This is a genomic window from Myxococcus sp. AB036A (assembly GCF_006547355.1).
Lineage (GTDB): Bacteria > Myxococcota > Myxococcia > Myxococcales > Myxococcaceae > Myxococcus > Myxococcus virescens.
Window position 1 is genome coordinate 1 of the sequence record NZ_VHLC01000080.1, and the last position, 42,323, is coordinate 42,323.

Annotated in this window: 27 protein-coding genes and 3 pseudogenes; 4 read left to right on the forward strand and 26 right to left on the reverse strand. The window is 67.0% G+C overall.

Annotated features, from left to right (window positions below):
- From FL344_RS27300 to FL344_RS27375, 17 genes are all read right to left on the reverse strand, one after another.
- The coding region (locus FL344_RS27300) for a hypothetical protein (protein WP_141620595.1) at positions 1-3,714 on the reverse strand (3,714 nt) is incomplete at its 3' end.
- Between the two features lie 3 nt (positions 3,715-3,717).
- Entirely contained in the window at positions 3,718-5,493 is a 1,776-nt protein-coding gene (locus FL344_RS27305) for a hypothetical protein (RefSeq protein WP_228565415.1), read from the reverse strand.
- Positions 5,494-5,598: 105 nt separating this feature from the next.
- A complete protein-coding gene (locus FL344_RS27310) occupies positions 5,599-6,519 on the reverse strand; it encodes a hypothetical protein (RefSeq protein WP_228565416.1) in 921 nt (306 codons plus the stop codon).
- Positions 6,520-6,524: 5 nt separating this feature from the next.
- Positions 6,525-8,945, reverse strand: a complete 2,421-nt coding sequence (locus FL344_RS27315; RefSeq protein ID WP_141620598.1) for a phage tail protein — start codon at positions 8,943-8,945, stop codon at positions 6,525-6,527.
- On the reverse strand, positions 8,945-11,287 hold the full coding sequence (locus tag FL344_RS27320) for a putative baseplate assembly protein (RefSeq protein ID WP_141620599.1): 2,343 nt from the start codon (positions 11,285-11,287) through the stop codon (positions 8,945-8,947). The genes FL344_RS27315 and FL344_RS27320 overlap by 1 nt, the downstream gene beginning before the upstream one ends.
- Positions 11,288-11,689, reverse strand: coding sequence for a GPW/gp25 family protein (locus FL344_RS27325; protein WP_141620600.1), 402 nt, complete (start codon positions 11,687-11,689; stop codon positions 11,288-11,290).
- A gap of 7 nt (positions 11,690-11,696) precedes the next feature.
- Positions 11,697-13,241 carry a hypothetical protein gene (locus FL344_RS27330; protein WP_228565417.1) on the reverse strand — a complete coding sequence of 515 codons (1,545 nt, stop codon included), beginning with the start codon at positions 13,239-13,241 and terminating at the stop codon, positions 11,697-11,699.
- Positions 13,235-13,933, reverse strand: a complete 699-nt coding sequence (locus tag FL344_RS27335; protein WP_141620602.1) for a phage baseplate assembly protein V — start codon at positions 13,931-13,933, stop codon at positions 13,235-13,237. The genes FL344_RS27330 and FL344_RS27335 overlap by 7 nt, the downstream gene beginning before the upstream one ends.
- Complete coding sequence (locus FL344_RS27340; protein ID WP_141620603.1) at positions 13,930-15,006, reverse strand: phage late control D family protein; 1,077 nt, start codon at positions 15,004-15,006, stop codon at positions 13,930-13,932. Before FL344_RS27340 ends, FL344_RS27335 begins: the two co-directional genes overlap by 4 nt.
- 18 nt (positions 15,007-15,024) lie before the next feature.
- Positions 15,025-15,198, reverse strand: a complete 174-nt coding sequence (locus FL344_RS38670) for a hypothetical protein (protein WP_194863277.1) — start codon at positions 15,196-15,198, stop codon at positions 15,025-15,027.
- 3 nt (positions 15,199-15,201) lie between these two features.
- Positions 15,202-16,536 (reverse strand): hypothetical protein, encoded by a 1,335-nt coding sequence (locus tag FL344_RS27345; protein ID WP_141620604.1) that lies wholly within the window; start codon positions 16,534-16,536, stop codon positions 15,202-15,204.
- 4 nt (positions 16,537-16,540) lie between these two features.
- The gene (locus FL344_RS27350) at positions 16,541-17,023 is read right to left on the reverse strand and encodes a phage tail protein (protein ID WP_141620605.1); all 483 of its coding nucleotides are present in this window, start codon (positions 17,021-17,023) and stop codon (positions 16,541-16,543) included.
- Positions 17,020-18,591 (reverse strand): phage tail sheath protein, encoded by a 1,572-nt coding sequence (locus FL344_RS27355; protein WP_141620606.1) that lies wholly within the window; start codon positions 18,589-18,591, stop codon positions 17,020-17,022. The genes FL344_RS27350 and FL344_RS27355 overlap by 4 nt, the downstream gene beginning before the upstream one ends.
- A gap of 27 nt (positions 18,592-18,618) precedes the next feature.
- Positions 18,619-19,074, reverse strand: coding sequence for a phage tail protein (locus FL344_RS27360; RefSeq protein ID WP_141257890.1), 456 nt, complete (start codon positions 19,072-19,074; stop codon positions 18,619-18,621).
- A gap of 18 nt (positions 19,075-19,092) precedes the next feature.
- Positions 19,093-21,399 carry a phage tail sheath subtilisin-like domain-containing protein gene (locus FL344_RS27365; RefSeq protein WP_228565418.1) on the reverse strand — a complete coding sequence of 769 codons (2,307 nt, stop codon included), beginning with the start codon at positions 21,397-21,399 and terminating at the stop codon, positions 19,093-19,095.
- A gap of 126 nt (positions 21,400-21,525) precedes the next feature.
- Positions 21,526-22,251 carry a hypothetical protein gene (locus tag FL344_RS27370; protein ID WP_228565419.1) on the reverse strand — a complete coding sequence of 242 codons (726 nt, stop codon included), beginning with the start codon at positions 22,249-22,251 and terminating at the stop codon, positions 21,526-21,528.
- Between the two features lie 2 nt (positions 22,252-22,253).
- Positions 22,254-22,847: a DUF4255 domain-containing protein gene (locus FL344_RS27375; RefSeq protein WP_140864011.1), complete on the reverse strand. Its 594-nt coding sequence runs from the start codon at positions 22,845-22,847 to the stop codon at positions 22,254-22,256.
- A gap of 224 nt (positions 22,848-23,071) precedes the next feature.
- Here FL344_RS27375 and FL344_RS27380 point away from each other — a divergent pair, with 224 nt between their 5' ends.
- The 3 genes from FL344_RS27380 (at position 23,072) to FL344_RS39960 (ending at position 34,303) form a co-directional block, all read left to right on the forward strand.
- Complete coding sequence (locus FL344_RS27380; protein WP_141620609.1) at positions 23,072-31,177, forward strand: hypothetical protein; 8,106 nt, start codon at positions 23,072-23,074, stop codon at positions 31,175-31,177.
- A 32-nt stretch (positions 31,178-31,209) separates the two neighbouring features.
- Positions 31,210-32,190 carry a hypothetical protein gene (locus FL344_RS27385; RefSeq protein ID WP_141620610.1) on the forward strand — a complete coding sequence of 327 codons (981 nt, stop codon included), beginning with the start codon at positions 31,210-31,212 and terminating at the stop codon, positions 32,188-32,190.
- Positions 32,191-32,365: 175 nt separating this feature from the next.
- Positions 32,366-34,303, forward strand: coding sequence for a M57 family metalloprotease (locus FL344_RS39960; protein ID WP_194863278.1), 1,938 nt, complete (start codon positions 32,366-32,368; stop codon positions 34,301-34,303).
- Positions 34,304-34,507: 204 nt separating this feature from the next.
- Here the strand turns inward: FL344_RS39960 and FL344_RS27395 are convergent, their stop codons facing one another.
- From FL344_RS27395 to FL344_RS27425, 8 genes and pseudogenes are all read right to left on the reverse strand, one after another.
- On the reverse strand, positions 34,508-34,858 hold the full coding sequence (locus FL344_RS27395; protein ID WP_141620616.1) for a DUF2019 domain-containing protein: 351 nt from the start codon (positions 34,856-34,858) through the stop codon (positions 34,508-34,510).
- Positions 34,858-35,733 carry a hypothetical protein gene (locus FL344_RS27400; RefSeq protein ID WP_228565420.1) on the reverse strand — a complete coding sequence of 292 codons (876 nt, stop codon included), beginning with the start codon at positions 35,731-35,733 and terminating at the stop codon, positions 34,858-34,860. The genes FL344_RS27395 and FL344_RS27400 overlap by 1 nt, the downstream gene beginning before the upstream one ends.
- Before the next feature lie 6 nt (positions 35,734-35,739).
- Positions 35,740-35,982, reverse strand: coding sequence for a hypothetical protein (locus FL344_RS39400; protein ID WP_228565421.1), 243 nt, complete (start codon positions 35,980-35,982; stop codon positions 35,740-35,742).
- A 510-nt stretch (positions 35,983-36,492) separates the two neighbouring features.
- Positions 36,493-37,149, reverse strand: coding sequence for a VapE domain-containing protein (locus FL344_RS27405; RefSeq protein WP_194863279.1), 657 nt, complete (start codon positions 37,147-37,149; stop codon positions 36,493-36,495).
- 705 nt (positions 37,150-37,854) lie between these two features.
- A pseudogene (locus FL344_RS27410) lies at positions 37,855-38,364 on the reverse strand (IS5 family transposase); the annotation flags it as partial.
- Positions 38,365-38,529: 165 nt separating this feature from the next.
- A complete protein-coding gene (locus tag FL344_RS27415; protein WP_141620613.1) occupies positions 38,530-39,468 on the reverse strand; it encodes a DUF4435 domain-containing protein in 939 nt (312 codons plus the stop codon).
- Entirely contained in the window at positions 39,465-40,826 is a 1,362-nt protein-coding gene (locus FL344_RS27420) for an AAA family ATPase (RefSeq protein ID WP_194863280.1), read from the reverse strand. Before FL344_RS27420 ends, FL344_RS27415 begins: the two co-directional genes overlap by 4 nt.
- 201 nt (positions 40,827-41,027) lie before the next feature.
- Positions 41,028-41,234: pseudogene (locus FL344_RS27425) on the reverse strand (transposase domain-containing protein); the annotation flags it as partial.
- 31 nt (positions 41,235-41,265) lie between these two features.
- Here FL344_RS27425 and FL344_RS27430 point away from each other — a divergent pair.
- Positions 41,266-41,433, forward strand: a pseudogene (locus FL344_RS27430) (transposase domain-containing protein); the annotation flags it as partial.
- A 175-nt stretch (positions 41,434-41,608) separates the two neighbouring features.
- Here the strand turns inward: FL344_RS27430 and FL344_RS27435 are convergent.
- Positions 41,609-41,998, reverse strand: a complete 390-nt coding sequence (locus FL344_RS27435) for a hypothetical protein (protein WP_194863281.1) — start codon at positions 41,996-41,998, stop codon at positions 41,609-41,611.
- Positions 41,999-42,323: the final 325 nt, after the last annotated feature.

The window sequence follows — 42,323 nt, forward strand, 5'->3', positions numbered from 1 at the left end:
GGTGATCTGGGGGAGGGCGGGAGGAACGCGCACGGTGGCGCGCTGCCGAGCGCCTTCCAGGGTCCGGTGGACGAGGTCCAGCCGGTCCAGGCGCTGGAACAGCGATGGCCCCTGCGCGAACCAGTCCAGCGGGGCGTCTCGCAGGAGCTGGATGAGGGCCCAGAGTTCTGGAGGCGCGGCGCGTGTCTCCGCGAGCGCCGCGGGCAGCTCCGACTCGTAGATGCCGGTGTCCAACGCGCGGACGGGCGTGGCGCGGTCCAGGACCTGTTCTCTCGGCCGGTGGTAGACGAGGAAGCGAACATGCTCGCGCAGCACCTGGGTGCGTCGTTCGTTGATGCGTTGCAGCCGGGTCTGCTCCTCGGCCAGGAGCGCGCGAGCCACCATGACGTCCTGGCGGGACTCGGAGACTTCCGTGCCAATCACTGTCAGGCGCTCGCCTCCCCGTACCTCATGGGCCCGGAGCACGCTCACCAGGCGCCCGCCTTCCTCCAGGGCCTCCCGGTATTGCATGACGCGGTCCTCGAGGTTCCGCAGCACGGCCAGCACGTCTTCGAGCTGGGCCACGGACATGGAGAAGTAGGTGGCCTCTTCCGCCCGCGTGGGTACCTTGGGCGCCACGTATCCGGTGAACACCTGGTTCCAATCCTCCGCGGTCAGGGCACGCAGCTCGCTCAACGGAATGTCGATGCGCGGCTCCGGAGTGGGGATGGGCGGTGGCTGTCCGTCCACCGGCGGCACACGTGACCGTCGCCACGGGGGGACCTTCACGTTGGGGACCTGCACGGCCTCGAGGTTGAACTCCATGCCGGAGAGCAGCGTGAACAGCTTCCCGAGCACCTCCCGCTTGATGGCCATCGCCGAGTGAAGCGTGCCGATGACGGGAGACACCTTGAGGAGCCGGTCCCGGAGGTTGGTTTGATCCAGGTAGCGGACCGTGGACCAGCTCACCTTGCGCTTCGCGTTCAGGACCCCGATGAACTTCTCCACATCCGTCAATGTGGCGACGCGCGTCTCGGCCTGCGCGACGTCCGTCAGTACGGGAGATGCCGTCATCACGGCGGAGGTGGTGCTACCCAGCATGAGTTGGCGGACGCGATGGATTTCCGACTGGACCTGAAGGAAGGCCGCGTCCACGGCCTCATCGACTCGTTGGATCCGGTTGGACAGGTCGCGCATCAGCCCACGCAGGCCCAGGGTTCGCTGGGTGGTGTGAAGGGGCGAGCGCACCGGCCGATGCCACAGGAGGTTCTCACGCGCCCTGACAATCACATCCAGTTGGTCGCCGCGGCGGATGGCCGCGGGCGCGGAGCGCGCCACCTCGGTGCCGAGCGTCTTCCAGGGCGTCCAGCTGGTGCCATCGAATCGGGCGTATCGAATGCGTCCGTTGACCGCTCGGGACAGGACATCCAGCACGCCCTTGCCTGGCGCGGACAGCGCGGCGGTGAGCGAATGGCCGCCGCCCAGGTCCTTCCACTCGCTCCACACCAAACCGTTGAAGCGCCGGTGCAGCAGGGAGCTGCCCGTGAGCGCGACCAGATCCACGGTGCCGTCATCCGGTGATGCGCAGGCCTTGAGCCAGCGGACCTCCCGTCCCAGCGAGTGGTTCGTCCAGACCACCGCGGTCTGCGTGGGGTCCGGGGAGACGGTGACCTGCTGGATGTTGCGCTGGGCGTCCAGGAGGAAGGCCATGAGCTGGCCCCGTGACACCACCGCCGAGATGGGCTCGCCCTTGAATGCGAGCGGCGTCTCAAAGGGCTTCGGCCGGATGACGCGTGAGGCGGTGACGGTTATCCACCAGAGTGAGAGGACCTGCCCTCGGAGGGCCTGGTAGAAGACGTCCGTGCGCCCCTCGGAGGGAGACACCGCGGCGGCGTCTCCCATGACGTCGCTCGCCAGCATGCGAGGGCTGCTCCAGGGCTGATTGCTGACCCGGGTGTCCAGGTAGGTGTTGTGCAGGTTGCCCTGGTCGTCCCGGAAGTAGACGTCCAGCCGCCCGCGCGGCCACATCGCCGCGACGGGCACGGAGCGTGACCTGACCCTGCCCTGGAGCACGGGCGTCACCTTGCTCCACGCCCGGCCATCGAAGGTCCGGTAGCCCAGCGTCCAGAACGGTCCCCGGAACAACACATGCGCCCGGTCCTCGGTGGAGATGACCACGGGCGCGGAGGTGAGCTGTCCTGCGAACTCCAGCCGGGGCGTCGGGTCTCCCTGGGGCCGAGGCAGCAAATCGGAGCGCGCATCGACGGCCAACCCCCAGGACGGCTCGAAGTGGTTCTGGAGGTAGGCCTCGGCCGAGGGCACCGTCTCACCCGACGTTCCGTAGTCCTCTTCGGTGGGATTCGTCGGGTCGGCGGCGGGGATGTAGCGCGCCTCGTCCGGGTCGGCTTCCGGGTCCACCAGGGGGTAGTGCTTGCCGGTGGCGCCATACAGGTTGTCCTTGAGGGTGCTCATCCGCGCGCGCACGACGATGCGCCGCTTCAGCCATCCGCCCAGGCGCTGAAGTCCTTCTTCGATGGCGGCGAGGAAGGCGGGGTCCAGCGGTGCGTCATGCAGCAGCCCCGGCTCATAGACGGCGCCAGGCACGGGGACGAGGATGCGAACGCGCTCCTCTCGGGTGATGTCCAGCGGCTCCAGGGCCGCGCTGGCCATCGCCACCGTGTCGAGCTGCTCCAGTGGAATGGGGACCGCCTCCAGCTCGAACCGGTCAGGGAAGAAGCGCCGCGTCCAGGCGCGGTAGTCCACGGCGTCGGGAGGCAGCACGCCCACCGGCGGCAGGCGGCGGAAGTAGAGGATGGCCTTGTCCTGGGCGAGCCGCTCCGGGGGAAGCTCCGCCAGGTGGTCGTTGAATTGGAGGATGCGCGCCTGCCAGAGCACGGGCGAGCCGCGGGACTTCAGCAACGGCGTGCGCGCGCGTGGCAGTCCACCCGCCCGCGCCACCGCATGCCGGTCGACGAACAACGCCTCCGGACCGTCCGGACCCTGCTCGAAGCCCAACAGTCCAATCGGAACGCCCGCGTGCTCCCAGGGGGCGAGCAGTCCACCCCGGCGACGGCGTTCCCGCTCGAAGAGGCTGTACACCAGTCGGCTGCGCCAGCGCAGGGAGTAGTCCTGCGGCATGTCCCAGCCCTCGGGCCAGCCCCAGAGCACCAGCGCCGCGCCCTCCGTGCGCACCGCGTCCTCGAATGCATGGGACTCCGGTTCCACCTCGCAGGCGTCCGTCTGCGAAGCCGGTGGCGTCAGCACGGACGTGGTGGGGACCAGCACCAGCACCGCGGCTTTGGGAAATGCCAGCGGGTCCACGGGGGGCTCCTCGTTGGCGAGTACCTCCAGGGAGAACGTGGAAGGGTCCCGGTCGCCAGGGAAGAGGGGAATCTTTCCCAGCGGGGCGCGGAGCTGTCGGCGGACGATGACGTCCTCGCCTGTCACGGCGATTCCGCTGCCGGGCCGGACATGGATGAAGGTCTGCGTGGCCACCCGCTCCAGATGAACCTCCAGCCCGGCGATGATGCCCGGCGTGAGGTGCTGGCCAAGGAGCGCGAGCCTCCCCGCGCGATGTTCCTGTTCCAGCGCGAGCGCGTCCGCCGACACGGCGCGTCCCGTGAAGAAGTGGGCCCTCCTCCGCCACTCGGCGTCCACGCCGAAGGGCGCCATGCGTGGCTCCACGCGGAGCACATGCTCGTTGGCCAGCGGATCCGCAATCGGCTTGGTAATCATCTCTCAGCTCCGCAGCGCCAGGAACGCTTCGTCGAGCGACACACCTTCATCGAGCAGCTTCTTCAGCTCCGTCACGAACGTGGCGTAGGCCGCGGCGGTGAGCGTCATCACGTAGGCCCCGATGTCGGGCATCCGGTAGGACGCGGCCAGGGTGGCCAGCGGCACGTTCAGGAGGCTGGGTTCCGCCTCGAGCCTCGCCAGGCCCTGTTTGACGGTGGCAGGGAAGCGGTTGAGCGCGGCCATGTACTCCTTGTGTTGGAGGCGCTCCAACCGCAGCGTGGCGGAGGCCATGCCCGCGAACTGCCACCGCGTGGTTCCGTGAGCGAGCGTGTTGAGCAGGGGAACGAGCTGGCCAATGGCCATGGCGGTGCCGCGCTGGGGCAGGGCGGAGAACTCGTCATAGAGCTCCGCCTGCCGGAGCTTCTTCACCAGCTCCTCGAAGTGCTGCTCGCCGTCGTGGTCCTCCGGCTCGGGCAGCGGCTGGCCCGCCGCGGAGTGGTGGTGCGGCAGGCTGCGCCGGCAGGCATACCAGAGGGTCCGCGAGCCGGAGAGCAGCTCGCTCCACGCCGCGTCCACCAGGTCTGTCACGGGCGCTTCTGGCACTGGCTGGACCTGCCAGCGGCGCGTGAGGTCCAGCAGGGCATGCGCGGGCAGTCGCCGCGCCACCTGTCCCACCGCCGCGGCCCGCAGCTTGAGCGGTGCGGCGCGCAGCACCTCGCGGAGGCCCTCCAGCCGCTGCGCCATGCCATGACGCGCCACGGGCACCATCACCAGGACGGACACCGACTCCAGGGCCTCGCCCGTCTGCGTGAGGTCGATGGGGGGCAGTTGCATGGACTCGTCGAGGATGGCGCCGAGCTCGTCCTCGGCCACCACCGTCAGCTCGACGTCCACTTCGGGCGGGAAGTAGAACTCCGTGAGGCTGCCCGCCTCGATGGCCGCCGCGGGCAGGGTCCCCGCGGCGGGCAGCGTGAAGAAGTGCTCGCTCGCGAGGAACCGTTCGCTCTGCCCCGCCGCGCGGCGCGCCTGGAGCACCTCCTTCAGGTGCTGCTGATATTGAAGCGCGTGGGCTTCACGCAGCTCCCGGGATGCCACGCCGAAGCCCACCACGCTGCGCTGTTCGGCGCCCACCTCCCGTCGCACCAGGAAGGTGTCCAGCCAGCGGAGGGTGCCTCGGTCCAGTGCCAGCATCGCCAGCGGCAGCGCGTCCACGGGGAGGTTCCGCATCCCCGCACCGGCGAAGACTTCATGGGCCGCGCGGCTGCGGCGCGTCTCGAAGGTGCCGCCGCCCACCGGGTCTGGGTAGGGGATGAGCGTCAGCGCCACCGCCTCGATGATGTCGCCGTCTTGCGTGGTCCGCGCGGCGCCCATCGACGTGGGGTACGACGCCACCGGGTTCGCCGTGTACTCCACGGGGCGCAGCACCAGCACGTACAACCCAGAGCGGCTCCGCGCCAGCTCGCGTGGCACGGGGGCGAGTCCGAAGGCCGCGTCCAGCCGTTGAATCTCCGGGATGTCGTCAAGGCGGATGCCCGTCAAGTCTCGAGGCACGACCACCAATTCGCCGCCGGGTGTCAGCCCATGGCCCAGGCGGACGGTGAGCGTCGTGCGGTCCTGGCTGGGCGTGACGGTCAGCCCGTGCATCACCCCGGTGCCATTGGCGCGTGAGAGGTCGGCCTGCCGCGTGAGGAAGTAGTTCTGCTCCCGCGTGAGGTCCTTCGCGGTGAGGAAGCGCCCGTCGAAGAAGAAGGAGCGCACGCGCCGGTCGTCGTGCAACATTGCCCGGGCGGTCTCCAGCGCTTGTGCCGTTTCCCAGGTGAGCTTCTCCCGGGCGGGTCCACTGGTTGGGTTGAACACGGTTATCCCCCTTCGAGAGAGTCGGGCCTAGAAGACGCCCATCCACCGGGCGAGCGCGGCGGTCGAGAGGCTGAAGGGCCTCAGGTCATTGTCGACGTAGACAGTCCCCTGCCGCGTGGGCCGCACCTCCGTGCCGCGCACGTCCTCCACGTCTGTTGCTCCGATGACGACGCGGGCGAGGAAGACCCACGCGGGATCCCGCATCTTCAGGTCGGGCTGGGTCGGGTCCGTCAGCAGCGAGGCCGGGATGAAGGTGTCGCTCCACAGCTTCGCCAGCTCCTGTTCGCGGCTGCCTCGCCAGGCGTTGAAGATGGCCTGCCGCAGCTTGATGCGCCGCTGCACCGGGTCTGGTTCGTCCACGGGGTCCGGGAAGGGGCTCTTGGGGACCTCCGGAGGGGGATACGCCGTGGAGCGCGGCACCAGTCGCAGCTCATAGCCGTCGCGAATGCGCGAGGCGACCACGGCGTCCATCGCGTCGAAGGGCCCCGCCGCGAAGGCAGGCGTCTTGCCTCGCTCGCACTGGAGGAAGCGCAGGAAGAGGTCCGCCACCACTCCCGTGGGCGGAAATCCCGCGGCATCGGGGCTCAGCCGGTACTCAGCGGGCGTGAAGACGCCGAAGTCGGCCATCTCCAGTGGCTCCTGCCAGTACCAGCGGTCCAGCTTGAGACACGCGTCCGTGGGCACTTCCACCAACCGGCCGAAGGGGTCCAACGCGAGCCCAGCGGACACCCGGAGCTCCTCATGCTCCGGCTCGGTGCCCTCGTGGTGACTCACCTCGAGCCCGGCCACCGTCCCGACACCGTGGAGGTACGCCAGGGCCCGGGTGAGCCGGCCTCGGTGATAGGTCTGCTCGGCGGTGAAGTCTCCCGCGTCCAGGAGCACGCCGGTGTCGTAGTGGAGCCGGTCTCGCGTCTCCGCGTCGAGCAAGGCGTCATTCGGGGGCGACATGGTCATCAACCTCCTTCCAATCTGGGGTCCAGGCTCGACGGGCGTTCAATGACGTCCGCGAGCCCCAGCACGCTGTGGCCCACTCGCACCGAGGTGGGGGCGGGGGCGGGTCCGACGTAGGTGTCCACGCCCACCAGCGACGCGACTCCGACGAGCAGCGGACGGCTCGCGGTGATGACGGAGACCTGCACGTGCGCGGGGGCCTCCTGCTCCGCCACCTTCCGGATGAGGCCCAGGGTCCGCGTGTCCGTGCCCTGGTGCACCAGCACCGTGAGCCGGTGTGCCAGCCGCTCCAGGAACTGCTCCACCGCCTCCGCCTCCGCGCGGCTCTGCAGCGTTTCGTCCCCGAAGACGGCCAGGAACTCCTTGCGCGTCTCATCCCCGAGGAAGAGCGTGTCGCCCACGTAGGAGTTCCCGCTCCGGGCCAGGCCCGGCAGCAACGGGTCCTCCGTGTCCGCGAGGTCCGCGCCGAGGATGGTCGCCAGCGTGCGCCGAAGCCGGAAGTCCTCCACCACCACCACGGCGCCTCGGTTCACCGCGCCGTCGGTGACGAGGTCCAGCGCCAGGCGCAGGCCCTCGACGCAGCCGCGCCGCCGGGCGAGCGCGGGCGCGGACCGGAGCATCGCGCGCCGCTGGCTCTCGCCCACCACGGGGTCGAAGGAGAGGCCTACCCAGCTCGCGAGCCACTCCAGCGAATCACCAGGCACGTGCCCCGGGTCGGTGAGCACGTGCGCATGGGCGATGCGGTCCTCGATGGGCGTCAGCACACCCTCGACGATGCCGAGGAAACGCTCCAGGAAGTCCGCGGGAGTCGCCCGGCCGGCAGCGTCCGCGTCCTCGCCGAAGAGCTCCTCGCGATAGAGGGACGGCAGGTAGTTGTCCACGTAGGAGAAGCGCGATGCATACGCGCGCAGCGCTCCCACCTCGGGCGTCCGGCGGCCGTCACCGAACAGCTCCACCCGCACCCACAGGTACCGTCCGGAGAGCGCACGCACCTTCGCGTGGGCGCGCTGGATGAGGACGGTGAACAGGCCACTCTCGCCCGGGGCCGGCGGCGCGGGCAGCATCCCCGGTTGGAACGGCACCTCCGACGGCAGCGGTACCCAGCTCCCGTGCGGGACGTCTGGATGAACAGGGGCTTCCGGGATGAGGCCCAGGCGATGCTCGTGCCAGTGCGGCGAGGCGCTCGGCGGAGCCAGTGGCTCATCGGTGGCGGCAAGCCAGACGCGCACCCCGGTGCGTGGGGGCAGCAGCGCCTCCACGTACAGGCGGTGCCACACCGTGCGCCCGTCGCCCGAGTCGAAGGGCCGGTTCGGCGGGTTGGCGGCGCGGCCTCGCTCGGCGCACCGGGGCAGCGACAGGGCTTGAAGCGGCACTGGCGCCATGTCGGCCAGCCCTGGGGTGACGGCGTGGTGCGGAGGCTGCGCTCCCTGGAGAAAGGGACCTCCGTCATGGCCGGGCAGGGGAAAGTAGTCTCCCTGGGGAATCGCCTCTGACGCACCGGCCGGGAGCGCGTAGGCCACCGCCTCCACCTTGCCATCGTCGAGCAGTGACAGCACCGCGGCGCGGCCGTCCGGAAGGATGGCGAGACTGAAGGGCCGCAGCACGCCCGGGAGCGCGACGGGCGTGGAGAAGCGGCCCGTGTAGAAGCGCAGTCGCGCGTGCGCCGCGTCTGGGGGCACACCCGCGAGCGCCGGGTCCATGACCCAGCTCAGCACCGCCAGCCGTCCCTCGGTGTCACAGGCAAGCGCCACCGGCACTTCGCCAGGCCACGCGAGCGTCTCCAGCACGCGGGTCCGAGGCGGGTCCGGGTTCTCTTCCATCGGGCGGAACAAGCCAGCGCCGGAGGGAATGGACAGGACGTCCGGAAGCGGCTGCCCGTCCACCCGGCCGAGCACGGCGGGAGGTGCGTTGGGCGCGAAGGAAGGCGGACCGCTCAGGACATAGGCGCCACCCCGCGGGTCCGCGGCGATGCGGTGCGCGGCGATGCCTTCGGCCGGGAACACCACGGCGGACCACACCTTGCGCAGGTGGAGCGCCACCACGCGCTGGGCCACCGCGAGGTAGAGGATGCCGCCAGCTCCAGGCGACAGGTCCGTCACCGCGCCGGACAACCCCACCTGCGCGGGCTCGAACCGCAGGGTGGTGCCAGCGCCTCCGCCCGCCGCGCGCACCTGCCCGGCCACTTCGTCCCACCAGGCCCACGTGCCGAATGCGTCCACCGCGCCCGGTACGCGAGCGAGCCTGGGCTCCAGCACCGCGAGGTCGAGTGCCTCATCGAAGGTGCGGCTCTCGCCCAGGCTTCCCAGCCGGAGCGTCCTGCGCTTCGCGTCGTAGAGACACACCTCGCCCGCGGAGACCGAGCTCTCCGTGACCCAGTCCGGTGCGTCCGCCAGCATGTAGAACCGGAGGCGGTTGGCGTCCATCAGCAGACCTCGGGGACCATGGGCACCGCCACGCCCGCCTGCGAGGAGTCCATGCCGCCGCTTCCCTCATCGCCGATGCCGTGGAGCATCGTCGGCACCTCTCCGTCGGCATTCACCGCCACCTTGAGCAGCTCCGGGAGCTGCCAGTCCGCGATGGACAGCTCCACCGGTGTCGTCGCGGTGCTGCCCTTGAGCTGGAGCCAGCTCGGGTAGACCGGGCCCTCGGCCTGCCGGACGGACGGAGCAGGGGGCTCCACCGTGAAGCGCGCCACGTCGGCCGAGGCTCCGGCGCGGCGAGGGTCTCTCAGCACGCGCGTCACCGTTCCCCAGGCGAAGAGGCTCACCCCTGCGATGCTGGCCACTCCGGGGACCTGCGCCACCGCGACATAGAGCTCCCGGTCCTGGACGTCCCGGCCCAGCGGCCAGCCCTCTCCGGTGGGGCCTCCCGCCGGCAGCGGGAAGATGAAGCGGCGCACGGCCTGCCGCACCGCCTGCACCACCGTCTCCCTGCCAAAGCCCTCGCGCACGGTGATGCCCACGCCGAGCCCCAGTGGGACGTACTCGCAGCCAATCACGTAGAGCTCGGTGGTGAGCGGCCGGCGCGCATCCAGGTAGGCATGGACGGCTTCCAGCAGCGGCCGGTCCGCCCGCGGGTAGGGCGGCTCCAGCCGCGTGGCCGTGGGCAACACCATGACGGAGACGACACCGGGGACACCGTCTCGCCGTCGCCTTGGCTCGAAGCGGGGCAGCACCTCCACGCGCCCCAGTTGCACACCGGGGGTGCTCGCCGCGAGCCGCCGGTAGTCCTCCTCCGTCACGGCCCGGTCCACGTGGCGCAGCAGCGCGGGGATGCGGCGCTCGGCCTCCGCCAGCGTCTCCGCGTCCCGGCCACCCAGCGTGGGCTCCGGTTGTTGTACCCGCAGCCCCGGCGCGGGGCTTCCATCGACCCGGAAGGCGCTGATGTCCTTCAAGCTGCCAGGCGGGAGGTTCCCCGCGGCGCCGCCGCCGCTGCGCATCCGGGCCACCAGCACCTGGGCACCCGCGGGAGGCACGCGTCCGCGCACGCCGTCTCCACAGCGGGCGGCGCCCGCCTCGGAGTCCAGGGCGTAGACGGGCTCGTCGCGGCGGGCCAGCGCGAGGTCTTCGATGAGCCGCCACTCGCGGTAGCCCGCCCCTGGCTCTTCGATGAAGAGCTGGAACGTTGCACGCTCCACGGAGCCGGAGGGCAGGCGAAACTCCTGCTCCGCGTTGCCGTCGCTCTGTCCAATCAGGCGTCCGCCGGTCGTCTCGCGCTGGTCCACTTCGACCGCGTTGATGTCCACCCAGCCCAGCGCGAAGCGCTCCGGCTTTCCGCTGGGACGCAGGCGCAGCCAGGTCACCAATCGCGCCGCTACCCTCGGGTCATCCAGGCGGGGCGGCCGGTCGCCCAGGCCGGCGCGCGCGTCCGCCCTCACGTCATTGACCGGCGCGCCCAGGTCGGATGGCAACAGCAGCCGCACGACGCCCCGGCGGGACAGCTCCTGCGTCGAGTCCGCCACGACGGTGAGCCGGTGGTACACCGGCAACCCGTCCGCGGCGGGCGTGCCCGTCACCTCCCAGACGTGTGGCAGCCGGCCGCGCGCCCCGAGCAGCTCGGACAGGGCGGGGACCTCCATGACGGGGGAGACGCCCACGCTTAGGACGCGAGGCCCTTGTCCGTTCCCCTTCGTCAGGTCCTCACGGAGGGCCACCACGTGTTCCGCCTTGGGGGCGAGCAGCGCGAGCCACAGGCTTCCGTCCACCGTCTCCGTCACCAGGTCCAGCCCGCGCGGGTCAGCGGCGCCGAGGGGGAACACGGGCGTCGTCGCGTAGAAGCCGTGCTGGGCCTTGGGGTCCAGGCCGTAGACCTGCGCGAGCCGGGGCAGCATCGACGCGTGCTGCTGACGCTCCGTCTCCGTGAGCGGGCGCTTGCGGTACGCCTCGGCGGTGAGGTGCACCACGGTCAGTTCATCCAGCGTTTCGAAGGGCACGGGCTTGGGCAGCGAGGCGAAGGCCCGCAGCGACACGGAAGGCTGGAGCTCCTCGGTGTCGAAGTGCACGCTCACCATGCCGGTGGCGGCCTCGGCGGGGCGCAGGCTCGCGCCCAGCAGCCGAAGGAAGGCCAGTCGCTGGCGCTCGGGGATGAGGTTGGCGCGGTAGAGGATGGAGTCCGCCAGCCAGGCGAAGAGCTCCAGCAGGGTGCGCCCCGGGTCGCCCACGCGGGCATGGGTCCACTCCGGGGTATGGCCCGGGATGCGGGAGAGCAGCTCCTCGACGAGGTCCGGGAAGCTCCTGTCGTCGAGTCGGGGAGGAATGATGGGCATCTAGCCTCCGAGGTCCATGGCGAGCCCGAGCTGCTGCACGTCACCCGTGCGGCGCAGGCGGTAGACGATTTCCACGCGGACCTGGGCGGGCAGGTCCGCCAGCTCCAGCACGTCCACGCGGATGAGTTCCAGGCGCGGCTCCCACTCGGTGAGCGCGCGCTGCACCAGCTCCTGGATGCGCCGGCGGGTGGACACGGTGTTGGGCTGCCCCATCATCCGTTCCAGCCCGGCGCCGAAGCCCTGTCGCATGAGCTGCTCGCCGGGGCGCGTGCGGAGGATGACCTCGATGGACTGACGCACGCTGGCTTCTAGCGAAGGAAACGTCAGCTCGCCGCGTTCGTCCGGCACGAGCCGCAGCGGAAAGCCCACGGGAGGGCGCCTGTCGGGAGGCTTCGGGCTCATGGCGCGGTCAGTCCTCGAACCGCTCGCGCAGCGAGGCGGGAATGGGGATGCAGATCTTGATGAGGGCAATCCAGAAGAAGACGATGTTCAGCAGCGACAGGAAGAGGTTGAGGACGATGAAGGCGCAGAGGGTGATGATGGGAATGTTGAACCCACAGAGCCACCCGATGCCCTGACCCGCGGGGGTACTGGCTGAGCCTTCGAGGAAGTCCTTCGGCGAGTTCTTGTTCAGCAGCTCGTTCATCCCCGGCGGCACCTGGAAGGTGACGTTGGGCTTGAAGGCGCTCAGGTCCTTGAGCGAGGGAAGGGGGATGAGGACGGGCGGCCGTTTCCCGCGCTCGTGCCAGGCGGCGATGGTGAAGGGCGCGCTCTCCTCGCTCCAGACGATGGCGGGTGGGCAGCCATCCTCGCGGTGGACCCGGACGAAGGCCCTGGCCACGTAGCGCGAGCCACGCCGCTCGAAGCGCCGCTCGGGAGGAATGAGGTCCCGCATCCGTGGCGCGGTGGCGGCCTTCGCCGCCTGGAGGACCTGGGCCGCCTCCGAGGCATTGGGATGTGTCCACGAACGAGGCAACACCACCGTGCCCGTCTTCCCCTGGACGAGGACGTCCGCCAGCCCGGAGAGCGCCGTGCCCGCAGGCCGCTTCTGGCCATTGCCATAGTCGAGCTGCACGCGGTTCATCGCCGTCATGAGCGCGGGCACTTGGAAGGCGTCGAACACCGCGACCAGTCCCCGCAGGAAGTCGATGAACAGGGCGAGCTTGTCGTGCTTCGCCTGCGACAATCTGCGCTGGGCGACGTCCTGGTAGGTGACCGACAGGCCTTCGAGCCCTGTCCAGTCCACCGTCTTTCCCGCGGCGAAGTAAGGGGACAGCAGGCTCCGCACCTGCGCGTCATCGAACGCGGGCGCTGTGCTGGATGCGCCCTCCGGTGCTTCACCGCTCGCCACCTGGAGGAGCCCGTACAGCACGGTGCGCTTCGCCGCGGCGCACGCGTCGGGCGGCGCGATGAAGAGCGATGTCACGGTCTCTTGGTCCCGGCTGGTAGCACGCATGAGGCGCAGCAGCTCGCGCCGCACGTCCGCGGGACCGGGGCCCGCGGGCCCTTCGCGCCGCCCAGGGTCGGGGTCGCGCTCCTGTTCCTCACCGTCGAGCGTGACCCAGCCGGCGACCTTGCCGTCCCGCCGCACCCAGGCCTCGCGCGTGTTGCCCGCGCCCACGCGCCGGATGACGAGCCCCGCGCTGTCGATGCGGGTCGCCTCGACCCGAGGCTCACCGAACACGTCGCAGCAGGCCTCCAGCAAGGCCACGTTGAACACCCCGTGAACGGGCTGGAGCAGCTTGAGCCCCTGGGGGTTGAGCGTCCCATCGGAGATGAGGGTGCCCGCCAGCGCCTTGCGGCCTTCCTCGGACCTGAGCTCTCCGAAGATGGCTTGAACGAACTCCTGGTCCTGCCGCTCGATGAACGCGGGGGCGCCGCGCTGGGCCGCCAGCGGGGCTCCGGTGGCTCCGTCGAAAACGAGCCCGCGCAGCTTGACGGGGTGGCTCACCATACGTTGCCCGCCCCTGGCGTGTACGTCACGCCCATCACCGAGTTGGTTTGCAGCGTGTCGCACTTCACGACGCCCGAGAAGGACGACATCGCCGCGTTGACCGTGACCTGACCGGCGCTCACCTCCACCTGACTGGCGGTGACGGACACCGTGGTCGCGGCCCGGACGGTGACGCCCTGCTGGGCGAGCGTGACGGTGTTGCCCGCTGCCTCCAGCGTGAGCTCGCCTCGGTTGGCCTGCTTCAGCGTGGCGCTCACGCCACCGGGGACTTCCAGGGTGATTTGCGCGGTGCCCTCGCTCGCTTCGACGATGGCGATGCGGCTGCCATTCCGGGCCTTGATGACGTAGCGGTCCACGCGATTTCCACCGGGCGTCTCCGGCGGACGGGCGCGCCCGTTCCACAGGCCCCCCACGACCAGCGGCTGGCGCGGGTCTCCTCCGGCGAAGACCACGGCCACCTCGTCATCCTTGTCCGGGAGGAAGAGCGCGCCCCAGCCACTGCCGGAGAACGGCACGGCGACCCGCGCCCACAAGGCCACGTCCGCATCGGCCAGGCCCTCGGGCGCGGTGAGCAGGCGGACCTTGACGCGCGCCAGGTGTTCGGGGTCCTCCACGGACACGACCTTCGCCAGATAGGTGCCGAGCATGGCGCCCAGCAGGCGGTGCTCCTGAGCGTGTGCGGTGTCGGTCATGGCTCTCCCAGGAAGGCGCACTCGGCCTCGAAGTCCGTCTCGTAGCCGTGGAGGGTGTCGTAGCGGTGGCTGGCACGGACCACGTAGTAGGTGTTGTCGAAGCGAGCGCTCATGCCGCGGAGCCTCACGTGGGTCCCCACGCGGAGCGCGGGGGTGCCCTCCGCGGTGGCGTCGATGCGGACGAAGCGCCGGGCGCGCGCATCGAAGGCGGCCCTGGCGATGGCGGTGGCCTCGTCGCTGGTGGACACGGGCAGCGAGCCGAGGTGCTCTGTCCGAGGGCCCAGCGTCTGCTGGAGCAGCTCCGCGCCGGTACGCCCCGCGCCCGGGCCGGGTCGCGAGCCGGAGCTCTGGCCGGAGACCCTGGCGCCCTGGATGGCGTTCCACCCGGTGCAAGTGACCTGGGTGGCCTGATGCGCCAGGTCCGCCGTGACGCGCACCCGGCGAAGCTCCGAGTAGAGGGTCAGCTCCAGGGTGCCCCGGCGCACCGCGCTCCGTGCGGAGACGTGGAGCTCGTCACCCGTCACCTGCAGATCCGCATCCCGTGTGGCCAGCAATCGCCGCACGAAGGCCAGGTCGCTTTCGTTCCACTGGACCTGGAGGCCCAGGGACTCGCGAAGGCCAGTGATGATGGGCGTCAGGCCCAGGTCCCGAGCGAGCTTCTCCGCCAGCTCGGCCAGCTTGAGGTCGCTGTGGACGTGCGTGCGCCGCGTGAGCCTGGCTTTCTGCAGTGCGTCCTCGGCGAGCACGACGAACTCCGGAGCGGAGTTGTGCGAGAACACGGCTTCGATTCCGGTGATGACGCCGCGAAAAATCTCCTGCGGGGCGCTCTCGGGACCGGTGTAGATGCCGATGGGTGCCCCGAGCCTGAGCAGTTGCTCGTCCTCGAAGACCTGATCGGCCACGGTGTCGGCGTAGCGGGCGACTGCCTCGAAGCGCAGCTCGAGCGAGCACAGGCCGCCTTCGGCTTCCTCTAGTCGCATGCTGCTGACCAGACCAGTGACGCGTGCGTCGGCCTTGCCGAAGATGCGCACCGTGGGGCGGTGATGTTCTGGCTGTGACGTGGCGTCAGTCATGGAGAACGGGGAGCGGACTCAGTCGGCGATGAGCCGGGCCTTGCGTTGGGTGATGAGCCGGATGGCGCGGGCAATCGATGTCGGATCCACGGGAGGCGGCGTGAGCGCTGGCTCCGCGGCCGGGCGTTGGCTCGCGTCTGGCGTGGAACCCGAGACGACGGACCCCTGGATCTCGTCGAAGACGATGGACATGGCTCAATCTCCCTCGAAGCGGAGGCGGCCCCGGGGAGGCAGGGTCGCGCCGAAGCGGGGCCTGGTGACCCGGGCGCGTCCTCCGAGCTCGAAGAGGCCGTCTCCGGTGGTTTCGTAGGTGTAGGTGTCCACGTGCCCGGTGGAGCGCACGGTCTCCAGTCGGACGGAGGTGCGTGGAGGGCTGGCACGCAGTCCCGCGAATGCGCCTGCTGTGGCCGAGAGGCCCGCGGAGGCCTGCGCGCCAGACCAGGCATTCGCGCTCCAGCCCGAGCCGGATGCCCCCGTGGTCGCGGGGAAGTTGGCTCCCGCGGAGAAGGACGCCCCCGCGGAGAAGATGGGGCTCGATGCGGACGCACTTACGCCGAATGAGGCTGAGCCTCCCGCGACTGCCCCCGCGGTGAAGGTGGCGCTGCCTCCGAACGAGGCGCCGGCTGAAGCACCAGCCCCCGCTGCGAAGGCGCCGCCGGCCGAGAAGCCACCGCCAGCGGAGAAGCCACCGCCAGCGGAGAAGCCACCGCCAGCGGAGAAGCCACCACCAGCGGAGAAGCCACCACCAGCGGAGAAGCCACCGCCAGCCGAGAAGCCACCACCGGCAGCAAATATGCCGCTCGCGCCAATTCCACCGCCGAGGCCCAGCCCCACGCCCGCGCTGAATCCACCGCCAACGCCGAAGCCGGCCCCCGCGCCGATTCCACCCCCCATGCCAAACCCAGCCCCGGCGCCGGCGCCGGCCCCCAAGGCTCCTCCAGGTGCGCCCGTGGCGAACGCGGCGGGCGAGGCCAGCGGGACGGAAGGGTCGACGGTCATCACGTCCTGACTGGGGAAGCGCGGATTGTCCTCGCCATTCTGCTCAGCGACGGCGCGCGGGATGGGCTGGTTGGGAGCCGCAGCCACTTGCCGCGAACGCTCTCCCTCGGCGCCTCGTGAGAAGATCTGCTGCTGCCGCGTCATTCCCAGCGCCACCGTTGAGCGCAGCGGGATGCCATCAGCCGAAAAGAAGTCGATGGTCTCCTGATAGGTCTCCACCAGTCCGGTGAACTCGAACGCGCCCCAACGGAACGTGACGTCCGGAGGAATCTGGGTCTTGGTCCCCATCATCCGTGCGATCCGGAGGGTCTGGTCGCAGACGTTGGCTCCCGTGTCCGTGGTGTCGAAGACCAGCTCCATCGAGAGCTTCGCGTTGCTCTCCGCGACGAACTGCTGGTGCTCCTGGCCCCGGACGTTCTGCAGCTTGTTGTTGACGGTGTACTGGAGCGAGCCCGGATTGAAGTGCACCGGGAGTTCCTGACCGTTGCTCTCGTTGATGAAGCTCGCGCTCTCGGGAGTCCTGTCTCGCATGGGCTCATTCCTCCTCGAGGGTCAGCCCCTCGTGGACGAGGTGCAGTTCTTCGATACCGACCTCGCTCGCCCGAGCGTTGAAGTCGGCCGCCTTGAACTTCACGGGCAGGGCCCGGTCGAGCTTGTAGGTGAGCACCGTCCGCAGTTCGCCGTTCTCCGACGGCGCCTTGAGCCGGATGCGCACCGTGCAGCGGTAGCCGTAGTCTCCCGACGTGACTCGCGCGAACCAGCGCAGCAGCCGTTCGCCTTCCGAAATGCCCCGCTTGAGCACCACCGTGCCAAAGGTCACGGGACCTGCGCGCTGAACGGCGCCCACGTTGTGCCCACCGACCTGAATCACGCGCGGCTCCATCGTGGCCTCCAGCCCGGAGCACTCGGAGAAGGCGCCATCCACCGGAGCGTCGCCCCCACCGCTTCCGGACAGCGGCTCCGGCTGGAACGCGAGCTCGAAACGGAAGGTGTGCAGGACAAAGGTCGCATCGCTCATGCGGCGTCCTCCTGCCGTAGCGTGACGCCGCCCTCCAGCGATGAAAGCCTCACCTGCAAGCGTTCGAGTGAGGCCGCGGGATCCAGCTCGACCGTGACGACGAGGCGGCCTGCATCCAGGTCGTCCTGTGTCATGGTGGTTCGGTCGCACCGCACGGAGAACGCCTCGCCGCGGCTCGCTCCGCGCAGCGCACCCGCTTCGTAGTAGCGGCCCAGCATGGCCTCGAACTGGTAGCGGAGCTCCCGCCAGGTGGTCTCGTTGGAGGCCGAGAACGTCAGGTCCACGCCCATCTGCCGCGCGGCCTTGAGGACCGACGATAGCAACCGGCTCACCGGCGCCTGCCGGTGGCTCGCCATGTTGCTGGAGGTCACATCCGAGAGCACCTGCAGCCCGAGCGGCGTCGGGCCCAACAAGGACACGCGCTCGAGCAGTCCCCTTGGGCCTGCTTCCGGGGGCCGGGGCGTCAGGTCCCGTGTCGAGGGAATCGGGAAGACACGCCGCACATCCGGCAGAGGCAGCCCCAAGGCATTCCGAAATGTCCCTCTCAGCAGCGCATTGCGCGCCAGGACGCCCGTCAGGACGCCCTCCGGTGCCTCGAGGTTCTCCGGCAGGCCCACGGAGCCAGAAGTCTGGAGCCAGGGATAGGCGAGCTGGATGAATGCGCTCTGGAACGGGAGGAGGAGGCCGTGCTCGTGCAGGAACCGCCCCATGTCCTGCATCGCGGTGCGCTTCCCGGCCGCTGTATCGAAGACGAGGCTGGCGGAGGGGAGCGGCAGCGATGCGACCAGATGTGTCTCTCGCAGACGCCGGTCACGCAGCAGCTCCGCGAGGATGGCGAGGAAGCCGGCCCAGTCCTGGTAGCCGGTCAGGTCACAACGCGGCGCCTCGCGCTCCGGCGTGTGCCACTGGGGTCCGGCTTCTCCCAGGGGAATCACACACGGGCCAAAGCCCGGAGCACCGAGGGGCAGAAGGCGAGGAAGGGGCAGGGGCTCGGGCACTTCCGCGACCAGCTCTGGCAGGTCCGGAAGGCACAGGAAGGAGACGTCGGGCAGGCCAAACAGGTGCGCCACGCCGTGCCACGTCGTCCGGTCGATGGCGGACGCGGCATGCTCCATTCCAGGAGGCGCGGGCAGCCGACTGCCCGGAAGCAGCAGATTGAGGCGCTGAAGCCGTGTCGGGCGGTCCTGCTCCGGAGGGAGCGGGTCCGCCATCCGTATGACGTAGCACTTGCGTCCCCCCTGCGCGAAGAAGGAGCGGACCGCGGCCCCAAGGGCGGTGGGCTCATCGGGCGTGAGGCCGGTGCGCGCTCGCCAGTCGAAGTGCCGCTCGAAGGCGCCAAAGCTCTCGAAGGGCAGGGGGACGTCGGTGAGGGGATGCTGCGGATCGCTGGGGTCCACGCGGAGCGTGGGGGCGGTCATCCACCCTTGCTCGAACAAGTAGCGCGACAGGGCCGCCGCCACGGGCGACTCCGGACGACGGCGGACGAAGCCGACGAAGCAGGCCACGTCCATCCGCTCGGGCGCGCTGGGCGCCACGCGCTCTGTCGCTTCGAAAGTCAGGCGCCGCATGGACCTGGGTCCCCCATTGCGCTCCGCTCAGTCCACGTCCGGGAAGCCCATCCGCACCGTTTCAGCGGAGAGGACGAGCTCTTCCATGGCCACGTCTCCGCCACCCTTGGCGGCCAGCGTGGGGCCGGAGAACTTCATCGGGGTGACGTTCACCAGCTTCCAGGACTGCACGGGGTTGCGTGCCTCGTCGAGCAGCCGGATGGTGACGGCCGCCTTGCGCCCGAGTGGACCGTTGCGGCGCACGTCCTCCACCCAGCTCCAGATGGCCCGGGAGTCGACGATGCCGCGCTTGAGCGTCACGTCCCCGGTCTTGAAGGGACCGGGGACCTTGCGCACATGGTTCTCCGGGTCGTTGCCGTCGCGGTACTCGGAGATGGTGATTTCGGTGTTCAGCCCGGACACGTCGGAGAATCCACCGAAGGACGTTCCATCGAAGCTGACTTCGAAGTTGAAGGCGCCGTAGGGCGTGGGACGGGTGGTCATGGCGACTGGTCCTTTGCGTTAGGTCCGGGCATCCGCCGTCTTCTGGCCGACGCGGAAGATGACGAACTCGGCGGGCTTCACCACCGCGACGCCGATGAGACAGACCAGCCGCCCGTTATCGAGGTCGTTCTGGTCCATGGTGGTCCGGTCGCACCGGACGAAGAACGCCTGCCTGGGTTCGGTGCCGAGGAACGCGCCGGTGCGCCACTGGTTCTCCAGGAAGCTGCCGATCGTCTCCCGGATGTTGGCCCACAGCCGCTCGCCATTCGGCTCGAACACCGCCCACTGTGTCCCCTCGTCGATGGAGCGCTCGAGGAAGTTGAAGTAGCGCCGGACGCTGACGTACTTCCATTCCGGGTCGGAGCTGATGGTGCGGGCGCCCCACACGCGGTAGCCGCGCCCTGGGAAGAAGCGCAGGCAGTTGATGCCCTGCGGGTTCAGGGTCTCCTGCTGTGCGAAGTTGATGTCCTGCTCGAAGCGCAGCGCGCCACGGACCACCTCGTTCGCGGGGGCCTTGAACACGCCACGCTCGATGTCGCTTCGCGCGTAGATGCCGCACACGAACGCGGAAGGCGGCAGCGCAATTTCACGGGGGACGTCCGCGGCGTCGGGACGGGCCAGCGGGTTGGCGACGACGACCCATGGGTAGTAGAGCGCTGCCTTGGTGGAGTCGAGCTGCGCACGCACGTCCATCGCGTCCTGGGGGCCCAGTCCGCGCGGCGTGTCGAGCACGGCCACGCGATAGGCACGCCGTTTCTCCGCCGCGCTGATGAGGCTCAGCCGTACCGCTTGCGCCGACGCATAGGCGGACGAGCCTGGCGCGGCGATGATGGAGATGTCCTCCACACCGCCCAGGCGTTCCAGGGCGTCGTCATACTGTGCGGCACCGGGCGCGGAACCGTCCGTGCCTCCCGTGAGCGTGAACGGTCCCGAGGCCAGGGCCGTGCGGAGCGCGAACACCGACACGCCCGTGCCTGCCTCGAACGCGTACAGCCGTTCCATCTGCTCGGAGAGCGTCGTTGGCGTGGGCGTGAGCACATTGCCGAGGTAGCGCGGGTGGGCACGGTCGAGGCCCAGCCCTTCGTAGGTCCGTTCCTGCCCATCCGCGTCCTGGGTGATGACGGTCAGCGTGACGAAGCTGCTCCCTCCCGGGAGCTGCTGGAACTGGGAGGCCGCATCCGCCGGCAGGGGGAGCGTGTCACTTCCGTTGGACCAGGTACTGTCCGCCTGCTTCACCCACCACGTTTCGCCGGGCGTGCCGTCCGCGCCGGGTTCGACCGTGGGCGCGTCGAGACCGAGCGCGCTGGAGCTGACCGCCGTCACCTCCAGCGTGTGGCCGGCACCAGGAACCGGGTGGGAGATGACGAGCTTGCTGTCCTCAACCGAGGCATTCGCGTTGGCGCCCAGCAAGGCCTGGAGGTCACCCAGCGTCACCTCGCCCAGGTCGCCCACGTTGTTGTTCGCCGGGTCCGCCGCGTTGTCCACCGTCTGGGCGTCCAGCTTGAGCTGGGGATTCGCGGAGACTTCGATGAGCGCCTGGGTGCCCCGGGCGTCCGTGCCCAGGATGAGCCGCCCAGCGGGTGCCGCGTCATCAGCGCCGCTCAGCCGGGCGTAGCCGCCGCGGACTTGGCGGTTGAGGAGGTCCACGACCTCCAAGGGCGTCAGCGGGCCGTCGGTGGGCAGGGTGAGCGTTTGCACCTGTCCGCCCAGGGTGACGGTGAGCGTGCTGTTGGCTTCAAGGAACGTGGTGGTGGGGTCGAGCTCCGCGGTCGCACCCGCCTCGGCGTTCCGGCCCAGGAAGGTGAGGGTGACGTCTGGGCCTCCATCGATTTGGAGCGTCAGCGTGGTGCCGTCAGGGAGGTTGAACGGCGGCGGGAGGGTGCCCACCACGCGAGCGGCGGAGGCCGCGGTCTGATTCAGCCGCACCATGCTGCCAGCGGGCGCGCGCCGCATGGCACCGACCGTGGCAGCCGTCAGCACCTCCTGCGCCGTGATGGTTCCATTGCCGCCGCTGCCCGGAAACCGTGCGGTGAAGCGCGCACGCAGGTTCGCGTTGGCGTTGGGGATGACCTCCGCCTGGGCGGTGGCGCTGGCGGGCGCGCCCGAGAAGACCCGCGCCACGTAGAGGCGCCCGCCGCCTTCGTTGAAGTACGCACGCACCGAGTGCGCCAGGTAGTTCGTCGTTTCGTCCGTACCGGTCAGGTCCAGATCGCCAAGGCCCCCAAACAGCCGGATGAACTCGGCGAAGCTCGTGACGAGCGCCGGCGTGCCATTCGTGGGACCCTTGCGAGCAGGACCCGCGAAGCCACTGGTGCTGGTACTCACTCCCTCAATGGACCTGGCTCGGAAACTCGTCTCTTCGACGTAGACACCAGGTGCGAGATATTCAGGCACGCGAGCCCCCTCTCTTCGTGGTTACGTGGCGCGCAGCCGCGCCGTCAGGGTCAACAGTCATGGATTGGCCCAGGTGAGCTGGATGGTGGCGGTCACCTCTTCGCCAGCGGCTATCTCCAGGGTGCTGCTCAATGGCTGGAACGCGGCGGCGAGCGAATCAGGGTCGGGGGGCAACGACGAAGGCGCCCAGGCGGCCCGGATGCTGAAGGTGAAGTGGGGCGGGGCTTCGGGGTTGCTCCAGTTCGCGACGGGGATGCCAGCAATGGGGATGAGCGCATCTCCGTTGTGGTTCGACAGGCCCCATCGTTCGATGTTCGGTGCGGCCAGGGCCAGGGACACGAGCGCATCGGACAGCGGCCTGCCGTGCGCATCCTCCACCCGGAGCCGCACCACGGCGCTGCGGACGGAGGGGCGCATCAACGGGGAGGGATAGAGCGTGACGTCCACGGGCCGGAAGACCGAGTCCGCGGGGAGCGGCTGTCCTGGGGGCGGTGGGGTCGTGCTTCGCGGCAGCACCAGGGTGAAGCTCCGGTCCAGGTAGCGACGGGAGGCGTCGCTCGCCACCAGCGTGAAGGGGGTGGGGGGCGGTGGTATTTCGGGCGGCTCGAAATGCTCCGTGTAGTCGGCGAAGCCTGGCGCCGCCGCGACCACGAGCAGCCCGCTCGTGTTTCGCAGGATGCGAAGGCCTTCTCCGGAAAGGGTGATGGGATCCGCGACTGGGCGCAGCGTCTCCGCGTCGAGGAGGCGGATGGCGGCGAGGGCCCTGCTCTCGATGCGCTCCATCCTCATCGCCTGGGAACCTCGTTCGTGAAGTCGAAGCGACGCGCCACCACGGGTCTTCCAGGCGGCTTGCCCTGCACGTCGATGCACACCACGCGCGCCACGTACGTCAGGCTGGGCCGGTAGGGGCGGCGCAAGGCATCCCAGAGCCGGGCGAGGTCTTCATGACTGATTTCCGCGGGGATGATCTGCACGAGGTCATCGGGTCCCCAGGCTCCCGCAGGGGTGAGGTCCGAGGCGCTCAGCGCCTTGTGCATGTGCAATCGCAACATGACCCAGGCCATGAGGCGGTGCTCGACGTCGACGGAGTCTGCCCAGACCGTGAGCAGGTAATGCAGGTCCAGGGCGAGAGGCGGGGGGCCATCCGGCCTGGATTCGTTGCGCAGGTGCTCGTTGACGGAGACGCGGTAGAGGAAAAGCGTGACGCCGGGCGTGTCTATCGGTGGCGCGTTGGTCTCACTTCCAGCCATGGTCGCGCTGGGCACCAGACTGAAGCTGCAGGCCGGGAGCCCATCGTCTTCCCGAGACAACTCATAGGCGTGCCGCAGGTACGAGACCAGCGAGTCACCTACCGAGTAGACGGCGGAAAAACTGGCCACTGCGGAGCCCCCATGTCCGTCAGATGAGTTCGCCTTCCGTGAAGACTGCTCGCACTTTATGTGTCTGGATGGTGTCGGATTTCATACGGGCGTGAGAAGGCCTTGGTGCGGTGGGTGGAATGCGTAGAACCTGTCAGGCCGTCCGCCTCGTCTGGGAGTCTGGCTATTCTGTATCGATGATTCAGGGGGCATCTGGCCTGGCTTGAGCTGACAAGGAGGCACGGGTGAAAGCGCAGGCGGTTTCCCGTCCAGACGTCCGGGCACGCGCGTCCGAGCCAACCGCCCGACGCGATGAACAGTCGCGACAGCGAGCGGAATCCCCGCGCCTGCCGCGCTATTTGATGTTTCGCCTGAGCGCGCAGGCGATATTCCCTTTATCGCAGGGGAACGAATCACCTCTGTTACAGGCGCCGCGCTCGGAGCCGCTCGACCTGGCGCAAATGAATGGCGAGGCGCCGGGCACCGCCTTCGTGGAGTCAGGTGCCCCCGAATTCCTCTCTGAGACGGGGTTGGATGAACCCGTGATGGAGGACGCCTCGGCGGGGGCGCACAGCGAAGCCTTGGAGGCGCCGCCGGAGGAATCGCCTGTTCCCGATGAAGTGCAGCCAACGGCTGAATCGACGCGTGAGGAGGATGGCGCGGCAGTCGAACCTTCGCCGCATCAAGAGACAGGCAGCGAGGTGTTGCCTGACGATGCGCGAGACGAGGGCCCCTCGGCTGCCACGGCCAGGGCTTCACAGGAGCGTGAGCCATCCGCGCCGGAGGAGGCACAAGGCGCGCCCGAGCAGGAGCCACCGGCGGTGGAGGTGGCGCGAGTCGAAGAGGGCCCGGAGGGCGTGGACGCTGGCGGAGGCATGGCGACGGCTGACGCGGCGCCAGAGGTGCCCGAGCTCACGCCTGCGTTGTCCGATTCTCCGCTGGACGTCGTCGCGGATGCCGGCACGGGGAGCGCGCCCACCATGGCCACGGTGCGGGCCCAGATTCAGCGCCGGACGGCGGCCATTCAGGTTGCTCCGGTGACGGCGGGCACGGGCGGCGCCCGAGAGGTGCGGTCCGTGACGGAGTCTCGCGCGGAGCTGTTGCGCCTCCGCGCCTCGGACGTCCCACGCAGTGCCGAGACCGCGATGCCGCCGGTGCCTGAAGGGCTTCCGGAGACACTGCCGACTCCCGAAGACCCGGTTCCCGAGGCCCGAAGGGGCGTTGAGGTGAAGTCGGGGCTGCCACTTCCCACGCAGACGCCTCCTGCGTTCACCGTGAGCCCCTTTGGAAACAACCCGAGGTCGGGCGAACGGCCGGTGTCGACGGACCTCATCCGCCAGCTCCACCGGGTGCTCGATGAGGGGCCTCCCGTCTCGGACCCCAATGACGAGGCACGATTCCGGCTGCTCATGATGCGCGAGCGCCTCATGGAGCGCTCGGCCCCCGAGCCCGGTCATGGCACGCCCGTCGCGCTTCAGGAGCCCAGGCCCCCTGAAGTTCCTCCGCTCACTCCGGCGCGGCGTACCCAGACGGCGCAGGTCATCGCGCGGCTGCTCGCCCGGAAAGGGGAGGAAGCGCGGGAGTGGGTCTCCTCGGCCCGGAGGAGTGCTTACCCCAACGGCGCGCTCGAGCGCGTCACGGCGACGGCCCACCTGGGCGAGGACACCTTCGCTCCGGAGTTCGAGCGCACGTTGGAGCAACAGCTCAACGCCATCGCGGCCGAGGCGGGAATCGCGGAGGAGGACCTCCAGACGGCTGTCGACGAGCGGCGGCGCGTGCTCGACGAGCGGACCCGCTTGGAAGAGGAAAGCCTCCAGATGTCGCTTCCGGAGGCCACGGCTGAACTCGGAGGCGCGAGTCAGGCGGTCAGTGACGGGGTGGCGGGCGGCCGTATCTGGATGGAGGCGCGCGCGCGTGCAGCGGAGGGAGGGGCCTCTTCACCGACCGCCTCCGTCACCGCGCAGCGAGACGCGCTCCTGGAGGACATCAACCGGCGCGTGGCGCGAGCGGACGCGCTGTATCGCCGGTCGGCGACGGTCCGCGAGCAGGAACTCGTCCAGGCTGAGCAGGACCAGCGGGCGGCCTATGCGGCCGCGGCTCAGCGAGACGAGTTCCAGCTCGACGAGGACCGGGGCGAGCGCAGTCAGGTGGAGGTCCAGGCGGATGTGGCCCTCAGCACGGCCTGGCTCAACGAGCAACATGCCTTCCTACGCCGCGAGTTCGAGCGGCTGAAGGGCGAGGCACGCGACGCGAGTCGAAGCTACCGAGTGGAGCTGGCCAGCGCGGGCAACGATGGGCGCGAATCGATTCGCGAATGGGCCGCGACGCAACTGGGCGAGGAGCGGGACTTCTGGGAGTCGTTCCTGGAGATGCTGGAGGACTGGGCGAACCAGACTCGAGCCAACGCCGAGGCCTGGGAGGCGTTGCAAAACCAGGAGACGGCCCAGGCTGTCGCGGGCGACCTGGCGATGCTGGACCGGGTTCAGCGTGCGGCCTCCGCGGGGATTTCTGAACAGGCGCTGCTTGCCGCCAACGCGTTGTCCGCGGAGGAGCAGGCTCTCGTCCACGCCTACTTCAATCCGGACCCGGCGGAGGGGGCGAGTGATCCGATTGGCGCTGTGGCCGCGGGCATGCGGGCGCGCATCTTCAACCAGCGCAAGGATTCACTGGAGAGTGGCATCCGGGACCTGTTCACGGATTCCGACCTGGAATGGCCGGTGTTCGCCGACGTGGCCCGCGCCGCGGGGAACACGCAATTCAATGCCTCGCATCTGGCGAGCGAAATCTATCACGCCTACCACGGGGGGATTACGGGCATCGGGACGGACGAGGCCCGCGCCTTCCGAGCCATGAGGGGGCTGGGGCCTCTCGAGGCCCTGGCGCTGCGTAAGTGCTACCAGCAGACCTACGGACTGGATCTCGAAAAAGACAGCAAGAGCGAGTTGTCCGGGGCCGAATACCAGCGCGCACGCGCGTTGCTGGCGGGAGACCGGAACAGAGCGGACGCCGCCGCGCTCTACACGGCGATGGAGGAGGCCGGTTTGGGGACCGGCGCGGGGACGGACGAAGCGACCATCATGCAGATCCTCCGGAACAAGACTCCGGAGGAGGTCGAGCAAATCTCGCGGTTGTACCGGGAGATGTATCACCAGGATCTCCACGCCGCGCTGCGGGAGGAACTGGACGACTGGGCCACGTTCACCACGCACGATGCCGATCGCGCCGACGCCCTGCTTCGCAGCGACACCGCAACGGCAGACGCCATCGCCATCAATCAGCAGGTGCACGGCTTCTCGTGGGCCAACGCGTTCAACCTCACCTATGGCACCTCGTTCGAGGCGGGGGCTCGTGACGAGGTTGCGGCCATCTACGAGCAGGTCCGCAGGGACGTCACGGAGGTGCCCGGCAGCGCGGACTGGTCCAATGACAAGTTCGAGGCGGAGGTCACCCGTCGCGTCCAGGCCATCAGCAATGCCTACGGAGGGTTGTCGTCGTACGGCCACATCGGGGGCTCGCTGGAGGAGGACCTCGCCACTCGCTTCAGCGGGCCCAACCGCGACCTGGTGCTGTCGCTGGCAAGCAACGACCAGACCGGCGCGGATGCGGCACGCCTCGCCATCGAGCGTCAGAGCACGTTCTACGCCTCCGATACGGAGATGAACCGGGTCCTCGAGTCGCAGTACGACCGAGCGCTGGAGGCAGTCCGGAGGGACATGGCACCCGAGCGGCGCCGTGCCCTCATGGCGCTGCTCGACCTGGAGGAGGCCGAATTCAGGCAGCAAACCGGCCAACGATGGACGCCTGCCGAGCGCTGGCGGAGGGAGCAGCTCGTCGAGCGTCAGATCGAGGCGGAACTGGAGGTGGAGGCGCGAGCCCTCGCAGACGGGAACATGTCCGCCTTGAGCCAGCGATACGCTGGCCAGTACAGCGAGTCGCTGGCAACGGCACTCGATGACTCCACCAGTGGTGTGGACGGCGAGCGCGCGCGGACACTCCTGCGCCAGGGCGGATACCTCTCCCGTTACCAGCGCTTCGACTTCTCGGTGCGTGGCGCGGGCACGGATGAGCAGGGGGCTCGTCGGGCCATCGAGGGGGCCTCCCGGGCAGAGCTCGAGGAGATGCGGGCGCAGTGGGCCCGGGAGAATCCGGGCGAGACGCTCGACAGTCGCGCGGCCAGTGAGCTGAGCGGCTCCGATGACATGGACATGCGCATCGCGCTCATGGGGGCCCCGGAGACGATCGAGGACCGGGTCCGTATCGAGCGTGCACGCATGGCCCTGGAGGAGTCCTCGGAGGGAATCGCGGGCCCCGAGCAGGCGCTCATGCAGATACGCCTGGCCCAACTGGAGGCTCTCGCCGACCGCATGTACGACGCGGACGTCTCCCCGGAGGAGCGGGCACGGCTGCTGGGCGACTTCGACTTCCACGCCGATGCGGTGCGGACGGCCGTGGAGGACCACCGCGCCGCGGTGGCGGAGATGACCGACAGCATCGCCAACGTGGTGGGGATCACCGTGGCGCTGATTGTGGGGGGAGTGGGCTCGATCTTCACCGGCGGGGCCTCCGCCGCCATTGCCCTGGCCATCATCGCGTCCATGGCGAGCACGGCCGCCTCCATGGGGACGCGGTGGTTGTTGCTGGGAAACCAGTACGGCCACGAGGAAATCCTCATGGACCTGGGGCTGGGGCTGGTGGATGCCCTGGTCGGGGGGCTGACAGCGGGGTTTGGCAATCGCCTGCTGGGCATCAGCCAGATTGGCCGTGCCGTCGCGGCGCCGGTGGTGACGCGCGCTGGCATGCGGGGGGCGGCACAGCGACTGTCGATGTCGCTGCGGCAGCTCTTCGTGGGGAGCACCGGGCGGCTGACGCAGGCGACCCGTTCCATCGCCATGCTCGAGCGCATGTTGCAAGGCGGGCGGCTCAGCCAGCTCGCCGCACACGGCATCGCGCAGACGATGGAGAACGCGGTGCAGTCGCTGCCCTCCGCCGTCATCGCCAACGTGGCGAACGACCAGGCCTGGGAGCATGGCAACCCGCTGGTGAACATCGTGCGTGGCACCTCGGAGCAGATGGGGCACGGGCTGGCCCTGGGGCTCGCCATGAGTGCCGGGCACGCCTCGGTGAGCCATGTGGGCGGCGCGGCCTGGCGGTTTGCTCGGGGGCCCCGGCTTGGAAGTGCCCCGGACGTGTTGTCGCACGAGCATCTGCTGACCTCTCCGGAGTCCCACGAGGCGGCGCTTCGCGAGTTCCAGCGTCGCAACCCGGGTCGCTCGGAGCAGGACTTCCAGGCGCTGGTGAATGAACAACGACGGCTGCACCTGGAGGAGTTCCTGGCGGAGGGCCGAGGCCGGACGGAGGCCGACTTCAACCAGATGCTCGAAGGGGAGCGCGCCGCGCGGCTCGCCGAATACCAGCAGATGCATCCAGGCCGCACGTCGGCTGACTTCGATGCCGACGTGGGCCGCCGCAGCGGTGAGGCACATTCAGAGGTGTCGCGCGCGGCGAAGGCCCTGGAGGCGGTGCGGACGCAGATGGAGGAGGGGCTCCCGGAGGACGCGCGGGCACTTGCTCGTGAGGTTCCGGTGACGTCGGTGTCGGCCTCGGAGATGGCGCGCTTGCAGGGCAGCCTCACGGCGGAGGCCGCGGTGGTCATTCGTGATGGCCAGGTGCATCTGGTGGTGCGCGAGGGAGCGAATCCGGCCGCGGTGCGCGAGCAAGCCGCGCGTCTGGTGGAGCTGGTGGAGCCCGGCACCGCGGGGCGCGCGAAGGACCCATCGCTCTCCCTGCCACGAGACCTGCGTGACCGGGTTCCCGTCCACGTCAATCCGAAGCTCACGGGAGGCTCGGTGCAGGTGCATTACGTGTCACACAAGGACGTCATCGTCGGCGTGTGGCTCGAGGTGGGGCCACAGGCACGGGCCGTGGACATCCACATGCATGTGCGGACGGCGCGTTCCATGCGTCAGCTCCAGGGCTTGAGCGGCTCCGTGCAGCGGTTGCTGGCGCAGGTCCGGCAGTGGTTCGGCGCCAATCCGGGAGCGAGGCCGGGCACCCTCGCGTGGGAGGCCAGGCTCGAACTGGAGAAGCTCCCGCGAATCATCCAGGAGCGGGCGCAGGCGCTTCGGTTGGCCACGGACCCTGACGTCCGGACTCGCATCGCGTTCGAAATCGAGACGTTGCGGCTGCAGGTGGAGACACATGCCGCGAACGTCCGGGCGATGAGCCTGGAGCCGGGTGTCGGCTTCGTCGCGGCGACGGTGCCAGATGAGGCGACGGTGGTTGCTCGCCTCGCGGAAATGCCCCCCGAGCTGCGGCAGATTCTTCGGGAACGAGGACCTCTGGTCGAGGCCTACGTGGCGATGAATCCGGAGTTCTTCCGCACGTTGGTGATGCCGCGTGGGGAGACGGCCCTTGCGGCGAATGAAGTCAGCGTGGAGCGCACCCAGAGATTGGCGGACATCCTCCTTCGCTTGCTGGGCGGGCGCGATGCGAGGGATCTGGCGTCACCAGGGCTGCTGCCGCTGGCGGAGACCCATCTCCACTTGGGGGGCATGCTCGAGGCGGAACACATCGTCCGGCACATGGAGGCACTCATTGGTGATACGGCGAACCCCGACAGCGCTCGCGGGGAGCTCAATCGGTGGATCAAGGCCGTCAACGACCTGCTTTCCGGGCGTGAGGGGAGGCGTCGCATCTCCAAAGAGGATCGTGCTCGCTTCACACAGTCCCAGGAAGACGCGCGGGCCGCCCTCAAGGAGTACGACGAGGCCTACCGCGCCTCGCTCGTCGAGCCGAAGCCCGAGGATGCGGCGATCCTTCACGTGTTGCGTGAGAAGCTGATCGAGCACATCGAGGACGTTGTCTCGATGCCCATGACCAATGCCACGATGAAGCCCTTGCTCACGCCTTTCTTCGCTGAGTTCGTCCGGCAGAAGCGATTCCTGCTCGGAAGGAAGTCGGGCCTCGAGCTCCTCACGATGGCGGCAAGCGATCTTCACGAGCACGGCGTGTCGATGCTCGAGCTGCGCCAGGGACTCTCCGATCATGTCGAAGCCTGGTTCGAGGCCATGAGGCAATCTGGAGCGGATTTTGTTCAGGGCCTCATTGTCACGCAGGTGAAGAACTACGCTGCGGATCCGAACTTCATCCCGGAGATCATGCGCCGAATTCGCAATGGCGAGCTGGCCTACGTTCTTGGGTTCGATCTGAGCGGGCTGGAATCCGGGGGCATCGGAAAGGACACGGTGGGACTGAGAGACGCCTATCTCAACCCCTTCCTGGAGGTTCATCAGTACAATCGTCTGCAACTGGTGGGACTGCTCGAAGGCAACGAAGGGCTGCGAGACGGTGTTCAGCAATTCCTTGAGTCCAGTTCGGACCTCCGCTTCCATTTCCTCGTCCAACGCCTCGGTCTTCCGGCGAACACACCACCCCTGGTGGTCGCGGACAGACTGGCCCAAGCCATTCAGGATGGGACCCTGGGCGCACGTGAACTGGGCGTCTGGAATCGGGTGATGCGCGACGCCATCACGCACGTCGGGGTTGAGCATCAAACGAACTACCTCGCGCCGCGGGATGGCTTCCGGGGCTTGTTGGGGATCACCGTCCATGCGGGCGAGCAGGTGCGGGGGCAGGTTTCGCTGAGTTCGCTGCTGGAAGACGTGCGTCTCGTCCTCGATTACGGGTCCGATCGCGTCGGCCATGGTGTGATTCTCGGCACCTCCTTCGTCGATCCGGGGCACCCGGTGCGCGTCAACTCCACGTTGATGACAAGCCTGGGGTTCAAGGAGCGAAAGGGTGTGTGGGTTCGCGGGAAGGAGCGCTACACGGTGGAGGTGCTCCTGGCGATGGAGCAGAAACGGAGACAACTCCTGGGCCAGGCCGTCAACCTCGGCGTGGTGATCGAAATCAACCCGACGTCGAACGTGTTGCTGAGCGGGCTCGACCCATGGTCGGCACATCCCGTGGCGCGTATGCTGCAGGACGAACCCGCACTTCGCGTTTCCGTGAACACGGACAACGCAGGCATGCACTTGACCAATCCGCGTCTGGAGCTGGCCTACCTGCTGGCGACCGAGTCCTTGACGTACCCTCAAGCCGTCCGGGTGGTTCTTGAAGGATTCGCGTCTCGCATGGGCGGCCGTCCGATTGCGGACGCCGAGAACCTGCGCAAGCAGATGGAAGACGCCATCGTGCTGGCCACGCGGACGAGCGGCGAGCGTATGCTCGTGCTGGAAGAACTGGCGCGCCGCTACGGCCTGCAGGCGCCAGCGCCTGCGACCGGCGTCGAAGTTGACGATGGTGCTTTTCGACAGGCCCTGTCCCCCTACCTCCGCCTCATCCTGCAATGACCCAGGACCCGAACGAGCCCCCACGACACCCCGTGTTCGCACGGTGCATCCGCGACCTGGGAATCGAGTTCCTCATCGCGCATCGGCTCGCCCGGCTGTACACGCCGCCCCGGATGGCGGGCTCACCGCGCGTGTTCCTCACGGGACTGGCCGCGATTCGCGACATGCCGTCCTTGCTCGCGACCTTGCGGCTGCATTCCTCCCTGGATGCAAAGCTCCTGGGGGCCGAGGCGAAGCAGGTCGTGGAGCAACTGAACGAGGCCCTGAGCAGCGATGTGGCGAAAGGCGAGGCGCCTGAAGCCGCGTTTGAGCGATGGGTTCAGGAGATGGGGGCGTTGTTGCTTCGGCACGAAGGAGATCGACGCTTCGATCCGAAGATTCTCCTGGAGCAGCAGCTCTCCATGGGAGGGAATGGCCTGCGGACGGACATGGCGCTTGCGCGCTTCGGCCTGGAGCGGGTGTTGGGCCGCGAGCCCGAGGTTCAGCTTCCAGCGCCCGTGCTCCCCCGCGACGAGGTGCCTTCGCGAGGTGAGGGGAGGGTGGAGGTCATCGAGCTGGGGGACCTCGTCTATGGTTGGTGGGCGGGGGGCGAGAAGCCCTTGATGGATGCGCTGGGCGATGCCCGGAGTGCCGTTCGGTTCCGGTGGGTTCATGGCATCACGGGGTACCGGGCGGGGAGCGTGTTCGCCGCGGGGTTCGCGGAGGCACTCCGAGAAGCGGTTCCCGAACGCTTCTGGGAGGTCATCGAGAAGATCTATCGCTGGCAGAACGACGTGGGGGCGCGTGTCACTCGGGAGGTTGTGAGGGACCTGCCGGTGGACCCCGACGCGGTTCTGGCGCGTGCATCCGCGCCAGACATCATGGAAAAGGTTCAGAGCGACCAGGCCATGGTGACGACCTGCGCCATTCCGCCCATCCGCCCGGCATTCGTCGTGGGACGCAAGCTGTTCCTGGGGCGAGAGAAGTACCCGGAGCTGGCCGCGGAGGTTCGCAGGCTCGCGAGTGCCTTCTGAGATCACCTCTCGTACACCAGAGGTAAAGATTGCCGCATTCGTGGATATCGTGAATTGTGCGGTTTTTATGAATTCCTAATTTCCCTTTGGGTATTCTGATTGAGAGGTGTGCGGTCGACCTTGGAATCCCCAGGTGGATGGCGCACCTCAGTCATTGACTGTCCAAGGGACCCCCATGTTCAAGAAGGCATCAGTTGTCGCTATGACTTGTGGCGCAGTGATGGCGGGTTGTGGCACCGGCCCGACGGTGGAGAGCCAGGAGATCATCTCCAACCTCATCGAAGCCGGCTTTCCGGCCGACGACATCCTGGTCGTCGACGGTGCTGTGTACGTGGGCCGAGACGCCCACGTGACGCTGGACGCGTCCCGCGAGATGCTCCAGACCCCCGAGGGGAGCGCAGAGCAGTACCGCTCGACCAACCTCGTCGGCACGGGAGTGACGAAGATCTGCGTCAACCCCACCGCCGAATTCAATACCTATACCAACCTGAGCAGGGGGTTGGATCAGGCCATCATCAACTACAATGAGCGGGGCTTGCGGATCACCTTCGCGCGCGGCCCGGCCAGCGGCTGTACGGCGACCATCACCGCGCAGGCGGTGTCCGGCATCGGCGCTGAGTCAGGCTTCCCGTCGGGCGGCCTGCCCTATGGAAAAATCATCATTGGCGCTGGCTTCAACAGCTACAGCGTGGACGTGAACGAGCACGTGATCACCCATGAACTGGGTCATGCGATCGGCTTCCGCCACTCGGATTACTACGATCGCAGCATCAGCTGCGGTGATGGCGGTAACGAAGGAGAGGCGGGTGTGGGCGCCATCCACATCCCCAACACGCCGAACACTGCGACGGTCGGCGGGTCGCTGATGAACTCCTGCGGCCTCACGCCCGACATCGGCGAGTGGACCGCCTCCGACATCACCGCGCTGAATTACCTCTATCCGCACCTCCCGACCGGTCCTGGAGCTGCAAGGAAGGTGGCAGCCGGCGGGTTCTCTGCTGACTACTGGGCGGATGCGGCCACGCAGTTCCTGCCGGGGGATTTCAACGGCGACGGCAAGATGGACTTCATCGCCATCCATCCACGCAGCGGTACCTACGCTGATACCTTCCTGTCGAATGGTAATGGCACCATCAGGAAGGTGGCTTCTGGCGGGTTCTCTACCGGCTATTCAGCGGATGCGTCCACGCGCTTCCTGCCGGGCGACTTCAATGGCGACGGCAAGGCGGACTTCATCGCCATCCATCCGCGCGGCGGTACCTATGCCAACACCTTCCTGTCGAACGGTGACGGCACCATCCGGCAAGTGGCGTCCGGCGGCTTCACGGCTGACTACTGGGCGGATGCGTCCACGCAGTTCCTGCCGGGCGACTTCAACGGCGACGGCAAGGCGGACTTCATCGCCATCCATCCGCGCGGCGGCACCTACGCTGACACCTTCCTCTCGAATGGTAATGGCACCTTCAGGAAGGTGGCGTCCGGCGGGTTCTCTGCCGGCTATTGGGCGGATGCGTCCACGCGCTTCCTGACGGGCGACTTCAACGGCGACGGCAAGGCGGACTTCATCGCCATCCATCCGCGCGGCGGTACCTATGCCAACACCTTCCTCTCGAACGGTGACGGCACCATTCGGCAAGTGGCGTCCGGTGGCTTCACGGCTGACTACTGGGCGGATGCGGCCACGCGCTTCCTGCCGGGCGACTTCAACGGCGACGGCAAGGCGGACTTCATCGCCATCCATCCGCGCGGTGGCACCTACGCTGACACGTTCCTCTCGAACGCTAATGGCACCTTCAGGAAGGTGGCGTCCGGCGGGTTCTCTGCCGGCTACTGGGCGGAAGCGGCCACGCGCTTCCTGACGGGCGACTTCAACGGCGACGGCAAGGTGGACTTCATCGCCATCCATCCTGGCGGCGGTACCTATGCCAACACCTTCCTGTCGAACGGTGACGGCACCATCCGGCAAGTGGCGTCCGGCGGCTTCACTGCCGACTACTGGGCGGATGCGGCCACGCGCTTCCTGCCGGGCGACTTCAGCGGCGACGGCAAGGCGGACTTCATCGCCATCCATCCAGGCGGCGGCACCTACGCTGACACGTTCCTGATGTACTGATGCATTGCCACCTGGAGCGCTGGGGGACGGCGTGCGGCCCAGTACGGGGAGCGCGTCCAGGTGGCCTTGTCGCTGGACTGCTGTGGCCGCGAAGCCGTGCGCTTCGTGGTCACCTCGGGGGGCCTCACGGGCGAGTTGCCGCGGGACTTGCGGCTACGTGTACCTGGCTCGCCTGGACCGCGCCGAGGGGGCCTCCGAGGCGGGCTACTCCGGATCAAGTGCCCAGGTTCCTTCTTCCCAGCGTTTCAATGCCTGCTGCGCTCCGAACGGGACCAGCCCTTGCCCCTTGGCTGCTTCCTCCAGGACCGCTTTGGCTTCGGCCGTCCGATAGCGAAGCAGATGCGCGGCGGCCATCACGCGCACGTCCATGCGCTCATGCTTGAGAAGCACGGCGAGAGCGTCACGTCCGGCATTTCCGTGGGCCAGGAGCTTATCGACGGCGGCACCGTACTTCCTGGCGTGCTTGTTCCCGGTCTTGGCGTCTCCCCGGAGGATGGCCTCGTTTTGCGCGGCCACGTTCTGGGCGAACTGCTCGACAAGATCCTCCAACTTCATCACCAGAGCCCCTTCTCGATGTTCTTGATGGCCAGTATCCCGAAGTCACGTTGGGCCTCGTAGGACTGTGTGCTCAACCATTTCCGTACGGTCAATGGCGAGCCGGTAATATCGCGTCGAATCGACGAATAGAACGCGCTGACGTTGCTGTGTAGGGCCTTGTCCAGCGGGATGATGTTGTCGGTGTTGTGGAGGGCCTGGGGCCCGAACTGCTTCGCGTTGCCCGGGGTCTGCTCAACGAGGTGGTGCCACTCCTGCCCTGGACCCGCCGGGCCCATGGCCTTCTTGAAGCCACTGAACGAGCCCCATGCCCTGTAGCCCGTGGGCCGCGCCTTGGCGGAGGCGCCGCCGCCCGTGCCCCTGGCCGCCATGGCCACCGCACCGGGCGCGAGGGCGATGGTGACGTTCTCAGCGCTCACGGCCACCGTTCCCACCCCCGCGACCGCCGCGAGCCTGATGCCCACCTGCGCTTCGGCCTGCACCGCCGCCTGCGCGGCACCGGGCAGCCTTGGCACCTTCGACCCCAGCCCTGCCGCCGTGTTCCCAATGGCGGCCGTGGCCAACATGGCGAACGCGCGCGCCGCGTTGCGGCCCATGACCTTGCCGTAGCGCTCCCCTGCCTCGCGCAGCTCGTCAAACGTGGTGGCTCGTTCCGCCTCCTCCACCAGCCGCTTGAAGCCCACGATGAGGCTCCAGAACGTATCGACCCCCACGTAGGCAATGAGGGAGGCGGTGATCACGGCGGCCACGCCCTTCGAGAAAGGCTCGGGCACCGCGAGCAAGATGCAGTACGTGGTCCACGTCCAAAGAACCGCCGCCATCATGGCCTGGGGGTCGGCCATGCCCTTGAAGGCGTCCATCATCTCGTCCAACACGACGCCCTAGGCCATGGCCATGGCCAGGGCGTAACGGCCATCCCCGGTGATCGTGGGGTTCTCCACCAGGAGGCGCAGGCAATCGCCGGGCCTGTTCGTGCGCTCGCACCAGTGCAGGTAGGCGCGCGTCAATTCCACCTCTGTCGCGGGTGGTTCGCCCGCCAGATGGTCGCCCGGTCCCAGCGGGATGACACGGTGGCTGCGCGGTTCATACAGGTACGAGCCGCTGCGCGAATCCACCTCGAACAACCGCCGGCCGTTTCCTGGGGACGAGTGGACGGCGCCCATCTCCTGGCCCAGCGTGCTCCCTTCTCTGGTGCCCCAAGGGCAGACATGAGCTTCTCATTGTGGTAAGATGCGGTGTATGAACCTATGTCTGCGCGCAGTTGGAGTGCTCGGTTTGGCGATGACCTCGTTGGGATGTGTCTCTTACAGCTATACCCGGACGACCAATGCGGTAGCAGAGGCAAAGCCCGCGACGTGCCAGCCTGAGGCGCTTACCATTCGGCCAGAGCGCTCTTTCGTCGAGCTAGGCGTGCTTGAGCCCGTAGGCTTTTATACCCGGTCGATTGGTCGCTTCCTTGAGGATGTTGGCCCTCAGGTCTGCGCGGCAGGGGGTGACGCAGTTCTTGCCCAGATGGATGGGAGTGGCCAGATTATTCGCGGCACGATCATTCGCTTCAATCAGGTCGATGCCGCTCCCGCTACCCCTTGATTTGCTATGCCGAGGGGTAGTGAAAGTCATGTGGTGGGGGCAATTCATGACTCCAGCGTGTGCGTTGTCCTGGTGAGAACCACCGGACTGGGACGTGACATGCCCAGCGGCTGCTGAGGGGCGTAGCGGATGTTCTCCGGCGACAGGTAGACCCACGTTGGGACGCCGGCAATCCACCGTTGGGTGCGTTGGAATCTCAGGCGTCGGAGGGAGCGGCCGATGTCGAGGCGCACGCCGCGCGGAATCTGCCCAGGCGTCGTGAGGAGAAGCGCGTCGCGGGCCACCAGCTCCGTCGTCACCTCGTTGCGCTTCTCGGGCGGCACGCTCAACACCCACTGGAGGATGGTGTCGTTCGGTCCTCCGTCCGTCTCGCTTCGCTCCTGCGCGTGACTCTCCGCGCGCTGGGCCTGCTCCTCTTCAAGCCACCACTTCTCACCCATCTGGAAGCGCGCTACGGCCTCCGTCCAGAGCTGGCCTCTGTCACGCTTGAGTCCTTCGATGTCGATGCGCGTGCACCGTACCGGCCACCAGCGGCGGTAGCCGCTCGCGTCCGCGCGCAGGTACTCCAGGGAATTGGTCGTCCCGACGAAGACGCAGCGGCGCGGCGTCTTCACTGTGACGCGCCCGTAGGGTGGCCGGTAGGTGTCCTCGTTGCGCGCAGTGATGGGACGTACCCCTCGGAAGTATTGGCGGTAGGGCACGGGAATCGAACTCGCCAGGGACGACTCTCAGCGCCCCTCACCGGTTTTGAAGGCGAGTCCGGTCTCATAGCGCCACAGAGGGAAAACGTCCCCATTTAGCCCTTTGAGCGAACCGGTAACGCACCGGTAGCGCACTGAGGGATGACGATGGGTGCAAGGTGGGTCGGGAAGTGGGCTGGTGGTCGAATTCGAGATGCAGCCGGTCGCGCGGTTTGGGTCATCGAGCGGCAATGGGCTGGGCGTCGCTACAGCGTTGCGCTTGACGTCGCCAGTGAGCGAGAGGCGCTTGCCGAACTGGCGCTTTGGGAGCGAGACCCAGATGCGTACCGAACTCGGCGCCAATCCGCCCTGGAGAACGCTCCCGTCCATATTGATGAAGAGGCGGTGGCTGGCCTTCTTTTGCATCTTACGGAGAAGGGGCGGGGCTTGGCACACAGACGCGCGGTTCGAGCCTAACTTGTCGCCTGGGGCGAAGCGCTGGCTGGCCGTGACTTGCGCAAGGTCCAGCTTCGAGACTTGAGGAAGCTCCTGGCCGATTGGGGGACAGCTCGGAAGTACCGCATCATTGCGCTGAAGTCCTTCACTGCGTGGTTGCGTGAAGAGGACCGACTCAAGCCGAGCGAGGACCCAACGCTGAGTTTGAGGGTGCCCCCGGCTGTGGCCGAAAAAGGGAGCCGCATCAAGGGGTACTCATTAGAGGTGATCTCAGAATTGCCTCAAGAGGATGAGGATGCAGCCGAGGTGGAGGAAGCCGAGGAAGTTCTCCACCTTCACCTCGTAGCGGGTGACGAGACGACGGAAGTTCTGAAGCCAGGCGAAAAGCCGCTCTACCTTCCAGCGGCGGCGGTATCGACGCAGCTCACGTTCATCCTGAGTCTTCGTCTTGCGCCCTCGACGGTGCGGGGCAATCAGCTTCACTCCCCGCTGGTGCCACAGTCGCTCGTCGAGTTTGTCAGCGTCATAGGCCTTGTCGCCGATGAGCCGCTTGGGAAGCTCGTCGATGAGGCTCTCGTCGAGGGTGGCTTCGAGGAGCTTGGTTTCGTGGGGAGAAGCGCTTGCCGCGCCAATGGCGAGAGGAAGACCAGCGCCGTCTGCTGCTGCCATGACCTTCGTCCCTTTGCTCCGCTTCGTTTTCCCGACGCAGGGCCCCTTTTTTCGCCGAGACGAAGAACGCGTCGACAAAGCCTTCCCCCAGGTCGAATCCTCCGCGCTCTTTGAGGTCCAGGGCCAAGGCTCGCAGGACGGCGCGGAAAGTACCGCTTCCGCGCGCGGAGTAGCGGCTCAATCAGGCTCCACTGTTCATCAGTCAGGTCCACCGGTCAGCTTCGAACATGGCCATCCCCTCCATGTCGATCAGCGGCCTGTTCATCGCCCCCTTGCCTACTCGCTCAATTCTGAGACCACTTGTAGTGCCTCATGTCCGCCAACGCCTCCTATGGCACTGGAGACACGGGATAGAATGCGGGCAAAAAAATGCTCGCCTTTGACTCTTTCAAGTTCAAGACAGCCCAGCAGGCCACGACTTACCAATGTGTCGACCCCGATCTTGCCGACATGTCCTAAATTCTTAACATACCAGGTGAGCAGCTCTATGAAGTCGTGACCATGCGACTGAAGGCGAGTGTCTAGATTGCGAGTCTTTGATAGTTCGATGCGCACATACTCCAACACCTCGGCTCTCTTTCCGCGGGCCTTGTTTTTGTCCAGATATCTATCCAGATAGTGATCGAAATTAATTTCGGGGAGATTAGATTCGTCGGTCGAGAGGGATGTGGCAAAGTCTGGTCGCTGAAAGCCGAGCCGGGATATGGAGTTGTGGCGGCGAACCATAAAGAGTGGGTTCAGAATGCGAGAGAAGCTATCTATTAACTTGCCGATGTCACACCGTGTGATTCCGCATGCAAGGTGCATGAATTTACCCAGGACGGCTTCGCTAAAAAGGTACATCTCCATGCTTGTGTAGTCTGTGTATATTATGTTCTTTGGGGTGTACTGATGGCCAAAAATACAGTCAAAATCCCCATCAACAACCATTGTTGCCTGAGGTGCATCTGCGCCTAACGCATCATGCAGGGCCAGAGCCAAGGAGATGAGGCGACCTCGATTATTGTCCTCGAGATTAAGTGCAACTATGCTGCCTGGGTCAATCTCGACTGACTGTATTTCGTAGATTGAAACATGCCGAAGATGGAGTCCTTTGATGAGCCACTGGATTATCCTGGCGTCATATTCCCCCTCCGTGTAAATGTCGCGAAGTGTTGGCTCAAGTTCGTATCTCGCTATTAGCTCGTCAATCGTCCTTCTTTCGGTTGAGTTCATTGGGCGTTCTCCAGATCGACGAGCTTTGTTACGCTTCGTCGATGCTGAGCTAGCATTTCTATGGAGTGCGTCGCGATTATGAGTTGCGATCCACTTCCGCTCATGCAGTCAAAGAGGGCTCCGATTAACAGTCTTTGCCATTTGACATTGAGTGAAATTTCGGGCTCATCGATAATGAAGATGCTTGAATTGCTCCTGGCGCTCAGGGTGTTGCAGAGGAGGAATAAAAGCTGCTTTTCGCCGGATGATAGGTCTTTGGGTTCGAGCGGCTCGCCGTTGGTGAAGTTGATCTTGAAGCCTTCCGACAGTGTAAAGCGTATCTTTTTGTTCTTATAGAATTCATTGAGATTTTCGACAAGCTTGTCGATGAGGTCGCGCAAGATTTGCAGGGCGTCGAGGCGCGCGCGAAGGCCGTCGACATATGGGGTGAGTACGTGCTTAATCAGGGCTTGACTCTTTTTGCTGGAGCGTGCGATTGAGTTTGTGATTTCTCCGACATCGAGTTTGGGTGTTAGGCCAAAGCTTCTGAAGGTCTCGTTTCGCTGCGCTATTGATGTCAATGTTTCCCCGAGTGCATGCAGTTCCTCGGCAGATGGCTCGCTCTCCTCTCCGAATGTGGCGATGCGCTTTACTACGTCGGAGAATATGTTGTCGGCTTGCGATTGGCCTATGTTTGAGGCCCGTAGTGCTTGATTGTGAATCCACTCGATGGCGCGTTGGACGGCTTCGTCGAGTAGTGATTCGCGAAACGCCAAGTGTCGTTTCTCGATTTCTGATGATCGGACTTCTGGTTCTGAGATAACCCTTCTGAACTCCTCTCGTTCCAGTCTGCGCGAAAGTTGAGAGCGTGGTGTGCGCGTGGTTCTTAGTCTTCTGTCGTCCGATAGATACTGAATTGCTCCAAGTCTATGTAATTGCCTGCAGAGTTCTTTATAGTTCTCTTCGTTCTCGTGCTCCTTTGTCGATGATGCTGAAGGACGGAGTGGCCAAGAGAATGATGCTATTTGGTCTCCTTGTTGTGATATTGTTAGCCTGTATGGGCCTGTTGTTTCTCCGGGGGCTCTATTGGCTGATACTTTTGTCCCGTCGCTGAATTCAACCTCGAGTCGCTCGAATTTTGTTCTTCCTAGTTCAGTTCGATGTCCTGCGTGGGGTGTTGGTGATAGTAAATTGAAGAGTGAGTTGAGAATGGTTGTTTTTCCGGAGCCATTGTCGCCATAGAGGATTAGGAGATTGGGGGACTGGGGGATGACTGGGCTGGGGTTGTTTACTTCGTATGTGTATGCTCCAAAGAGGCGCCTTATGCTTACTCGGGTGATTGTGCGTTGGATGGGGGCGGTGAGTGCTTTTTCTGTCATGTGCTTGGGTTGTGTGGGTTGTGGTGCTAGTTTGGGCGTGTGGGTTGGGGGTGGGAATGGGTGGTTTTTGACCTGGTACTCTTTTTGAGTGTAAGGACGTAGGGTAACGGTCCGGGTTTGGGCGTCTTGACGGCGGACACGGGCAACGCCGGTACCAGAGTCGGTCATCAGCCGCTGCGAGTCTCACGATGGCAATGGCGTTCAGGAAGTGTCCGCGACGAGTCGGCGACTCCAGGGGCCGGGCAGCAGTTCATCTATCCGGCTGGTCGGGTTGTACTGCACGCGCAGCAGCACGTCGGCCAGATAGTCACGCGGATTGATGCCGTTGGCCTCGCAGGTGGCCACCAGTGAGTAGAGGCCGGCGAAGTTTCGGTCGGCGGCATCGTTTCCAACGAAGAGGAAGTTTTTCGGCCAAGGGCGCTGGGGAGGAAGAACTACCTCTTCGCTCGCCTCCCTGGTCGTCACGTGCGAAGCCAACGGCATCAACCCTGAGGCTTTCCTCGCCGACGTGCTGATGCGACTTGGAAGCCACCCCGCATCACGTTTGGACGAGTTGCTGCCGCACCGCTGGCAACCATCCTCCGCTTCCGCGCTTGATTCCTCCTGAAGCCACGCAAGCCTCGGCCTCCAGGGCCTCCGTGCGCGGTGCCCCTGCGGCGCGAGCGGGAGGGGGCATCCGCTGAACGCCAGCCGTCGGTCGGATACGATGATGCAGAACCTGGGCACCACGCGAGGTTGCGTCAGCGCCTCCTGGCCTGCTAGCGGGCCGGATGCTGGAGGAGCTAGATGTCGAAGTCCTTCTGTCCCGATACGAACCGCCGGTAGGTCACCGGGCTCAAGAACCGTTGTCGGATGCGCGCGAGATAGGCCGCCCACTCTTCGGTCAACGGTGCGGGCGAGACGATGACGAGTTCGAGCGGGTCTTTCGGCTCCTCCAAATAGCCGTACTCCAGCAACTGGCCGAGGGCCTCTCGGATGCTGTAGCGGGCTTCGGGGTACGTCTTGAGTTCGATGAGAACGCGGCGGTCCGGAAGCCTCACGATGAGATCGACTCGCTCGTGCTCAGCCCTCACGGAGTTCTTACCGTACTTCTCGATGAGCAGGTCGTAGAGTTCCTCTTGAAGCTGGTTGTGTAGCAGATCGGCCGCGCCGCACTCCCAGCCTGACTTCACCGTCGCTTTCGAGCGGACGAATTTATTCGGAGACGGGTCCATCGTTACTGTCGTCCGGCGCAAAGCCGAAATCATCGTCTGGGGGGCGAAGTAGATCTGGCTGGCCTTTAGTCCTACAGTTGCAGTTTGGAAGAAGCCGCAACCTCCTCCCTGTTGAAAGAACAGGAGGGGGAGGAGCGAGGCTTCCCATGTCGAGGGCAATCGACGCAGAGACGCGAGCGCACGAGGTGCGCCTGGTCGGCCAACTCGGCGCGGAAATGGAGGAGGTAGGGGCTTGGCTGCAGCCCCACTTCCGCAGGCGCGAAGCACATGCCGCTGCAGTGGA

What these genes read in the sequence shown, in the direction of transcription:
- FL344_RS27305 (WP_228565415.1), bottom strand. Translation starts at nt 5,493, where the DNA reads ATGTTGCACGACGACCGGCGCGTGCGCTCCTTCTTCTTCGACGGGCGC.
- FL344_RS27310 (WP_228565416.1), bottom strand. Translation starts at nt 6,519, where the DNA reads ATGTCGCCCCCGAATGACGCCTTGCTCGACGCGGAGACGCGAGACCGG.
- FL344_RS27315 (WP_141620598.1), bottom strand. Translation starts at nt 8,945, where the DNA reads ATGGACGCCAACCGCCTCCGGTTCTACATGCTGGCGGACGCACCGGAC.
- FL344_RS27320 (WP_141620599.1), bottom strand. Translation starts at nt 11,287, where the DNA reads ATGCCCATCATTCCTCCCCGACTCGACGACAGGAGCTTCCCGGACCTC.
- FL344_RS27325 (WP_141620600.1), bottom strand. Translation starts at nt 11,689, where the DNA reads ATGAGCCCGAAGCCTCCCGACAGGCGCCCTCCCGTGGGCTTTCCGCTG.
- FL344_RS27330 (WP_228565417.1), bottom strand. Translation starts at nt 13,241, where the DNA reads ATGGTGAGCCACCCCGTCAAGCTGCGCGGGCTCGTTTTCGACGGAGCC.
- FL344_RS27335 (WP_141620602.1), bottom strand. Translation starts at nt 13,933, where the DNA reads ATGACCGACACCGCACACGCTCAGGAGCACCGCCTGCTGGGCGCCATG.
- FL344_RS27340 (WP_141620603.1), bottom strand. Translation starts at nt 15,006, where the DNA reads ATGACTGACGCCACGTCACAGCCAGAACATCACCGCCCCACGGTGCGC.
- FL344_RS38670 (WP_194863277.1), bottom strand. Translation starts at nt 15,198, where the DNA reads ATGTCCATCGTCTTCGACGAGATCCAGGGGTCCGTCGTCTCGGGTTCC.
- FL344_RS27345 (WP_141620604.1), bottom strand. Translation starts at nt 16,536, where the DNA reads ATGCGAGACAGGACTCCCGAGAGCGCGAGCTTCATCAACGAGAGCAAC.
- FL344_RS27350 (WP_141620605.1), bottom strand. Translation starts at nt 17,023, where the DNA reads ATGAGCGATGCGACCTTTGTCCTGCACACCTTCCGTTTCGAGCTCGCG.
- FL344_RS27355 (WP_141620606.1), bottom strand. Translation starts at nt 18,591, where the DNA reads ATGCGGCGCCTGACTTTCGAAGCGACAGAGCGCGTGGCGCCCAGCGCG.
- FL344_RS27360 (WP_141257890.1), bottom strand. Translation starts at nt 19,074, where the DNA reads ATGACCACCCGTCCCACGCCCTACGGCGCCTTCAACTTCGAAGTCAGC.
- FL344_RS27370 (WP_228565419.1), bottom strand. Translation starts at nt 22,251, where the DNA reads ATGGAGCGCATCGAGAGCAGGGCCCTCGCCGCCATCCGCCTCCTCGAC.
- FL344_RS39960 (WP_194863278.1), top strand. Translation starts at nt 32,366, where the DNA reads ATGTTCAAGAAGGCATCAGTTGTCGCTATGACTTGTGGCGCAGTGATG.
- FL344_RS27395 (WP_141620616.1), bottom strand. Translation starts at nt 34,858, where the DNA reads ATGAAGTTGGAGGATCTTGTCGAGCAGTTCGCCCAGAACGTGGCCGCG.
- FL344_RS27415 (WP_141620613.1), bottom strand. Translation starts at nt 39,468, where the DNA reads ATGAACTCAACCGAAAGAAGGACGATTGACGAGCTAATAGCGAGATAC.
- FL344_RS27420 (WP_194863280.1), bottom strand. Translation starts at nt 40,826, where the DNA reads ATGACAGAAAAAGCACTCACCGCCCCCATCCAACGCACAATCACCCGA.